Below are 57671 nucleotides of genomic sequence, written 5' to 3'. Positions count from 1 at the left end.
TATAGTCCTTTTTTAGTCACTATATCCTTGTTATTTACTAAACATTAGCCAGTTCGATTTAAGATTCTGCATGATTTGATTCAACAATGATTCAAATTTTAATGCCATCATAAAATATAATTTTATCAATGATATCTATAAGTTACATATAAAAGATATTAATCAGACTTGCCCGAAGAACGCAATTCGTCAGTCAGACCTAAAAAATAAGTGTTATCTTCAATAAATGGGCAAATAAGGATCACTAGTCAGCATGTCAATATCTGTACTCATCTGTGACGATTCCGCCATGGCACGTAAGCAAATGGCCCGCACACTCCCCAAAGAGTGGGATGTGGAAATAACTTATGCGACCAATGGTGCCGAAGGCCTTGATGCCATCCGCGCTGGAAAAGGCGAAGTGGTGTTTCTTGATCTCAACATGCCTGTAATGGACGGTTATGAAGTACTGCAAACCGTCCAGCAACAGGACTTACCCGCGCTGATTATTGTGGTATCCGGCGATATTCAAATCAAAGCTCACGAGCGGGTTAAAGCCTTGGGTGCGTTAGATTTTATTCAAAAACCGGTGAGCGCCGATGCCATCAGCAACATTTTACAAGATTACGGCATCTTAACGCTGACGCAGAAAGATCTCACCGACGAAGTCCCGATGATCAAAGTCGACATGCGCGACGCTTGCCAAGAAATAGCCAACGTTGCCATGGGACGCGCCGCCGATCTGTTAGCTAAGTTACTCGATGTATTCGTGTTACTACCTATCCCTAATGTGAACGTGCTTGAAGTCAGTGAGTTAACCATGGCGCTCAAAGCCACGGAAGAAAGCTCAACGGTATCCGCGCTCTGCCAAGGTTTTATCGGTGCAGGTATTGCGGGAGAGGCCCTACTTTTGTTCCATGATTCCAGCTTTAAGGACATGGCCAAGCTGATGGGATTAGCTAATCCAGAAGACAAAAATACTGAGATAGAAGTCCTAATTGATACTGGAAACGTACTGATAGGCGCCTTCCTTAACGGCATTTCTGAACAGCTCGATATGAAATTTAGTCAGGCTCACCCTGTCGTGCTGGGACGGCACTGCACGGTTAACGATCTGATCCATGATAATTCAGAGAAATGGCACCGAACTTTGGCAATGGAGATCAACTATCGGATTGAAGATCATAATATTCAATGCGATTTGCTACTGCTCTTCACCGAGGATTCTATCCCCACACTTAGCTATAAACTCGGCTATTTACTCGATTAACCAGTTGGATTTTATCCTATGTCAAATGACCAAAGCGCAATGAACGAACTACACTGGCTCATCGATATGGTACAAACCATAGAGGTGGGATTAGTGGTATTAGATCGCCATTACAATATCCAGCTGTGGAACGGTTTTATGGAGAATCACAGCGGTGTTTCCCCTAATTCTATCAAAGGTCAAAACCTGTTTACCCGCTTCCCCGATCTGCCCGCCACTTGGTTAAAGCAGAAAATGGAATCGGTTTTTATGCTTAAAAACCGTGCCTTTATCAGCTGGGAACAACGTCCGTACGTTTTCCAATTTAAAAACTATCGCCCGATTACAGGCCGTGCTGACTACATGTACCAAAACGTGACCTTGTTGCCACTGGCATCGCTCACGGGACAAGTGACCCATATCAGTGTGATTATTTATGACGTGACAGATATCGCCATCAACAAATTGCAACTTAAAGCTGCCAACGAGCAACTCGAACGCCTTAGCCAAACCGATGGTCTAACTCAGTTGCACAACCGTCGTCATTGGCAAGAGTGTTTAGACCACGAGTACGACTTGTATGCCCGCTACTCAGGTATGGCAAGTTTAGTCATGATAGATATCGATAACTTTAAACATATCAACGACAGCTATGGTCATGTGGCGGGTGATAAAGTCATTCAGCATATTGCGCACTTACTCAGCCAATCCTTACGTGATACCGACTGTGCAGGGCGTTATGGCGGCGAAGAATTTGCGGTTGTATTGCCTAAAACCAGCGGCGCAGATGCGATGAACTTTACCGAGCGACTCAGGGAGAAAATTGCTGCATCCGTCATAGTGTATGAAAGCCTTAAGATTACTGTGACGGTAAGTTTAGGCGTATGTGAAATTGGCTCCCATATTACCAGCAGTTCTAGCTGGATCTCCTGCTCCGATAAAGCCCTGTACGAAGCGAAACAAAAAGGCCGTAACTGCAGTGTTTTACATACGAGTAAAACAATTAAATCCTAAGTATACCCAATAAAAATGCCCATCAATGATGGGCATTTTTATTTAAAACGAGTGGAGATTAAACTCGAGATCCACCAACGAATTAATGAGGGAAACCATCATCTTCTTCGTCTTCATCTTCTTCGTCATCCATTTCATCGCCGACGAAATAGGTACCCCAACCGTCATATTCCACTTTCTGCTTTACTGCTAATTGCAGCAATTGCTCGGCCGCTTTGTCCAGTAATTCAACATCCAGTTTGTGGTGTGCGACAGCATCGAAACAGAAGATAATTGAACCATCCTCCAGTTCCATTTCTTCGGCATCATTCACCTCAAAACCTAATTTGAAGGCATCCACAGCCGCTTTTTCAAGACGGTCGAAATTGGTCGATGAAAAGTGATGCTCAATAACATATTCCGCATCAGGCTCTGAGCCATCGTCAAGCAGGGCTTGCACTATGTCACGATTCTCTGCAAGTTGGGCTTTTAACTGACTTTCAATAGACATGGATTTGTCTCCGTTAAGGTAAATCTGGCTCAAATTGGCATTATACCCAAACAACCTGAAGATGCAGGATTCAGCGGGAATTTAACGCACTTTAGGTAAGGCGGTTATTTGCAGACCTAGCGGGCTAAGTTAAAAATAACCAACTCAGCATAAAGTGCTTTAAAACCCGCCGGGACGGAGCGCCTAGGGCACTCCATTTCCGTGTTGCATCAATTCAAAAGGTGACCGACATTCTTTCATTGATGCGCCTTGAATTGAAGCACCCTAGGCGCTCTGAAACTCGTATCTTCAGGTAGCTTGGGTATATTATACGTCATCACTCGCGAGAGTTTTACCCATAAGTGCTGCCGCTTCTTGATTTATCTCAGCAAATCTCGCCGACATGCTGGCATGGATTTGCGCAGAGAAGTTTTTCACATCGGCTTTATCTAAACCTGCGGTCGGCACAGGTGCCATCATATCGATGATGACGACACCGTTATTCCAGCGATTTAACTTAATATGGCTCTGACACGAAGCAACCACTGGCACCACTGGCACTCCCGCCGCGATTGCAGTATGGAAAGCTCCCGCTTTAAAAGGTAACAGACCACGACCACGCGAACGTGTACCTTCAGGAAAAATCCATACGGATAGATTCTTCTGCTTAATTTTTTCAACCGTTTTAGCCATAGTATCAAAGGCACTGTGACGGTTTTTACGGTCGATAAGAATATTACCTGACAACCAATAGATTTGACCGAATAGCGGCATCCACGCCAAACTCTTCTTGCCTAAACTCACTGTACCTTTAGGAACTGCTGTCGTGTGAGTAAAGAGATCAAAGTTATTCTGATGATTTGCTAAGAAAATATACGGGCCATCCTGCACATCTTCGTGCCGGCGAACAATCACTTTAATCCCAAGGATTGGCGCAACCGATGAGAAGATCTTGGCGAACATATGTACATTGTCGCGATGGCGAGGCCTTAATAGACACACTAAGCCACCAAAAATAAAGGCAAGCAACAAAGATACCGCCAACAACATTGATCTGACGATTAAAAGCACGATTTACTCCGACTGTAAAAGTGGCGACAGTATAGCCACCATGGCTTTGGGACTCAATATATTGTTTACATCTGTAAGCTGACTTGCTAACAAGCAAGCAAAAAAAGCCCATCGATATACTGAACCTCCAGTGTATCGATGGGCTTTAAGATTAATATCGAACTAAGCGTGGTGCTTGGGTAAGATTTCAGGCTCAGTTGCCTGAGGTGAGACTTTACTTAACACAAAGCGGATAACTAAGGCACTCACGGCCAAAGTCGCGACAATTGCCGCACCACTAGGGAGATCTAAGGTCGCCGACAGAACTAAGCCCAAAACATAGCCCAGTAAACCGACGAGGTAAGCGTAAAATAGCCGACCTTTACCACGGTACTTGTTCAACGCTAAAGCTGGCAATATCAAGGTACTGAACACCAGATAAACGCCTACTAATTCAACCGATAAGGTAATCACTAGCGCAAATAGCAGATAAAATCCTGCCCCGTCCAACATCTGGGGGCGCAGGAATATCGCTAATAACACCAGTGAATACACTACGGCCGGCAAAATCAGTTGTGACCAACTCACCCACAGGATCTGACCTGACATCAATTGCTTTAACAACTCGGCGCCATGTGGGTCGTTTGCCAGCAACAGCATTGCGGCCACCGCAGACAAGACGTAAAAGCAGCCAATCATAGCCTCCAACTCACCCGCCATACGCTTAGCTAACCAAGCGATAAAACCTGCACCCGCAAGGGCGAATACAGCGGGCATCCACACATTAGCAAACGGCATGTCTTCTAATCTGTGGTCCATGTGAGCGACGATGGCACCTAAGGCGGCAACTTGCGCTATCGCTAAATCGATAAAGATGATGCCACGCTTAAGTACTTGTCTCCCAAGTACAATATGCGTCGACAACACTAAGATCCCCGCAGCCAATGCAGGCAACAGAATCGACATCAGCTCAAGATCAAACATAGGCTTATTTCACTCCATTTAAGAGGGAAATCACGCTGTCATACAGGCTAAATAAATCTTGGCTCTTATCATTCCCCCCCACAGACATCGGCAGCATTACCACGGGCAAGTTCGCTTTTTCACCCAGCCATTTTGCACCGCGCTCATCCTGATAAGATGCTACAACCACGGCCAGAATATCCCCCTGCTCGGCGCGCGTCAGCAGACTCGCTAAGTGGCCGCTAGTGGGAGCTAAACCCGGTTTTGGTTCTAAATCTGCCACTTGCTCGATACCAATCCAGTTGAATAGGTATCTAAAGCTTGAGTGGTAAGCGATCACTTTTTTACCTTGTAATCCCTTAGCTTGCGCTTCCCAACGCGGGACTGCGGCTTGCCAGCGAGTGGTAAAATCTGCCAGTGACTGTTGATAATCTGCCGCACCAGCAGGATCTAACTGAGTCAGCTTAGCACTCAATGCCGTGGCGACTTTTAACAGTCGCGTCGGGTCAAAATGAATATGTGGATTACCTTGAGCATGCACATCCCCCATGCTGCGATCGACACTGGCCAGTTTATCTAAGGTCTCGATTTGATCGGCAGCGAAAAATAAGCCTTGCTCGGTCGAGCGCACTTTTGCGTTTGCCGACTTCATCTGCAGCATAGGCAACCAACCCACTTCAAGATCGGCACCTGCGCACACCACAAGATCCGCCTGACGCATTTTAGCGATCAAACTCGGACGCGCCTGCACTTGGTGAGGGTCTTGTAATGCCGTCGTTGCCGAATAGATGCTAGCCGTTGGAGCAAGCTCCTTGGTCAATGCCGCGTATTCAGGTTCACAGGCAAACACATTCAGCTCGGCATGGGCCAAACCAGTATAAGTGACAGATAAGGCCACAGCGGCCAATTTAGCTAAATTAGAATTGATGCGCACCGTGAGCCCCCAGAGACATAATATATTGAATAGTGAAGATGTTATCGTCTTCTATTCCGTCGAAGTTAGTACCCTTTTGATTGGTATACTGGAAACGAACCGTCGAGAAGTGGCTAGAATGCCAAGCCAAACTCACCTCAGATTCCTTCAACTTTTGCCCATGAAAATGATCGCCATGGAGCTCTTGGGTATCAGCTTCACCATAACGCACCCCCGCTGACCAGCTCGGCGTGAATTGGTACACACTGCTCAGATACCAACCTTGGTGGTAATCTTGGCTCGGTGCATCCTCTGGATGTAAATCGATAGGTGTAAAATCGCTCACGCGATAGTACTCACCGCTCACAGTGAGATTTTGATATTTGTAGTTACCGTTAGGCGCCCACTTATAAACAAAATCAGCACCATAGGTATTTTTACCTGTGTAAGATGCGGCATGGCTATGACCTTCGTGCTCATCACCATGGGCATGCTCATCTTCATGTTCCCCTTCTTCATGGGCAGTCACTTGGCCATTTTCGTTGCGCAAGTAACTCAACCCCGCTTGCCATGAGCTATTATCGCCTATGTCGCCACCTATTTTTGAGTACAAGGTATAAACACCGACCTTCTTAAACTCACGCTCACCATGCTCATCGGCAGCACGTAAACTATCGCCTTTAAAGGCTTCAACGCCCATGGTCCAATACAAGTCCGTCGGCGCTACGTAGTTAAAACGTATACCGTCATCAAAATAATGTCCCCCTAAGAATGCACGGTAAACCACAGGACGGTCGGTGAAGGAATCAGTATGTAAATGTTGGTTATTGAGGTAACCAATGTCCGATAAGAAACGGCCACCACGGATAGAAAACCCCGCTGGCATCGCCATGGTTTGAATAAAGGCTTCTTCCAGATTCAGTTCAGTCTCACCGTCATGCATTTCAACTACTGCGGTGATTTTACCGTAAAACATATCATCGATATTGGCACTCATCGCCAGTTCAGTTTCACCTAAACCAAAGCCATCTGGACTCTCGGCTAATGGGCGCTCTCCCGTCTGATAATATCCATTTAACACACCACTGATATTAGGGTTGGTCAAGCTCGAGTCTTCTGCAAATAAGCTAGGCGAAACGAGCGCACACGCAAAAGCCACCAAAGAAATTCGGGTATTTAAAACAGTCATGATATCTCCAAAATACAACTAGCACTCGACGACTGACATAAAGTCATTAAGAAATACAATAAGTTAAAATTTTAAGTTGATTTAGAGAGCGAAGGGAGGCGCACGACTGCGATAAACACTGACGTGTTCAAAAATAGAGGAAGGTAAAATAAATTCGACCACATCGAAATGCTGTATAGCTAAATTCAGCGTCAGCGGATGGGTCAATAAAATCTTGTTGAGTTGGTGTTGATGGAAGCACAGGGTACAGTGAGTCTTAGCGCCATCATCAAGATGGGTCACACTATGGGCTGAGGCAGCAAGAGACAGCAATATCAGTACGGCAGCAAGCCATATCGAAATTGTGCGTCTAATGTGACTTTTAAGTCTCACTCAGTCGTCCCCATAGTTAAAAAGTTGCATAAGTCTATGTCAGTGCCATAGCAAGTTGCAATAAGGTAATCGCTTTGCAAAAGGTTACAAGATATTTGAGGTACCCAGTCTTACCAATAACTTCTTGTTTCAATAGCGGTAGGATCTTGCCAGGACACAGGTAAAAAAACGCATTTAAGATTAGCTTAAGTGAGTGTAACTATAGTGTATTTAGTTTTTATGTCTGCGAGCACAATGACGAAATCAAGCTCGATATGGCTCCGTTTTATCCACCTAAAGGCAACTATTATGCTAGCATTTTTTCGTGAAAACTTAGGGCTTATCTTAGGGATAGTCATCTTCAGCGCGGTGATATTTGGTGGTATTTATTACGTTGAGCACTCCTTAACGAGCCAAGAACAAGTCGTGCAGTAAACAAAGACTCATTAAGCGCGGCTGCAGTTCCCCCCTTAAACCCTCTTCGTTGCATTTTGAGCGCCTGCTAAAGGCGCTCAAATGATGTTCGTCTCTGGAAAATTGTACCGCTGATTTTCCTATCCATGACGAATCCACTTATTAGCCTAACGATACTTCTGTCTTTGATCGCTATCATCGACTTGCTCGGGCGCTTCAATGGTGATGACTTGATCCATAAAATGGCTCACAAACAACAACATCAACGAAAAAATCATTACAGGGATCGCAAAATACCGCACAGAGGCATCAAAGTAACTGTATCCCGCCGTAAACACACTCAAATAAAATCCTAATAACTTGAGTTTAGCCAATGTTGGACTGCGGCCTAACCAAGCCGAACAATGGGGGCAACGCACTTGAGCGTCGAAACCTTTGCCTCTTTGCTGGCTAATGTCACTGACCTTGATGTATTGATTACAATGGGAACACAACATGAAAACACGATTCCTAAATAACGATGAGCAAGTTTACCAGATACCGACTAGAGTTCGGCCTGTAAATACCCAAAATGTCGGAAAAAGCAGATAAAGCACCACACTCAAGGTTAAGCTCAAATCAACCCCACCCTAAAAAAGTTTAATTCCAAGGGCTATTTCACTCACAGATATTTTACAGTAGATCCGGCAACATCTATCATACTCAGACATATTTCTACTTAAGATCACTCCTATGCACCGCTACCTCGCTTTCGTGTTTGCCCTGCCTAATACCACTACTCAGCCTTTCATCCCAAGCGCAAACTGAACCTGTCGCTGCAACCGAAAGCCCATCAAGCACTCCTGTAACGCTCAAGGCAGAACTGGCAATGCTGCAACAGGCTATCGATACGGATATACGTAAACTAAAAAATGCCAAAGGCGAATTGAAGACAATTGTTGAATATCGAATTCAAAACAAAACCTTACAGTTACGTAATAAGATTAAAGATCTGCTCGAAGCAACGCCAATCGACAAGGCTTTTCTGCAGCCATTAATCCAAGGACAACTTAACTACATCCAACAAATTGATGCTTATATCGATGACAACATTAGTAAATTGGAACAGCAATTAGGTTCAAGCACAGATGATGCGACTCTGCTGGAAATATCAAAGCGCGAATTAGAAAAAGACACCTATTACAAGCAACAACTCGAGACGCTCACTTGGCTCGAACAAGTTGGCCAAGATATTAGCGAAGCACAAAAATCACTGATGCAAATTTTAGTTGCTCGTGCCGATACGCTAGAAAGTTTAGTGACTTATACCCAGCAGCAACTACAAGCAGCGATCGATACCGCAACCAATGCAGGTAAAGATGTCACTTCGGCGCAAACCAGCCACGTAATGATGCTAAAGGAACGCTTAGCACAAAATAGTCAGAGCTTAAATATCGACATCAGCCTACTCGACGCCTTAGGCCATGATACCGCCGCGCTGAAAAAGACACTCTTTAGTGTTTCAGGTGATATCACTCAAGATGTGTTGAACTTTGATGTGGCATCAAGTCTCGTTGAGCAGTGGCTAAATACGGCACAAGAACAAGCGATTAATCACGGCCCAACCGTCGTGTTTAAGTTATTTGTTTTCTGTTTGATCTTGTTTATTGCGGGTCTCGCCGGCAAGTTAGCCAAACAGATAGTGAAAAATACCGTTAGCAATTCTAAGTTGAATTTAAGTAAGTTATTACAAGACTTCTTCACCTCGCTATCAGGTAAAGCCGTCTTTACTATCGGGCTGTTAATTGCCCTTTCACAGCTTGGGATCGAACTTGGTCCCTTGCTCGCAGGCTTTGGTATCGCGGGTGTTATTATTGGTTTTGCCCTGCAAGATACCCTGTCGAATTTCGCCTCAGGCATGATGATCTTAATTTACCGTCCCTATGATGTGGGCGATTTGATCAACGCCGCTGGCGTCACCGGACGCGTCAGTCACATGAGCCTTGTCTCCACCACGATTAAAACCATGGATAACCAACGTCTTATTATTCCTAATAATAAGATTTGGGGTGACACGATTAACAACATCACAGCTGAGCATCAACGTCGAGTCGATATGACCTTTGGGATCAGTTATAGCGACAGCATCGAACAGGCTGAAGCGATTCTCAAGTCCATCGTCGAAGCGCATCCTAAGGTACAACCATTACCAGAACCGACGATTAAACTACATCTATTGAGCGAATCTTCGGTCGACTTTATCGTTCGCCCTTGGGCAAAACCGGAAGATTACTGGGAAGTGTATTGGGACATTACCCGCGAAGTGAAAATGCGCTTTGACGCCGAAGGGATCAGTATTCCCTTCCCACAGCGTGATGTGCATATCTATCAAACTACGAAATCACCGCTTTAAACCAGCGTTAAACGAGAGAAGAAGGGCGTTGCAATGAGCTCGCCCTTATTTTTATCTCTGGCCTATCAATCTCTGTATCAAGTGTTAGCCTAAGCCGACTATCTCACCTTGCACATCAATATCAATTTTTAAGTAACCCGGTTTTAGCCCAAGTCCTGGCATAGTCATCACATTCCCCACCAAGGCGGTGATAAACCCCGCACCAGCATGCAAGACTAAATCCCGCACTGGGATCTCAAAGTCCTGAGGAACGCCCTTTAAGCTAGGATCGTGACTAATAGATAACGGCGTTTTGGCCATACACAGGGGCAAATGTCCATAACCTAATACGGTCAGCTGCTGCGCCTGTTGTTTGGCCTCGATAGAAAGGCTAACGCCCGCTGCGCCATACCCCACCTCGGCTAAGGTGGATAACTTAGCCTCCAATGAAGCTTCATCTGAATATAACAGCTTGAACTGACTCTCGGTTTCAGCGGCGCGAATCACAGTCTGCGCTAAGGCGACAGCGCCCGCCTCCCCTTGGCTAAAAGCATCGCTGATCTCACAGCCAAAGGCGCTGCTCGCGTTGACGGATTCAGTTAGCCATTGCAACTCGGCATCAGTGTCAGTGGCGAAACGGTTAATGGCAACCACCACAGGAATACCATAGCGAGCCACATTGTTGATATGCCAGTTTAAATTTGCAAAGCCTGCTTCGAGTCGAGCATGATCTGGTAGATTGATATCTGACTCAGACACTAAACCACTATTGGCCTTCAGCGCTTTTAAAGTAGTGACCAGCACAGCGGCAGCGGGCACCTGACCCGATTGACGCACTTTGATATTACAGAACTTTTCAAAGCCCATATCTGATCCAAAACCAGCTTCAGTCACCACAAAATCCGCCAGTCTGAGGGCGATATCATCAGCAATAATGGATGAATTACCGTGGGCAATATTGGCAAAGGGTCCCGCATGGATCAGGCAAGGTGAACCATTTAAAGTCTGCATTAACGTCGGCTTTATCGCATCCGCCATGATGGCCGTCATCGCACCAGCGACACCTAAGTCTTCGGCGGTAATCACTTGCCCTTGAGTATTTAATGCCAGCACTAGACGACCTATTCGCGCCCGCATATCCGCCAAATTATGACTTAAGGCTAAAATCGCCATTAACTCAGAGGCGGCGGTGATATCAAAACTGGAGGCGTACTCTGGGCCATTATTATCGCCTAAGCCCACCTGGATTTGCCTAAGACAACGATCGTTGTGATCGACCACTCGGTGCCAACGGATCTCACTGGGATCGATATCCAAAAACGCTTGCCCAGATTGCGCCTCAAATTCCGCCTTACCTAAGCGCGCTTCATGAAATAGCCGCGCCGCAATCGCTGCAGCCCCTAAATTGTGGGCACTGCTCACGGCATGAATATCACCCGTGAGATGCAAATTCATCTCCTGCATGGGTACCACTTGCGCATAACCGCCACCCGCAGCACCACCTTTCACCCCAAATACAGGCCCCATGCTGGGCTGGCGAATACAGGCACAGGCCTTTTTACCTATGGCATTTAACGCTTGCGTTAAGCCAATGCTCGTCACTGTTTTACCTTCACCGTGAGGCGTAGGCGTGACTGCGGTGACGATAATCAATTTTCCTTTGCGTTGCCCAGCTAAACGCTGCAACACACTGAGCTCGACCTTGGCTTTAGTGTGACCAAATTGCATCATCTCTTCGGGTAATAGACCTAAGTCGGCGCCCAGTTCATTAATGTCTTTTAGGCTAGCGCGATTCGAAATATCCATATCTGTCAGCATGCGTCGATTTCTCCCTTTCAAATACGCTTTGGTTTAGTATGAGGGGTTGCTAAGCACAACACTCATTGAATAGGGCGGATATTAGGTGATTGGCTTTAAGATATATAGCCATCGAAAGGGTTAATGAGCGATTCCTTAATCTGCATCAAATAATCTGTCCTGCGTTCGAGCGGCTCAAGAGCGCCGTCGCCGCCAATGAGATCGAGCTCAGTCATTAGCAATGGTTCAGTATCTGGTAGGCATCTATGGGTCACAGCGTACCTTGATTTTTGTTTCTCAAAAGCAACAACCATAAACAACAACGGCGCCAGAAGGCGCCGTGGTTGTATGTATTATTGAGTGCGGCTTAAAACTGCACATCGCCACTTAAATGAGGTCGACGGCCTTTGCTGTCACGTAATTCAAATACCATATTATTAGCATTCTGCTCATAGCCAAATCCAACATCGGCAGGCATCAACAGTGGCAGTTTAAAGGTCACATCCACAGTAAATGGACGATCGCCAATACTTGGCATCAACTCCGCCAAACAACGGGCCTTAGACCACATACCATGGGCGAGCACGCGATCAAAACCAAAACGCTTTGAGAGCACAGGATGCAAGTGGATCAAGTTATAGTCACCAGATGCCTTAGCATAACGACGACCTAAATCTTCACTCAAACTCCAGCTTTGTGGCGTTTCCCACGCCATATCAATGGCTTTAGGTGGACGAACCCGACGTCCAGCAACATCGATACGATATAAATAGGTGGAAAGCGATTCCCAAACGAGTTCTTCACCCACAAACGCCTTAGACACAAATTCAAACTCTAAGCCAGAATCCGTCTCACGGCTTGTGGTCAAGGCACACTCGAGGGAGAAAGTCTCGTCAACCGTTACAGGGCGATACACTTGAATGCGGTTCTTTAGGTGGATCATCCCAAGCAGTGGGAAAGTGATGCCATCGTGGGTAAAAATCACCGCATGCAGGCGAAATGCCATCACGTACAAATAGGTTGGCGGCAGCACTTTACCGTCAAATTGAAAACCACACACCTGCGCATATTGGCTTACTTTAGTTTCAGACACAGTCACATGCGGCGCAGTCACCTTTATATAGGGCAGCGGTTGCTGATCCCAACCCGGCTTACGGCCAAAGAAGATCTTGCGATAAAGAGAAAACAGCGACGGCATCGCGTTCAATTCAACACAATATGCATTATTCAAGTCTGAGTACCTTTTAATTAACTATCCCTTGGCACATAAATGCATTGCCATAAATTACCCCGCACAGACGAGTAACGTCTGCTCAATCAAGTTGATAACGAGTGTAAAACAGGCAGTGCTGCGTCTTAATAAGGGCTGATGCTGACTCTCCGAATGGACAACTATACCCAAACAACCTGAAAATGCAGGATTCAGCGGGAATTTAACGCACTTTAGGCAAGGCCCTTTATTGCTCCTGCATAAATGGCATTCACGCCATCCATGGCGATTGCGGTTATTTGCGGACCTAGCGGGCTAAGTTCAAAATAACCAACACAGCATAAAGTGCGTTAAAACCCGCCGGGACGGAGCGCCTAGGGCACTTCACTTCCGTGTTGCATCAATTCAAAAGGTGGCCGACATTCTGTCATTGATGCGCCTTGAATTGAAGCATCCTAGGCGCTCTGAAACTCGTATCTTCAGGTCGCTTGGGTATATAGAGTCAGGTTTGGCGAAAACGGCGTGATTATAACCCAGAGCACAGAGTTCTGTGTATCCCTAAGTTTAGTAGGAATAATTACTACTAATAAAATCAATAGATTAAAAATTAACGATGCAAATTTATCCATCTCAACTCGGCAATAACATCTCCAGAGTGCGAAAAATTTACGACTGTGCCACACTATCGTTCCACTCTCTTTAACCTAGTTATCACGTGCAAGATAAGAATTTTGACAAGCTCGCGCAAAAATTTGCGAAAAACATCTATGGTACGCCCAAGGGCGAAATACGTGCTGCAGTGCTATGGCGCGACCTCGTCCCCGCGCTGGCAAAACTGGGGGATAAAAAACTCAGAGTATTAGATGCGGGCGGTGGTTTTGGTTATTTTAGCCAAAGATTAGCGCGCCTCGGCCACGAAGTTGTACTCTGCGATATCTCTGCTGAGATGCTGGCTCAAGCCAAAGAACAAATTGATGCCTCACCAGAACCATTAGCTATCCAGCTTATCCATGCGCCTATCCAAGCATTATCGGTCAATAACCATGGCTATTTCGATATCATACTGTGTCATGCGGTCGTTGAATGGTTAACGGATGCTAAGCCCACTGTAGCGGGTTTACTTACTATGCTAAAACCCGGCGGATTATTCTCTTTGATGTTTTACAACAAAGAAGCCATGCGCTTTCATGCTTTAGTGTCGGGCAATTTCGATTACGTCGCCGCTGATTTAAAAGTGAAGAAGAAAGTGCGACTAACTCCCACTCATCCGCTTTATATTCAAGAAGTTAAAGATTGGTTTAGCGAGTGGCGAATGTCGCTCATCAGCCAGTCTGGCGTGCGTGTAATCCACGACTATTTGAAAAAGAGTCAGCCCGCGGATTTCGACTATCACAAGCTGCTACAAATGGAGCTGGAGTACTCGCAACGCGAACCCTATATTTCCCTCGGCCGATATGTGCACTTTTTAGGGCAAAGCTCTGCAGTGTGAGCGCGCGTCGTTACAAACGCGCTGCCTAAACGATTACTGACAAGTCTGTTTCCAGCAGGCGCTAACTTTGGCGCCTGCTTGTTCTAGCAATTGCACCACGCTTTTATCCCCCACCACATGGCCAGCGCCAACCACCACAAACAAAGGTCAAGTCACGTCAGTCGAGCCCATTAATTTTATAATGCCATCGGCCATCACATGGTTTCGCTGCCAGAGGATTTTCTCTAGCATTTTAGTGTCGCCCTCGCCGCCCATTTGCTCCTGCATTATGGAATCAAGCTCAGTTTCATTACCTGAACGCCAAGCCGTTATTAACGATAAAAGCTCCGCATCCGATGCGCTAATCGCCTCACGCACCATAGACCACTGCTCTTGACTATTAAAAGACGCTAACAATTGAAATTGTGACTCGGCGGTTTCCAACGGATACACAGGCAAAGTCGCATATCGAGCCATCAACTGCATATCAACGCCATAATCCGTGCTGTAACCTAAGTCGTTATAACGCAATAAGTTAACTTGAGTAGCCTGCAGCCAAGGTGCGAAAGATTGAATCGACTGGCAAACATTTGCCGTGGCCGCGCAATAGGGCGTCATGCTCTCGACCGTTTGCTTATCTCGGCTCTGCCAATCTAAACCCTTAGTTTTATCGGCGCGGCTGTATTGTTGCAGTAAAGCGGTGCTATCGACTTTATTGATATCGACTTCTACGACTAAGCCCTTAGCTTTACCCAACGCGGTTTCAATTTGGGTGGGTAAAGGATAAAAGTCGGCACGTCCAATATGAATCGAACCCAGCAAATACGCGCTCTTGCCTTGCCATTGCACTTGATAAAATGGTGGTTTATCGGTTTCTGCACCCACCACTTTTGCGCTCAAACCCGCTAACGCCATAAAACAGATTGATGCAATTAGTCGCCATTGGCTTGTTGCCATATCCTTTGCCCCTTATAATTCCTGCAAATTTTGCAATGAGACGCTGTTATGCCACATACCAAGGTTATAGAGCAACTGAAAGAAAATCTTCAAATCGCCTATCGCCAAGCCATAGACGCCGACGCTAAGTTAGATGAGCTAAAGAAAGCTGGCCATGGAAACTTCACCAGCATATTCACGGCAGAACAAGGTTTTATCGCTTCGAGTAATCGCTTTCTGCCCTATGTGCAAGAGTTGGTCGATGACTTAACTCGCATGGAAGAACATCAAACGCTCGATCCTAAAGAACTCGAAACCTATGTGCGTCAGTTAGGCGCATTACTGCAAACGTTGCAGGCCTTTAAGAAGCAAAGCTAAACCGAGATTAGGAGCTGGAACTCACCTTAGATTTCAGCTCTTTCCATGGCATATCCAATCAAGCCCACCAACACAGATAGATAGCACTAAGCTTCCCCAAAACTGTCATCATTTTGTCATTTCTAAGTCATAGACTCCGCTCACATAGACGAAGGGGCTGACGTAATGACAAGTTTAGATCTGGCTAAAGAGCTCGATAAAATAATCTCTAAAGCTGCAATCAGTCCCTTATTTCAGCCAATTTTCAATATATTAGAACATAAAATTCATGGTTTTGAGGCGTTAAGCCGTGGCCCTGAACACAGCCCGTTATACTCCCCAGTCCCGCTATTTCAGACCGCCGAACATCAAGGTAAATTAAGCGAGCTAGAAACCCTTTGTCGCCGTATTTCACTCGAGCAATTTAAGTTGCGTCAGTTTCAAGGCAAGCTGTTTATCAATATCTCGCCCAAGGCATTGTTAGATCCCGCCCACCCCAAGGGCATGACCTTACAACTGCTGCAACAACTTGGCATAGCGCCATCACAGGTTGTGATTGAACTGTCAGAGCAATATCCCGCCGATGATATCGATTTACTCAAATCCTGCTTAAATCACTATCGTAGCCAAGGTTTTTTAACGGCGATCGATGACTTAGGTGCAGGTTATTCGGGTCTGAGACTCTGGTCAGAATTGTCACCTGACTATGTCAAAATCGACCGTCACTTTATCCATCAGATTGATTCGACTCCCGTCAAACAGGAATTTGTCCGCTCGATTGTGGAGTTATGCCAAAGTTTAACCTGCAAAGTGATAGCCGAAGGAATTGAAACGCAAGAGGAATTAGCCGTACTCAAACAACTGGGTATCGTCTATTGCCAAGGCTACTTACTCGGTCGTCCAGAAGTGCTCCCCTGCCGCGCGATGAAAGCGACCTTAGTGCCAAGCAATACTCAAATTCAACCTAGATACAGCGAATCGGCCGAGAGCCTGTGCACGAGCGCCATAACCGTAGTGCCTACACTTAAACTCAAATTTTTAAGTGACACCTTTATCTCGCAACCTGCATTACAGGCGGTTGTAGTGGTCGATAACCAGTTGCCACTCGGTATTATCAGCCGCGCGACCTTACTTGAACTCTTCAGCACACCCTATGGTCGCGCCTTACATGAAAATCATGCTGTGAGTGAAGTGATGGACCCGCAAGTCATCCAGATTGAGGCCAACGAACCATTATCCATCGTAAGTCAATTACTGACCTCAGAGAGTGCTAATACGGTAGCGCAACAGTTCATTATCCTTCGCCGTGGTAAACTACTCGGCATAGGCCATACCAAGGATCTGCTACAAAGGATCACAGAGCACAGAATTAAGATGGCGCGCCATGCAAATCCTCTTACAGACTTGCCGGGTAATGTGCCCATTCAAGAGGAATTAAAACGCCTTAAGATCCAAAAGAAACATTTTTATCTAGCCTATTTTGATCTGTGTAACTTTAAGCCCTATAACGATATTTATGGATTTTGCCGTGGCGATGAAGTGATTTGTGAAGTGGCGAATCTGTTACTGAAGTATAAAAGCGACAATTGCTTTGTTGGCCATGTCGGCGGCGATGACTTTGTCATTATCAGCACCTGTGAGCATATGATCAGCCGTTGCCAGCGAATTCTAGCGGATTTTGAAACCCATAAGCATTTATTTTATAGCGCAGATCACTGGCTGGCCCAGGAAATGCTCGCCGACGATAGAAAAGGTGAAGCCTGTTACCATCAATTGATCAGTCTATGTGTAGGCATTTTACCACCCGCACTCACCTTTAACGCCCATGAACACAGTCTATCGACCTTAAGCGCTAGGGCAAAAAAACAGGCAAAATCCGCAAATAACGGATTTTACCTGTTAGAAAATCATCTGATTATCGACACTCAGGCACTAACGGCATAGCTAAACAGCTTAAATCCTCAGCATTACCGCCCGATATGAGTCATTAAAGTTGTGGTGCAATCGTCTTCTTTAACCACTCGGTTAACATTTTGGTTTCATACATAAAAGGTTTATCATTTAAAGATTGGATCCCACCCATAAACCCCATATCCGACAGTTTTTCATCGCCCGCGATAATCACTTTATCGTTTTCCATGACTTGATAAGAAAAAGTCATACGTGGCGGATAAATGTCTTTGATAATGCGTAAATCATTGGCGGTCGCACCAAATGTTGGACGCATATCACCCGCAAGATCAACATCGGTAATGGTCATTTCAAGCTTTTGATTTGGTTTTAAAATCTTCGCGGCTTCTTTATTGATGTTTTCAGTTAAGGTCTCAAATAAGCGCTTCTCATAACGGGATTGGAGCTCCCCTGATGATTTTATATCGCGATAATCTTTAGGACTTTGCCAAACAATTTTAACCACACCATCTTCGGTGACGGGATCCACAGGCGCTTCATCGGCCGCCCAAGCCGCACTGCAACTTAATACACCTGCGAGTAAAAGGGACTGAATTTTCATGTTTGCCTCCAAGGCCTAGATAACTTTCTGAGAACCACAGTACAAAATCTAACCTGAACTAGAGCTTAACGCAAAACGGATATAAGTACAGCAAATGTTCCGTAAGCTTTTGTATAATTAAGTAAATATTATTTAACCACCACAACCAATACGTATCTTTTTGTATCGGAATTGCACCAAGTAAGTGCATAGTTATCAATTTGTGAACATTTCACGCGCATAACGACAAAAAAAGCGTTATCCTTCCGCTATTGTTTACATTGCCCACTTAATAAAAAATGAAATTCCCTGTTGTACCTGTGTTCATTCTTATCCTGTTTACCTGCGTCGTAAGTGCGATTTGGTTTATCTCCCCGAGTGACAAAAATACTGGCCCTAAAACTTGGTCAGCCTTTATCTACAACCATGGCTATGATTCAGGAAAGTATAAAAAAACTGATAACTTTGACAGCTATAATACTTGCCGCGATTTTGCACGCGAACAATCTGCCTTCTACGACAATGTGCCTTGGGAATGTGGATCTATGTGCCAGTTCGATACTCGTAAGCAAGGATTTCAATGCGAAGAAATGAAGAATGAGCACTAACTAACCATTCAGTATAGGTTCAATATTTATACAATAAACTCAGCTCCTCACAGTAAAACTCGTTTTCTTTACCGTCTAAGGATGCACGATTTAGAACTAACGTGTTAAACGTAATTTTTAACTTGGAGCTTACCTATGAACCTAAAAACGGCTTATCTATTCAACCCATATTCACGAAAACTCGCTTTATTGGCACTGCTGACAATCGGAACGAGTATCAGCCTTCCAAGCCATGCTGCACCATTGACCATCAGCCAGCAACAAGCTGTTACTGTTCATTTGAGTAAATTGGCTCAGGCGCAAAATGCGGCTGAACATCAAATGACAGAGCAGCTTAAGCAAGATTTTAGTCAACAATTAACCGCGCAAGAACATGAGTTTATGAGCGACATCTGCCCTAAATACGGCATGACCTTCGATGTCACTACCAACGCTTGCTTACGCTCGTAAGGTATTGCCAAGATTAAAATGGAAAACGGGCACTCAGTTCAGGGTATTGCAGCTTTAAATCCTTGGGCTTAGTGCTAAATTTTTTACCCACGGGCGTCGCCTTGCCCGATGGCATAAAGGGCAGTTCCTCACCGGTTCTATCTTCGTATAATTGCCCTGCGATAAGGTCGTATTCATCTACAAAAGGGTAAGCATAGGCATCTCGCTCTGGCCAAGCGACTAAACGTGCTAGGGTGTCAGGCTGATTAACCACACCTTCGAAAATTTCTTTACCAAGTGAAATCAAAAAACACCTAAACTCGGCAAAAGCATATTCAGAATCACAACCCGTAATAATGTAAGCCGCCCCCCAAACAGACCACAGATAACTACGGCGCATCTGCTGACCAAACATTTTATCGAAAGCTTTTAACTCTTCATTACTCAATTCGGCAAGTTTCTGCTTCAGTGCTTGAGTCAAAGACTCCTGTGATTGCGCCGCTTCTGTTCGCGTGACTAAACCCCAAAACTCAACTTCTGTCATAAACGTCACCTATTAGAGCCTCTAGCAAAAAGGCATATTCTACACGATATTACGGTTATACTGGACTCGGATTAGGGCATTTCCTACACTTGCTCATCTTCTTTGCTACTGGTGTGCACTTCAATCTATGCCTAAACGTCTTATACTACTGATCACGTTATATTGCCTCTTCAGCATTGCTGCACTTTGGCGTACTGTGATGACTCAATCCCTTGATGTATTCACCCTAGGTGTCCTCCCCGTGCTCGTTGGCATACTCATACGCGCGCCGTGGTCTAGCTTAGTGTTGAAAATTTATATTGGCATGCAAACCTTAGGATTCTCGGCACTGGGGATTACAGCAATTATTGCCTATCGCATTACCCCTGAGGATGTAAAAGTGGTTGTTTCTGGCCACAACATTCCTATGTTGCCACTCACAGTGAGCATTATTGTTATTTTACTCGTGCAGTATTGGATCGCATTTTCTAAGGTCACGAGACACTATTTGACCCGCCAAACTCAGTAATGGACTTTGTTGCTAAGCTGTTATCAATAGCGTAGCTTAGCGACCCAGTAAAATACTTACGACTCTTAACTTGAAGTAGACTATGAGCCATTTATCGCCCAGCGAACTTTCCATTCTTTTAGTAGAACCTTCAGAGACACAGCGTCGAATTATTATTCAGCGCTTACAACAAGAAGGCATTCTCAGCATTCAAACCGCAGAAAACATAGAAGCGGCTAAAGATATTATTGCTCGCCATAAACCTGACCTTATTGCGAGCGCCATGCATTTCGATGATGGCACTGCCATCGATCTCTTGGGCTACTTAAGGGCCAACGCTGACTGCAAAGATATCCAATTTATGCTGGTCTCGAGTGAGTGCCGCCGTGAGCAACTTGAAATATTCCGCCAATCGGGTGTAGTAGCGATTCTACCTAAACCCTTCAGTGCCGACCATTTAGGTACAGCATTGAATGCCACGATTGATTTACTCAGCCACGATGAACTCGACCTGAGTAATTTCGATGTACAAGATGTACGTGTATTAGTGGTCGATGATAGCCGTATGGCAAGAAACGTCATTAAACGTACGATTGGTAACTTAGGGATGAAGCTGATTACCGAGGCCGAGGATGGTGCGCAAGCCATAGCGTTAATGAAACACAATATGTTCGACTTAGTGATCACTGATTACAATATGCCGAGTGTAGATGGGCTAGCTTTGACACAATTTATCCGCAATGAAAGCCAACAATCACACATTCCCATCTTGATGGTGTCTTCCGAAGCCAACGATACCCACCTCAGCAATGTGTCCCAAGCGGGTGTAAATGCCTTATGTGACAAACCCTTTGAACCCAAACTTGTTAAAAAATTACTCTATCAACTGTTAGAAGAATAAAACCAGAATAAAACTTAAATCACGAACTGAGTAAATATTCTGCGCTTTACTGAACATCCTGTTGCACGCTAGACGCAAAAGGCTTTCCAAGTGCTAAACCTTATGGCATGTTAGGCACGCTTATTTCAAATAAATCTACGGAAAGAAGAGACAATAAAAATGAACAAAACTGAACTAATCGCCAAAATTGCAGAAAATGCCGATCTAACGAAAGTAGAAGCAGCACGCGCATTGAAGTCTTTTGAAGCAGCTATTACCGAATCAATGAAAAATGGTGACAAAATCTCCATCGTAGGTTTCGGTTCTTTTGAAACAGCGACTCGTGCCGCTCGCACTGGCCGTAATCCACAAACGGGTAAAGAAATTCAAATTGCTGAAGCGACAGTGCCGAAGTTTAAAGCGGGTAAAACCCTACGTGACAGCGTAAACTAAGTTATAAAATTCAATACAACGCCTCCATTGTGAGGCGTTTTTTTTGCCCAATCCCAGTGAAGCACTGAATGTTTTTTGCACAACAAAAGTGCGCCTCTGCCCCACAAACTGGCAAATAAAAACATTTCATTAACATTTAGAGTTCTAATACCTTGTTTTACATGGCATTGTAATAGTGGCATGTGATTAGCAAATCCTTCCTTAGAAAAAAACCAAGATGCACTAATGACCACAGCTGACTTTGAGTGTGCCAATGGTGAATCGATAAATAAGTCAATCGAGGGGATGAGCATGAAGAAATCACTGTACAGCGTTTTGGCCTTATCGACGGGAATGTTACTGGCAGGCAACGCCTTTGCAGCCGTATCAGGCAACATTGGCGGTACCTCTAATTATCTATGGCGCGGTGCGACCCAAACTAAAGATGCGGTCGCAATCCAAGGTGGCCTTGACTACAGCCACGATTCTGGATTTTATGCGGGAACTTGGGCATCGAATGTGGATTTTGGTGATGATACTAGCTACGAGCTTGATCTATATGCAGGTTATGGCGGCAGTATTACCGAAGACATCAGCTACGACTTTGGCTATCTCTACTACGCCTATCCAGACGCGCCGGGCAGTATTGATTTTGGTGAGCTCCATGCTGCTGTCACGTGGAAATGGCTCGAACTAGCTTACTCCCAAGTCATCAATGCCGGTGACGATCTGGCCGCCGATCCTTTAGATAATAAAGATCTCAGTTATCTTGCCGCGACGGTATCCGTTCCTCTCACTGAAAAGCTGAGTTTATCAGTGCACTATGGTTACTCAAACGGTGATGTCGTCCAATCTTGGTTTGGCGAAGATAATTATGCCGACTATAACGTGACTCTCAGCGCAGATACCAGTATAGGCACAGTGTCATTTATGGTCTCTGATACCGATCTCACCGATGATGCCAAACTAGTACTCGGATATTCCTACAGTTTTGATCTATAGGCTCTAAGCATAACAAAACGCCACCTTAAAAAGTGGCGTCGTTTTATCACCATCACCTACTAGGCAATAATTGACCGGTTTGTTTTACGGGCCGCAACCATTTTCTCAATATATTCAACAATGGGCTCAGTCACTGAAATCCCTGTTGTTTGCTCAATCCCTTCAATGCCTGGCGCCGAATTAACCTCAAGGATCAGTGGGCCACGGTTAGAACGTAAAATATCTACTCCCGCGACAACCAATCCCATCGCCTTCACAGCGGCAATAGCCATTTTACGCTCAACAGAGGTGATTTTTACCACCTCACCACAACCACCTAAATGCAGATTTGAGCGGAAATCACCCTCGGGACCTTGACGCTTCATCGAAGCAACAACCTTGTCACCGACAACAAAACAACGAATATCACTACCATTGGATTCTTTAATGTATTCCTGTACTAAGATATTCGCTTTGAGCCCCAAGAATGCTTCAATCACGCTCTCAGCAGCCGTTTTAGTTTCAGCGAGTACGACACCAATCCCTTGAGTGCCTTCGAGTAATTTAATGACTAACGGAGCGCCGCCCACCATATTGATGAGATCTGGGATATCATTTGGCTTATTGGCAAAACCCGTCACTGGCATGCCAATCCCTTTGCGGGAAAGTAGTTGCAGTGCCCGCAATTTGTCCCGCGAACGCGCAATGGAGATTGAATCATTCGCGGCATATACGCCCATCATTTCAAACTGACGAACAACGGCACAACCATAAAAAGTCACGCTAGCATGAATACGCGGAATGATGGCATCAAACCCAACTAATTCAGTACCTTCATAATGAATGCTAGGTTTAATAGAATTAATATTCATGTAGCAATTCAGCGTATTGATCACGACTGCTTCATGTCCACGACTTTGGCAAGCCGCGACTAAGCGTTGTGTTGAATACAACTGGGGGAATTGGGATAAAATACCTATTTTCATTGCTGAGTGACCAACTTAAGCATGAGTGAATAAACCGTTCTGCGGCACCAAAAGCACAGCGACAGAAAAAGGGGCTGATATTTGTCTATTGCTCAGTGTAAAGCAAGAAAATATTCCTCACCAGACGAAATCATTATGCTAATGAAATACTTCAAGACCTATCACACTCGAAACTCGGTTTAAGTTAACAGCGGCAAAATATACTTAGCCTCAAACTCCGTTGCATCTAAGGGACGAGAAAATAAATAACCTTGTAATACAGTACAATGGCGAGAAGTACAAAACTCAGCCTGCTCAATTGTTTCAACGCCCTCAGCTACTGATATGACATTAAACCCATGGGCGAAGTTAAGTAATGCAGCGAGCAAACGAGTGTCTTTATCATCCTTATCATAGGAAGCGACAAAGCTTTTATCGATTTTCAGCACGCTAATGGGAAACAATTTGATATGTTCTAAGGACGAAAAACCCGTCCCAAAATCATCAAGGGCAAAACGCACCCCTAACTCGGCGATTCTATCGAGCATTTTGGCATGTTCATGGGGATCTTCAATAAGGCAATTCTCAGTAATTTCAAGCTCTAATGCTACAGCAGGAAGTCCTGTCTTAGTCAGCGTATTCGCTATTTTATCAAACAGGTTCTCATTTCCAATTTGCGATGCTGACAGGTTAACGGCAATGGTAAATTCTCTCCCTGTTGGCTGTAATTGGGTTAACCAAACCTGTGCCTGAATACAGGCTTGTTCAAGCACCCAATCATCAATGTCCTCCATTAATCCAATTTCTTCGGCTATGGGTAAAAATTGATCTGGGGTGATAATGCCGTCTACAGGATGCTGCCATCGGATAAGGGCTTCCATCCCCACCAGCTGATGGGTTTTCGCATTCACTTGCGCTTGATAATGAACCTTAAATTCATTTCTTTTTAAGGCAGTACGCAAACTCGACTCGATATGATTACGGTAACGCACCTCTTTATCTAAAGCTTCTGAGTAAAACTGAATCTGGTTTCGGCCCATTTTTTTAGCGCGATACATAGCGATATCGGCACATTTCATCAGCTCAGAACTGTTCGAAGCCGCTTCATTATAAAAAGCCACGCCGATACTGGCACCAATAAGCACATCGTTATCACCGAGACAAAACACGTCCTCAAACACTTTTAACAATCGATTAGCCACAATCATAGGGAAATATTTATAATCATTATCAGTGACTAGCACGACAAATTCGTCCCCACCTAAACGGGCAATAATGTCGCCATCTCTTAGTACTTCACTTAATCGAGCGGCTACTTTAACTAAAAGAATATCCCCCGTCTGATGGCCTAGAGTGTCATTGATCGCTTTAAAATCATCTAAATCGAGTAAGATAACGGCTAAATAGTCGTGACAACGTTTGGCCCTTGCTATCGCTCGATTAAGACAAAGTTCAAAACCATAGCGATTAACCAGCTTAGTCAACGAATCGTGTTCAGCTAGCTCTTTTAGTTTTTGGTGACTATTACGTAACGCCAACGCCATTGAAGATCTTTGTTTCGCATAACGAATTGCACGAGTTAGTATCCGCGAGTTGACCTCATCTTTAAGCAAGAAGTCCTGTGCACCTAGTTCAATACAGCGCTGAGCCAGTTTCTCATCTTCATAGCGACTCAGCATAACGACTACGGTCTGGTCTTGCGTCATGGCATTAAGCTTGATCAACACTTCTAAGCCATTAGCATCGGGTAATAAATAATCCAATAGAATACCGTCAAAATGACGTTCTAATGCGAGATTTAAACCATCAAATGCACAATTTGCTTCGACCACATTAAAAGTCAACTTTGACTGTCTGAGTGCTCGGATGATCGCAGTTCTATCAACTTCATCATCATCGATCAGTAGTAAATCCATATACTCACCTTATGCGGATGGGAGCTCCACTATTCGCCAATAACCTTCAAGCATATTAAAAATATTGTTAAAACCGTCATTCATATCAGTTTTAACCATGTAACCAGCCACATGATGGCTATAGGCTTTCATCCTATCTTCATCGGTACTCGACGTGGTGAGCATAAAAACGACAGACGAAGAAAGAGAAGGATCTGAACGTATTCGCTCAAGGAACTCAAATCCATTCATTCTTGGCATATTAAGATCGAGCAAAATAAGATACGGACCTTTGATCGTGTCTAAACTCGTTAGAATAGTTAATGCTTCGATCCCATCTCGAGCACGCACTAAGGGATTGAGTAACCTCAATTGTCTCATCGCCCGCTGCACGGCCATGTAATCCACGTCATCGTCATCAACCAATAAAATGGTGACCTGTTGATAGTGATTTGCTGCGCTCATAGAAGCTCCTTTTTCACTATTTTCTTAGGCCAACTAAAGCAAAAACAACAACCTCGGCCCTGCGATTTGAGCTGAATCTCTCCACCTAAACTTTCAACTGTTTTCCTCACAAGTGATAAGCCTAAACCACTGCCTTCAACTTCATCCCTTGGTTTAAGTGTTTGAAACATCTCGAAGACTTTTTCATGATATGAGCTTGATATCCCCGGACCATCATCTATCACACTGAATCGATACTGCTGATCAACCGCATCACATGAAACCGTAATCACACCTGTACCTAAGTCATGGTGTTTTATGGCGTTACTGATTAAATTTCGTATAACTAATTCCAACAATGGTCTTACGGTATAAAAATTCGGAAATTCACCTTTTAGGACTAATTCAAATCCCTGTGGCGGCGCGACGAGCGCAAACATGTCTTCAACCAGTTGCCGACTTTTCACTTCAGTAGTTTCGGTATCGACACGACCAATCCGAGAAAACATCAATAGTCCATCGAGTAATAACACCATTCGATGAATACGACTTTGGATAAGCCCTAGGTATTTCTGTACATTTTCATTGGTGCTATCGACTAAATCCTCTGATAACCAAGAGGTTAGCTGCTCGATACCACGTAAGGGGGATTTCAAATCATGGGAAGCAATATAGGCGAACCTGTCTAATTCTTGATTGATACGCTCAAGCTCAAGCATATGTTCTGCACGCTGAACTTCAATGCGTTTACGTTCAGAGACATTGTTAATTGTCGCGAGAATAGAAATGCCATTACTAAAATGAATAGGCGTCAACCCCACTTCAATTGCGAGTCGACTGCCATCTTTGCAACAGCCAAACAGGTCATCCCGCATCGACATATTTTTCGCAATAGGCTGCACTAAATAGTTACTCATGTGCTGCTGATGAGCATCCCTTAGGGTTTCGGGCAATAACATATTGATGGAACGACCGAGTAACTCGTCTCTGGTATAGCCGAACAAACGTTCAGCATGGGTATTCACTAAAGTAATAAATCCAGATTTATCCACCATAAATAGCGCACTTGGAGAGGCTTCAATTACTAATCTAAAGCGTTTTTCGTTAGCAATTAACTCTGAAGTCAGTAAAGACTCCTTATATCGATTACGCGCCATAATTAACACTGAGTAAAACAATGCCAAAATAAAACCACAACCGATAAATTGGAGCCACATACCTTGGGTCTGTTCCGCTCTCGAGATAAAACGCGATTGTGATGAAATGTCTAAACGCCACAACTGCCCTCCAACTAAGTCAGTCTGCGAGTGATAAAACACATCCTGCTCATTCGGGGCCACTTTGCTGCTGGTAAACATTAAACTGTCAGCGCTTGCCTGCGGACTTTCATAAATGGCAAGTTTCAAGCCTGAGAATCGCTCCCCCATAATCCCTTGCATGAGGTCATCCATCCTAAACGCTGCATACACAAGTCCAAACACGTGCTGTTTACGCTCAGCCTCTGTTGTTGTGGTGCCTTGATAAAGCGGTAAATACATTAAAAAGCCCGCTTTAGCATCATCAGAAGTATCTTGAACTAATACGACTTTGCCAGAAACTGTCGGCAGTCCAGTGATAATAGCGCGAGTTATGGCTTTATATCGATTAGACTCGGAGCACATGTCATAACCCAAGGCCCTTTGATTACGCCAATCAAAGGGTTCTAAGTACACAATCACGCAATACTGATCACGCGTTCCTTCTGGGTAAACTTTATAGTCTTTAAAACCTTCAGCTTGAACTTGTTGGATGTGTGCACTTAATGCTTCAGGTTGAAGTAACTGAGCATAGCCAAAACCTTGAAAACCTGGGTAATACTCAGATAAATGAGCATTGATGACATAAGTTTGCCATTCCTGACGTGTCACATTACTCGACGATAATAATAAGCCAACGCCACCACGTAAGACTTGCTCATAAGCAAGCATTCTGCGATTCACGGCTTCTGTTAATTCTTGAACGCTATTTTCGAAACGCTCTTCACCTCTATCCCTAAGATATTGCTCAAGCACATACCAAGAGATCCCCATGAAAAGCAAGGCAGCCACTATCATCAGCCAGCTAGAGCTCAGCACGCTAAAGTAGATATTATTAGATGGGGGGAGTGATTTAGAAAACTGATCCTTGTCCATGTAAGCCAATTCCCTAGCAAACGATTAACAACAAACACTGGTACAAGTGTTGTTGTAATTATGACTAAATTCAAGTTTATCCTACTATTTAACTCGGAATTAACCCGAATATATCTATGACTATACCGTGCTCTTAATCACAAAATAAGCAAAAACTAAATTAATCAAATATTCAATTGCTGTCTCGGGCCGACGCCAAACAGCAGTAAGCTGAATCATCCGACTCACGGGAAGAATTTTTCACCCTAACTCACAAAATTATTTGCTTTTCTACCATACTCTTTTTAGTTAGAAAGTCGTTAGGAACAACAAGAGGAATTCGTTATGGCTCATATTACTGAAGTCGTGCCCAACGATACTGAACTTGAGGCAATGACCACACCAAGAAACAGCAAAGCCGCCGAGGCAATGCAGCATAGACGCGAAGTCAAAAAGCGTTTAGAAGACTACCTCGAGCGGGCGGAGTTAAAACGTGCATTAGGAGATGACGATTTTTTCTAGCCAATTCTATCTCGCTATCTAGTGGTCAAAATGATGGGATGATGATCTCAGTCGGTGATCATTTGTTTCGAACTCACTGAGTTTTGGCCCACTAAAATCGAATATCTCACCCAGCCAATAATGCTGGGTGTGACTCTGCTCTAGCTCACTAACCTCCAGATTTAATATCGCGTCATCACAGTCATTTTTACCACTCTTGTCGGCTTGAGTTTTGATTAACAAGCATTCAGCCTGAACACACTCAAATAACTCATCGCTGTCATGCTTTGCTCCAATCAATCTATTTTTATATCAAGAACAAAGCAGCTTTAATGTCATATCAATAAAATATTATTAAACAGATGTTTACTTATTTATGTCCCATAGACATAGCGCTATAATTGTAACAAGTGCACCAAAATGATTCACAAAATCGATAACAGCTAATTTATTTAATCGGTATATTTTCTCAGCTAGCCTGCGAATCAATATGAATAAATGAGGTTTAAGGCTATGATTAGCCACATCTCTCTCGCTGAAATTACCTGCAGGATATACGGGAATGTCTGAGTCGTTAGCCCAATATCAACAAGATCTACGCCGTTTTTCCGATGAATTAATTCGCATTCAAACGCCAATAAAAATCTTAGATGCCATTAAATGGCCGCGGGAAATGGAGGAACGTTTTCTCTCCAATAAGGGCACGGTACTTCCAGCTATCAAGCAAGAGTTCTATCAAAACATTGCTTTACCTTTTGATCCTGTTAAAACCCAAGCTGAGCTAGCCTCCCTAAAGCAGGACATCCATAGACGTTTGGGTAAACGAGACAAACTCGGCAAAATATTAGTGGCAAACGTCGATCAGTATCGCCTTGTCATCGATATGTTGGGGAACAGAGGCACGCCAACCTTTGGTAAGCTCAGCCAAGAATTGTACGGCAGTGCTAGCCATAAACTGCATGGCGATCGCCATACCTTGCGCCAGTTAGGCGATAAACTCAGCTACATTTTCTCGCTGCCCGCGGCGAGGCACATGAATAAACACCACCCTAAAATTATTAGCGCGCCAGAAGCGGTTAACGTGCTCAGCCAACGTTTAGAAAAGTACTTCCATAGCGATGATATGCGTGTACGCCTTAGTGACGGTATCGTCTCTGACGCTGCAGTCGGTGGCGACACTGTTAAGCTCAATAGCAAAGCAATGTTCAGTGAATCGGATCTTAATGTATATGAAGTTCATGAAGGTTGGGTGCATGTCGGCACGACGCTAAACGGCCGAGCTCAACCCCACGCCACTTGGCTCAGTGTCGGTTCTCCGCGCGTAGCAGCAACCCAAGAAGGTCTAGCCGTTTTACTGGAAATGCTGACGCTAAGCTCAAATCCAGGACGGGCTCGGCGAATTAGTGACCGTGTTGCCGCGGTCGATATGGCTGAAAATGGTGCTGACTTTATAGAGGTATTCAATTATTTCAGAGGATTGAATCTAAGTGCGACAGACAGTTACCGTGTCACCCAAAGGGTTTTCCGTGGGGGTATGGTGGAAGGCGGCAGTTTCTTCACTAAGGATATTTCCTATGTGCGTGGCTATGTGGAAAACATTAACTTTATCCGCAGCGCCATCACCTCAGGCCTTCCTGAACTCATTCCTATGCTATTCCTCGGTAAATTGGCGATCGAAGATATCCCCGTGTTATACCAAGCTTGCCAAGAGGGCATTCTAACTACGCCTAAATATCTACCGCCCATGTTTGATAACTTTAGTGGCCTTTATGCTTGGTTTGGTTTTGCATCAGGTTTAGCAGGAATCGATTTGAAAGGTGTACAGCGCCATTTCACTCGCTTATTTAAAGACGTACCAAATGTCGTCCCCGCCTTTGAGTTACTCGATGATACTGAATTTGACAACAACTCGGACTAATACAGTAACTAGATTGATTTAAAATAAAAAAAGCTCACAACTATGTGAGCTTTTTTATAAAACTAAACGCTAATCTTCGATAGAAAAACCTTCACCATTACATTCAAAATACAACTCACAGGCAGGATAACTCACTTTGCCACACGTGTAGAAGATAATGGCATTTCCACCCAACTTTTGAACTTGTACTTTCAAATCTTTTAAGGCTTCCACACTAACTGCGGCAGTGCATTTAAATCCAATCGATCACCCTGGGTCGCAATTGCTATAGCCTTTGGTTTAGTCTGAGGATCTTGGTTAATCACATCGACTAATCCATGCTGCGCCTCGGGTTCTCCATGGACTAAAATTAACGGCGGCTGGCCTTCAAAATGGTGATACCAACGTAATAACTCTGCTTGATCCGCATGGGCTGAAAGTCCACCCACTGTGTGTAACTTAGCCGCGACTTTAATGCTGTTACCATGAATAGACAGTTCCTCAGCGCCATCGACGAGGGCACGCCCTGGTGTTCCAAGCGCTTGATAACCACAAATAATCACATCACATTCTGGGCGCCATAAATTATGCTCTAAGTGGCTACGAATACGTCCACCGTTACACATGCCGCTCCCTGCGATAATGATCAATCCCTTATGCACGTCGTTCAGCGCTATCGACTCTTCGGTCGTTTGGATAAATTCGACATTCGACAACAGCGGATGCTGCCCAGGATGTTGGCGGGTAAAGCGTTTAAAGTCCTCATCCATCAGCGGATAATTATTAACGTAGACGCGGGTCGCCTCAATTGCCATCGGGCTGTCTAGGCAGATTTTCCAACGGCCGAGATCCCATTCTTTAGCATATAAATGAAATAGATATAATAACTCCTGTGCTCGTCCAACCGAAAAAGCGGGGAGCAATATATTGCCTTGGCTCTCGTTGACTGTCTTAGCAAAAATGGCTTTCAATTCGGCTAAGGTATCCGTCCAACTGCGGTGAAAACGATTGCCATAGGTGCTTTCCATTAAGACTAAATCTGCCGTATCCACTAAGGTAGGATTACGTAAAATCGGCATACCTGCACGGCCAAGATCGCCACTGAAGACGATTTTCTTCTGTGATTTGCCCTCACCTAACCACAACTCGACTAAGGCGGAACCTAAAATATGCCCTGCATCTGAGAGGCAAATATCCACATGGGGAATAACCCGAATCACTTGACCGTATTCCAATGGTACAAATTGGGTTATCGCAAGTTCAGCATCTTCAACGGTGAATAGCGGTTCTAGGGGGTCAAGATCATGTTTAGCACGCTTTTTATTGACTCTTTCGGTATCGCGGGTCTGCAGCATAGCCGCATCTTTGAGCATGATGGCGCACAGCTCTGCCGTGGCTTTATGGGTGTAAATAGGCCCATCAAAACCCGCTTTGACTAAGAGTGGTAAACGCCCAGAATGATCGATATGGGCATGGCTAAGCACGACAGCAGAAATAGACTCAGGATCAAATGCGAAGGGATCATGATTACGCAACTCATCAGATTTACCGCCTTGGATCAAACCACAGTCGAGCAATAAGTGTTCATGATCAACCGAGAGTAAATGACACGAACCTGTCACTTCCTCTGTCGCCCCTAAAAACTGCAATGTCATTCGCATGGTGTCCCTCCAAGGTGTTTATCTCATATAAAGATAGACTATGCCCTTATTCCTAAAACAAAAAGGATTAATTAGTCACGTGCGAGCAATGTCAACTTTAGCTGTAATGCTTAGTCATCAATAACCTAACAATGGGTACAACTGACCTTGACGTACCGTTTTGCCAGCGTTAGCAATAGTGCCATCGCGCAGCCATTGTTCGAGCAAAATCTGCAAAGGCTGTTTGACCTCTGCGGCCGTCATTCCAGCGCTAATACTTGGGCTATAGAGTAATTTAAGCAAAATGAAATCGAGCCCAGTGAGTAAGTCCTGCGGGGTTTTGTCGTTAAAGATGGAGGGAAATACTTTCTCTGAATCATTGGGTAAACCAAGCACTTGGGTTATCTCTTCCACTACGCAAGCCACTAACTTACCGTGCATTTTGGCTTGATCTACAGGAATAATAATCCAAGCACGTTCAATCTCTTGCCGTGAATTGAGAGCAAATTTTGCCATACACACAGAGCCATGGACATTTTTCGCCGAGCTCGGTCCCATTAAGCGCATCACCTCACTTGCCCATAGGGATTGACGGGTAAAAACTAAGTGCAGATTCGCCTCAGAGAGCGTATCTACCCGTTGAATATCGAGGCCAGTGATCTGGCCTAAGTGTGTTAAGTGCATCAACACTAATTGAGTGTGCAGCGCCTTATCACCCACTTGATGCTCAATAAACACTCGTACCGGTATGCGCCACTTACGCACGCTATGTTTAGCAAGGTCATACTCATTTTGTAGGGCGACTTCACTAAATGCTTGGGTGATATAAGCGGAGTTTTTCCAATCCGTAGCGGGCGTTAATACTTGGGTTAATCCGGGAGATATTTGAGCAGCAAATAAAGGTAAAACGAATAAACTTAGCGTTAGAAAAAGCCCTAAACGAAACAGACGTGCAGTAAAAAATAACCAACTGTAGAAACGTGTTAATACCCTAAGCCACTTTTGCATTGGCACTCATCCCGCAACTTGACGAGGTTACTGAATCAAAATCATAGCAGTGATACTGATAAAAGAAGTCGAAATCTGCAAACAATCTCCTACGACATAGACTTAATAAACTCGCCCAGAGAATGCAATGCCGACTAAACCGTTGCCAATAAAACCCCATAATAAAATTACTACACAAAGCATCAATGCATTGTTTTTAAACACATTATATTTAATATCATTAATCGTATACTGATGATATTACACCACCATTGCCAAGGATTCAGGATGACAATGGTGTGCATTTTTAGCTTAAGCGCTTTCTAACGAGCATACTCCGTGCAACTATTCAGCGAGTCAGCGAGCTCTAGTCCCTTAACCACCCCTCAACTTCATCGCGCGTCGGTACTGAGCCGCTATGTATGAGCTCACCATCGATCACTACCGCAGGGGTTTTCATCACTTTAAATTTCAATAGGCTTTGAGGATCTGTGTCCTTTTTTACAATAACATCTACACCCATTTCTTCTGATATGTCCGCAATCATCTCAGCGGTTTTGCTACATTTAGCGCAACCACTGCCTAATACTTTGACTTGTTTCATGTTACTTCCTTAACGAACTGTGCTGCAAAATTAAAAATTTCAACCTACTGTCATACTCGCAGCCACATATAGCAAGGTAAATTTCCAGCCAAGCAAACTCATAGACAAGAGTATGGCAACATCTATAGCTCAATTCAGGCCACAATAAGATAACTGCATTATTAGTTGCATTGCATTGATTGCTATTAATTTCTATATATAAATATAAACAAATATTTATATACCATCTGTTATAAACACTACCAAAAAACTAAAAAAGTACAGCCTAGTTTTTCATAAAATCACAATACTCTAGTTAATTTCACGACTCAAAAAAATAATCTTGATAACACAACAAATATTAATACAACCTAAATTAGATGTTTGGTGGATATAGCTAAAACAATCAATATTTTACTTGATTATTATTTAGGTATTTCCCCGTCATCATTTATCCACACATCTCGTGACCCATATCACTTATTACAACATTTAAGATTGATCCTACATCACTAAACACTAGTATCTGCTATGTTGCGGCTGCGACACGATTTATCAACATATTATAACAATACGGAAACCTCCCTATGACCTGGACTCAAACATACACACCACTCGGTAGCTTGTGGCTAACCGCAATGGTTGCTTTACTGCCTATTGTGTTTTTCTTCCTAGCCTTAACTGTGTTAAAACTTAAAGGCTATATCGCTGGGGCATTAACCTTATTAATTGCCTTAGCAGTCGCGATACTCGCCTACAAAATGCCTATTAGTATCGCGCTTGCTTCTGCTATATATGGTTTTAGTTATGGGCTATGGCCAATTGCTTGGATTATTATTACCGCAGTATTTTTATATAAAATCACCGTTAAAACAGGTCAATTTGAGGTTATTCGCTCGTCAGTCATCTCAGTCACGGAAGATCAACGATTACAAATGCTATTGGTTGGCTTTTCATTTGGAGCCTTCCTCGAAGGTGCTGCTGGTTTTGGTGCACCTGTTGCTATTACAGCTGCGTTACTTGTCGGGCTTGGATTCAATCCATTGTATGCAGCAGGACTTTGTTTAATCGCAAACACGGCACCCGTCGCCTTTGGAGCTATGGGTATCCCAATTATCGTAGCAGGTCAGGTTTCATCACTAGACCCATTCCATATTGGACAACTCGCTGGCCGTCAGTTGCCAATTTTATCGATTATTGTCCCCTTCTGGCTCATCGCAATGATGGATGGCATCAGGGGAATACGTCAAACTTGGCCCGCAACATTAGTAGCAGGCGTTTCATTTGCGATTACCCAATTTTTAACCTCAAACTTTATCGGCCCCGAATTACCCGATATTACTTCAGCGTTAGTCAGTCTAATTTGTTTAACGTTATTTTTAAAAGTCTGGCAACCAAAAGAAATATTCACTTTCTCAGGAATGAAACAAAGAGTTACTACCCCTAAATCTACTTTTTCTAATAGCCAGATATTTAAAGCATGGTCTCCCTTTATTATTCTCACAGCGATTGTAACCCTGTGGAGTCTTAAAGATGTACAACTGGCATTAAGTTTTGCCACTATCAGTATTGAAGTACCTTACTTACATAATCTCGTTATCAAAAGTGCACCTATTGTCGCTAAGGAAACCCCTTATGCAGCAATATATAAACTTAATTTATTAGGCGCTGTTGGAACAGCCATTTTAATCGCAGCAATGATCTCAATTGTGGTCCTTAAAATGTCAGTAAGTAATGCACTGACATCCTTTAAAGACACTTTAATTGAATTAAAATTCCCGATATTGTCGATTGGATTAGTATTAGCATTTGCCTTTGTCGCAAACTATTCAGGTCTATCTTCAACCTTAGCACTCGTGCTCGCTGGCACTGGCGTAGCATTCCCCTTCTTCTCACCATTCTTAGGTTGGTTAGGTGTGTTTTTAACAGGTTCAGACACCTCATCAAATGCCCTATTTGGCGCGCTGCAAGCCAATACAGCAAACCAAATAGGTGTAACACCTGAGTTATTAGTCGCCGCAAACACTACGGGAGGAGTAACGGGCAAAATGATTTCGCCACAATCTATTGCCGTTGCTTGCGCTGCAACGGGATTGGCGGGTAAAGAATCAGATCTTTTCCGCTTTACGCTAAAGCACAGTCTATTTTTCTGTACTTTCATTGGCGTGATCACAGTACTCCAAGCATACGTAGTCCCTTGGACATTAGTGTTTTTCACTAAATAAAGCGATATCTAAGATATATTAAAAGCCGAGTGATAAACCACTCGGCTTTTTAGATTGGAATGGATATAAAACTCACTCTGCGATGAAATTCGAATGGGTTCAATTAAGCAAAGTAGCAAGGCAGCTTTATTAATCCCAGTGAAGTCATACAATCAAAGTCTAGGTTGTCATTCTTGTCGTAGATAAATACTCGGTACATTGATGGCAAATGCAACTTAAGCCAGCAACTTCACCTTGTCCTTACTAATACACCCTTTAACACTAAAGAGTTAAAGTGCAATAGTTCCAGCTGCGGCCATTAGTCACTTGCAGTATCAATGAGCTCCATTCGGATAGAGATCTAAATACTGGCTCGATAGCGTTAATCAACACTGCAAGCTCCTAATCGTTTATCTCATGGTTAAACAATCACTTGATGATAGGTTTCCACATGGTATGACTCGACTAATTCGGGCATAACTTGGTGGAAATAGTGTTGAATCGCATCTTTAGCGCAGTGCTCATCAAAGGCGGCAATATCGACAAACTTCTCTACAAACGTCACGCGGCGTGGTTCATCACGGCTCACATTGAGTTCGTAACGAATACAACCCGCTTCGCGGCGCGTATCAGGAATAAGGCTCGCGAGCGCAGCTATTAGTGCTTCGGTTTTGCCCTCTTTAGCCAGAAAACTCGCCACGCAGGCAATTTGCTGTTGATTGATTCTATAGTCCGTTGAAGTCGACATCTCGGTTCCTTATTGGCTTAATGATGAATACTTATGTGCCTAGCTTTTGTTGATCGCTTATGTTGATAATTGATGTAGATAACTCATATTGATAGCCGCTTATGCTGATTAGTAGCGCATATCTAAATGGGGAATACCATCTTCTAAGTACATCTCAGAGCAGGCGACAAAGCCGAGTTTTTGATAGAAAGCTTTGAGGTAATCTTGGGCGCCAATTTGGATCCCAGCATCGGGCCAAGTCGTCAGTGCCGATTCAATGGCTTGCTGCATTAAAGGCATGGCTAGCCCTTTGCCTCGACCCGCTGGCGATACCACCACACGGCCGATACTCGCCTCTGGATAACTCAATCCCGGCGGCAAAATACGCGCGTAGGCAAGCAGCTCCCCGTCTGACGATAAGCCGAATAAATGCTGGGTTTCTGGATGCCTATCTTTATCGTCAAGCTCTGGATACGCACAGGCCTGCTCTACCACAAACACATCGACTCTTAACTTCAATATGTCGTATAGGGTATTGGCATTTAATTGATTAAATGTAAGATTTTGCCACTGCAAACGATATCCCTCTGCAAATCATCGAAAAAGAGCTTTGAGTCTACCACAGCATAAAGACCATAAAAAAGCGCCTTAATCCGTAAGGACTAAGGCGCAAAGCTATTGCGCAAACCAATAGATCTGGGGAAATCTATGGCGACAACAGGATAACGAAAAACGTTATTACTCGACCATGGCATCGTGGGCCACAGGCCCTGTCGGTTTACGGATCAGCAACACAGCGAATACGGCGATAAGTAGCAGAGCGCCCATGATGTAAAACACATCGTTATAGGCCTGAATATAGGCTTGCTGACTCATGGTTTTGCCCAGCAAAGCTTTCGCCTGCGCGGCGGCGGTATAGGGATCTGAACTTCCCGCCTGCAACATACTTGCGCTTTGGGCTAAATAGTCCTGCGCCTGCGTGCTCACTGCGGGTAAAGATTCATTAATATGAGCCAAATGCCCGCGCGACAAAGTGTCAGTCAGAGTCGCCACCAGCGCGATACCAAAAGCACCACCTAAGTTACGCATCACGTTTAATACCGTCGATGCCGAGGCATTTTCATGGGGTTTTAAATGCATAGTCGCAAGCATACCAATAGGCACCAGAATAAAAGGCTGACCTAAGGCCCGCACGACTTGCGAAGCGATCATCTGCGGTCCGGCATAATCTGCGGTCATCTGGCTATTCATGTAATAGCTAATGGCGAACATTAAAAAGCCAAAAGCAGCGAGATAACGACTATCGAAGCGCTCCATCAATTTCGGCACTAAGGGTAAGACCAATAGCTGCGGAAATCCCATCCACATAATCACACCACCAATTTCTAACGGTGTGTAATCATGGACTTGTGATAGATAAAGCGGGATCAAATAAATAGCACCGAATAATGCCATGCCCAGTAAAAAGTACGCCACGGTGGAGAGCACAAAATCACGCTTACCGAGCAGGCGCAAATTTACTAACGGTTCTTTGCGCCTTAGCTGGATCCAAACAAACAACACCAGATTCACGACGGCAATAATGGCCAGATTACGAATGAGTTCTGAACCAAACCAGTCCTTGCGGTTACCTTCTTCGAGCACCACTTCAAGGCAACCCATACCCAGCGCCATAGTGACTATGCCCGCCAGATCGACATTCTTCAGCTTATCCCAAACGACCGACTGCTTCTCTAAACCGTAGGCCAACATGGCCATCACCAACAAACCCGGTGGCACATTGATATAAAACAGATAATGCCAGCTAAATTGCTCGGTCAGCCAACCGCCTAAGGTCGGGCCGATTGAAGGCGCAAATGTGGCAGTCACGCCAAATAATGCCATGCCGACAGCACGTTTGTTATCGGGTAAAAACTCAAGAATAAGCCTAAAGGCTAACGGAATCAGTGCACCACCAAAGAAGCCCTGTAGCGCCCGAAAGGCGATCATGGCCTCTAAGTTCCACGCGATTGAGCAAAGCACAGAAGCAAAGATAAAAGCAGCCGTGGTCCATAACAGATAACGCCTGACCGACAATCCCGTACTGAGCCAGCCAGAGAGCGGGATCGCGATCATTTCAGCCACCAGATACGCGGTTGAAATCCAGCTGCCTTCTTCGAGCGTTGCCCCAAGGCTGCCTTGAATCTCCTTCATCGATGCATTGGTGATTTGAATATCGAGGATCGCCATAAAGGCGCCGATCAAACCACCAAATACCGCAATCCATGAACGGCGACTGCCACGTTCATAATCGCTAGGCTTTCTAGGTACACTGATGCCCTGCGCCTCAATATCGGCAGACGCAGTGATAGAGCCAGTTGCGCTCATACTAACGACCTGTATTTGCAGCGATTGCCGATATTGCAGTACCCGACGCCGTATCCACTTTCACGACCGCACTTAAGCCCGGTAGCATGTGTGCTTCTTCCTCAGATAAATCTAAGCGAATACGCACGGGAATTCGTTGGACGATTTTAGTGAAATTACCTGTAGCGTTTTCCGCTGGCAATAGACTAAATTTGGCTCCGGACGCCGGTGACAGACTATCGATAACACCTATAAAGGTTTTGTCGGGAAACGCATCGAGACTGACCTGCACCGACTGTCCTGGTTGCATATGTTGGATCTGGGTCTCTTTAAAGTTCGCCGTGATCCACACTGCCCCATCCGGAACCAAACTGTAGAGTGCTTGGCCGGGTTGCACGTACTGCCCCACCATAGCGCCACGTTTACCAATCACCCCAGAAAAAGGTGCGGTCACACGGGTATCATTTAATTGAATTTTCGCCAGTTCTAAAGTCGCATCGGCCTGCTCTACTACTGAGCCCGCCTGATCTAATTGGGCATTAAAAACCGCTAACTCCCGTTGCTTTGCCACTAACACGGCTTGAGCTTCATCGAGACGGGCGGCGGCAGAATCAAATCCGGCCTGTAGTTGATCGACATCATCTTGGGAGCTGTAATTACTGACTTTAAGCTTTTTTGAACGGCTCAATTGTTGTTGTGCCCGTATTTTATCGGCCTTTGCCGCTACCACGCCTGCGCTGGCTTGAGTGATTAACGCCCGTTGCAACTCCACCTTTGCGGCTAAGGTTTGCAAGTCCGCCTTCGCACTCGCCTGTGAGGCTTCGGCTTGACTCACTTTGGCACTAAACTGGTTATCTTCTAGCTGAGCTAATAACTCACCCTTTTGCACATGCTGGTTATCAGTTACATCGCTTAACACAACGTAGCCAGGCACTTTCACGCTGATATGGGAAATATCGGCCTCAACATAAGCGTTATCCGTGGTTTCGATAAAACGTACCTGTGTCCACCAGTAATAACCGCCTCCCGCAACTGCAGCGAGTAACAGTGGAACGGCGATAATGAGTTTACTTTTGGACATGAATGACTCCTTGATTAGTGATATCTAGTGTACTACTGTCTCACTAAGTTTATTAGTCAGTAAAAAATCAACCCACTGTTTCACAGGTGTAACAATGATGGATCTCAATCGCGTGCAAATTTTCGCTCAAGTGGTCGAGCAAGGTAGCTTTACTGGCGCAGCTAAAGCCCTTGGGCTCACTAAGGCAACCGTCAGTCGCAAGATAGCCGAGCTCGAAGCCGATACCGGCACACAACTGCTTTTTCGCACCACCAGAGCCCTAAAACTCACCGAAGCAGGATCGAGTTATTACAACAGGATCAATAAGATCCTCAGCGATCTGCAGAGCGCCGAAAATCAGCTCAGCGCCCAACAGCAATTGATTAAAGGCAATCTAAAAATTGTCTGCCCAATTGAATTAGGCCAATTGTTTTTAGGGCCGATTTTCGCGCAGTTTTTAACGCTTTATCCCGAAATCACCATAGAGGCTGAACTCACCAACCGTAAGGTCGATGTCATAGAAGAAGGTATCGATCTGTTATTTCAAATTGCCGATTCGGGTGACACTCGCTTGCAAAGCTATGCCTTAGTCAACGCCCATAAATCGCTTATGGCAAGCCCAGCTTATTTAGCTGTCCATGGAACGCCCAAGGTGCCACAGGACTTAGCCAAACATAAAGCGATTCGCTTGCAGTCGGCGCATATCGAAGGTGCGTGGAAATTATTCGATGGCAAAACTTGGATTGTCGCCGAGCCCAAGACTCAACTGACGGTAAACAATGTCACCCTCTCTCGCGAGGCCGCCATTGCGGGGCTTGGGATCACAGCGGTGCCATCCATCATAGCCCAAGTCGCATTAGAAAAAGGCGATTTAATCCCGCTACTAGATGACTATCCAATGGTGCAAACTAAGGTAGTGCTTAGCTATCCACAGCGGGCGTATCTACCGCGAAAATACCGCGTCTTTATCGAATTCATCTATAGCTCCCTATTTAAACGTTGGGGATCGCAAGTCTTAGAAGTCCCTGATTTTATCGGCCATGCCGATCTAGATGAATAAATCGAACACCCAAAACAGTAACAATTGTTACTTTGTAAAGTGAAAATCATTGCCTTGAGGATAAATCCTCTATGTCAGAATTGCCTTAATCCATAAGCCCCTATAAGCTTGGCAAGGTAACAGGCTGCAAAAGACCTTAGGTTTTCCTGATACAGTTTGCACAATAAAATTTAACATTTAATCTCAATTTTGGAGGAAACCTAATGAGCTTAATTAAAGAGTTCAAGGCTTTTGCGTCCCGTGGCAATGTGATCGACATGGCCGTTGGTATCATCATAGGTGCCGCATTCGGCAAAATAGTCTCGTCCTTCGTGGCCGATGTCATCATGCCACCGATTGGTATCATCCTAGGTGGTGTGAATTTTAGTGATTTGAGCATAGTGCTACAGGCAGCTCAAGGTGATGCGCCTTCTGTGGTCATTGCCTATGGCAAATTCATTCAGACTATTATCGACTTTACGATTATCGCCTTCGCCATTTTTATGGGTTTAAAAGCCATTAACACCCTAAAACGCAAGGAAGAAGATGCGCCTAAAGCGCCACCAGCACCGACCAAAGAAGAAGAGTTGCTGTCTGAAATCCGCGATCTATTGAAAGCTCAACAAGAAAAATAATCTCAAACTTAAGTGTCACGCATAAAAAACCCATCTCTAGAGATGGGTTTTGTTTTTACATCAGCGAGATAAGTGATTACTCAACTTCAACATGCACAGTTTCACTGTAATCTTGCACTACTTCTGCCACCCGAATGCGATAAGAGTTAAACAAACAAGGCACTATACCCGTTTGCTCGGCAATACTGTGGGCCATCTGATTGCGCCATTGGGTAATAGAGGCTTGGTCCTCCCAGAACGACAGGCTCAGTACTTTGCCATCGTCGGTTAAGCTCTGAAAACGTTCGATCGAGATCAGCCCCGTACGACCTTCTAAATATTGGCGCATTTCAGCCGCCACGTGCAGATACTCTTCCTTTCCTTCCTTTGTCGGGATGACTTCAAAAATTACCGCGATCATAATGTTCTCCAGAAATGAATGTCCTTAATGTCGACTCTAAGACTAGCCCATCTATCACTCTTTAGCTCACTGATTTTTAGAGTTTTAGTCAATGTGATAACCCTGTCTACAACGAAGGCAATAACCCGAAACATAACAAGTTATTGCTCACGATGACGGCTTACTTGTGATTAATCTGTAGCGAATCAAGCTCATCAATGCACTTATCGCCGCGATATAGCCAGCGATACAAGGTCGGCAAGACGAGTAAGGTCAGCGCCGTCGAGCTAAACAAGCCACCGATAATCACCACTGCCAAGGGCTTTTGGATCTCACTGCCGACACCCGATGACAATAAAATCGGGATCAAACCTAAGGCCGAGGTCAGTGCCGTCATCAATACGGGTCGCAAACGCCCAACCGTGCCCTCATAAACACAATCATAGAGTGCTTCGCCGCTTTGCCTGCGCTGATTAATCGAATCCACCAGCACCACACCGTTGAGCACCGCAACCCCAAATAGAGTGATAAAGCCAATAGAGCTAGGCACAGATAAATAAGTGCCACTGACATACAAGGCCACTATGCCGCCAATCAAAGCTAAGGGCACGTTCGCCATGATGAGCAACACTTGCTTGAATGAACCAAAGGAGAAGTACAACAACAAGGCAATCAAGGCGATAGAAATCGGCACCACTAGCATTAACTTTTGCTGCGCTCGCTGCTGATTCTCATATTGGCCGCCAATGATCACTGTATATCCCGCTGGCAAATCCGCCTTTGGCACTAGGGCATAAATATCTTTTACAACCGAGCCCATATCGCGCCCCGCCACGTTGGCCTGCACCACAACACGGCGCTGCACATCGTCACGGCGAATATTCGGCGGCGCCATTTCCACTTCGACGCTGGCGACTTCCCCTAAGCGCACTGTGGCGCCATTTGTACCACTGAGTAATAAGTCTTTAATCGCATCAGGGCTTTGGCGAAACTCGGCCGCGAGTCGCACATTGATGTCGTATCTGGCATTGCCATCGATCACTTGCCCTGCACTCGCGCCACCAATACCTTGGCTGACGAGGCTCATCACTTGATCAACACTGATGCCGTAGCGTGCCAATAGCTCGCGTTTGGGGCGCACGACCAATTGCGCCTCGCCGCTCACTTGCTCAAGCGACACATCCACGGCACCGGGGATTTTCGCGACGAGATCGGTAAGCGCTTGGCCTTTCTGTGACAATACTGCTAAATCAGGGCCGAAGATTTTAATCGCTAGCTGGGCTTTTACCCCCGAAAGTAATTCATCTACCCGAGTCGCAATCGGCTGCGAAAAGGTCAACAAGAGTCCGGGGAACACGCTGAGCTTTTCCTCCATCAAGCGTTGCAGTTCCAAGCGCGAGCTTGCCGACTGCCACTCTGCTATCGGTTTCAAGCCAATATAGACTTCAATATTACTCACAGGCTCAGGATCGCCGCCCAGTTCAGGCGCACCAATGCGGCTCAAGGCATATTCCACCTCGGGAAATGCTAGCAAAATAGCCTCAAGCTTAGGTGCGACTTGGAGCGAAGTACCTAAACTCGCCGTCGGTGCCAGCGTCACCCTCAAGTTAATCGTGCCTTCCTCCAGTTCAGGCACAAATTCGGTACCCAGCCTTGGTAGCAATAATAGACTCAAGCCGAACATCACCAAGGCGCTGAGCATCACCACCTTTGGCCTAGCAAGCGTTGCCGTGAGTAGCTTGCGATAAGCGGCATCCAGCGGTGCTAAAACCACACTTTGTTTGAGCACCACACCGCGCTTAAACAGATACACAGCAAGGGCTGGCACGGCAATCAGCGCCACCAGCAAGGCCGACATCATTGCCAAAATAATACTGACCGCCATCGGCTGAAACAGTTTGCCTTCAACGCCTTCGAGGGCAAACAGCGGCGCAAATACGACGATAATAATGGCAGTGGCGAAGAAGATTGGACTACATACCTCTTCCGCCGCGAGCATTATCCGAATAACCATATTCGATTCGCTGACATCACCACAGGCTTTAGCACCATCCTCCTCACTGTGATAGGGATCATCCTCACCATCGGCACGCGCCCTCGCCTCGGGTAAATGGCGGCGATCCGGTTGGGTTAAGTGTTTGAAAATATTCTCTACCATCACCACAGAGCCATCGACTAACATACCAATCGCCACAGCTAAACCGCCGAGCGACATCAGGTTTGCCGACAAACCATAATAGGACATCACCATAAGTGCGAGTCCGATAGACACTGGAATCGACAGCAGCACCAGCAAGGTCGCGCGGATATTGACGAGGAACAACGCCAAGATCACCACGATAAACACAAAGGCCATTAGCAGCGCATCGCGCACTGTGGTCACAGCCTTATCGACCAGATCCGCTTGGTCGTAAAACACCTCAAAGGACACGCCATCGGGCAAGGCCTGCTCAATAAGGCTCACCCGCGCACCAATATCGTCAATCGTCGCCTTAGTGTTTGCCCCCATGCGTTTGAGCACGACACCAGCCACCACTTCACCGAGATTTTGCACTTGGCCAGATTCATCGCGGCGCGTCATAGTCACTGCCCCGACACGGATCTCGCTGCCGAAATCCACCTGAGCGATATCGCCAATACGCACTGGCGTACCGCTGGCTTCGGTCAGAGGGATCTGCGCGATCGCCGCCAATCCCGCGTCTCCTGCGGGCAACATGCCATAGCCGCGCACCACAAGTTGCTCTTGGCCTTGGTCCATAAACCAACCGCCAGCGTTGCGGTTATTGCTCTCTAGCGCTTCGGTCACCTGCGCCATAGACAAGCCATAGGCACGCAGTTTATTCGGCTCGACCTGCACTTGGTATTGGCGCACATCGCCACCAAAAGACAAGACTTCAGTCACGCCGCCCACGGGCATCAATATCAACTTCACCAGATAATCATTTAAGCTACGCAGCTCGGCGGCATTAATGCCAGAGTTAGGTTCTGCGCGCAGAATATACTGATAAATCTGCCCTAATCCCGAGGTATTGGGGCCGATTTCCGGCACTCCGACGCCGCTTGGGATCATCTCCCGCGCCGCCTGCAACTGTTCAAACACTTGCTGACGAGCGAAGTAAATATCCGTCCCCTCGGCAAATACCACAGTCACAATCGACAAGCCGGTACGCGATAACGAGCGCACCTCAGTCACAGCTGGCAAGGCGTACATGGCCGATTCCACCGGATAACTGATAAGTTTTTCCACCTCTTCTGCAGCTAAGCCTTCGGCCGCTGTATTGATGGTCACTTGCACGTTAGTCACATCAGGAAAGGCATCGAGATTCAACTTAGGTAACATGGCCACACAGCCCACAATCACGGCGAGCAGAGCCAATACCACTAACAGCCGATTTTTAATCGCGGCTTCGATTAACTTTTGCAACATAGAAAATCTCCAAAATAAGGGCGCTCATATTAGTGGGCGTGAATATCAAAGCCCGCTTTCGCCTGCTCGGATGCCAAGAAGAACGCGCCAGCCACCACGACCTTGAGCTGTGCCTGTTGGGCTTTTTCAAGCTCAGGTCCACGCACTAGACTCAGACCACGTTGACGCTGCACCACTTCTACCTCAATGGACTCGAAGCCATCCTCATCTTGAATAAAAATCTGCCAATCGCCATCGCCGCCACGGGTCAACGCCGTATCGGGCAGCACTATGCCACTGCCGTTTGGATCGGTAGTAGAGCCAGCAAAGTAGAGTTCAGCAAATTGCCCCGCATGCAACACATGATCAGGATTGGGCATACTCACCAGCACTTGCTCGGTGCGCGTTACGCTGTCGAGTTCATGGGAGCGACCGATTATCTTACCTGCCAACGTCTTATCCCCTACTTGCACTAAGGCTGAACTGCCAACCTGGATATGCGTAGTTTGAGTTGGGGTTAACTGCGCCTCCACCCATAAATAGGATTCATCGGTCAGTTGCATTAAGGGCGTGCCCGCGCTAAACACTTGACCTAGCATGGCGATATCCTGCTGCACTCGGCCGTCAATTGGCGCTAAGAGTTGATAACTGCCTATGGCTTCTGGCGTCGATTCCAGTGCACGAATTTGCGCGGGCGTCATCTTAATTGCCTCTAAAATCGCCCGTTTAAGTTCGGCATCCACCTGCGCCTGCATCCGCCGACTGACGCTAACCGCACCTTCACTCATGCGTTTGACTCGACTCCATTCGGCAGCGGCATTAATGTAGTCCGCCTGTGCCTGCGCAACGGCTGCGCCACCCAAGGTAAGTAAAGGCTCACCTTTTTTCACTTCTTGTCCCGGCACCACATGGCGCGCCAACACACGCACATCGAGCTGCGGCGCAAGGGTCGCGGTTCGATCGCGATCCACCACTAAGGTCGCCGTCGCCCTAATATCGAGATTCAAATTGGCGAGGTTCAAGCTATCGCTCGACAAAGGTAACAAGCTAATCCCCGCCAAGGCTTGCTGCGCTTCGGTCAATTTCAACGCCTGTTCGCCGTGTGCATCCGTCGGCGCCGTTTGCGTTACCGAATCCCCGCTTTCCTTAACGACAGGAGCGTGATCACCGCCAGCCAATACGGGCTGAGCGAGAAATGCCAGCGTGCTCAGCACGAATAATGCGAGCGCAATTTTTGATAGGTTAAACCGACGCTTTTCAGACGTCGTTACAGCATCCAGTTGAAGGACATTTTCGTGGTGAGTATTTGAATTCATTATTGTGACCTCATGGGTTTACTGTGCGTGCGGTGGTATTAGATGTTATCGAAGGGACTGAGTTGAGCTTTTCGATAAAAGGCATAAGCTGGCCGCTTTCGCCCATCCAAGTTAACCAACTTTGATAGATAGCCGTTTCTAGGTTTAAGCCCACCAAATAACTGGCGGCTAACTGACGACGGCTCTGTAAGTACTCGCTAGTACTCACATCCCCCGCCTGCCATTGTTGGCTTAAGGATTTAGCGGCTTTAGCACCTGACACTTGCACTAACTCACGCCAGTCTTGGTAACGTTCAAGTAAACGCGGTAACGCATAGAGGAATTGTTTCTGCTTAGCGGTAAGCACTCGCTCACGGGCAAGATAGCCTTGCTCCGCGATAGCGATGCCCTTATCGGCCACTGCCTGTAACTCACTGTAGTTATTGCGAACTTGTAGAGGAATCGACACGCCGACACCGAGCTTATTGTCCGTGCCTTCCTTTTCAGCGCCTAGGCTAATAGTCGGGTCAGCCGAAGCTTCCGCTTTGACTTGCATGACATTAACTCTGGCGAGCAGCACTTGCTGATAAGCACTCGCCAGTGCTGGCAAGGCTGATGTAGAGGTGCCCAACTCGGCCGCTGGCGCTTGCTTAGCCTGAGTCACAAAGAAATGGATCTCTTTGATAAACTCACTAAAAGCGAAATTATTATCCCCAAGTAATTCAATTACTTTGCCATCGGCCACTAAGGCCACCTGCTCGGCTAAGGCGTAGTCGGCAGTATTAGAGGCGACTTCGAGTTGTATCAATTGCAGCTCGACGTTAGACAAATCCCCCGCCGCCAATCGCTGCTCAGCAATATTGAGCTGCGCCTTGGTAAACCTTAATTGCTGCTCGGCAAAGGTCAGCGCCTTACGGCTTTGCGCCTGTTCTGCCAAGGCCAGTAAGCGTTCGGCCAACATTTGGCTACGCTCTAACCCTATGTCTGCTAAAAGGATTTGCGCTTCAAGCTCGGCACGCTGTGTCGCCACGCCGCGCTTGTCACCCCAATCGAGGGTTTGACTCAGCCCTAAGCTATAAGCATCTGTATCAGCATTTTGATAATTAAGCCCAAGTTCTGGGTTATACACAGCGCGATCTGCCGCCTGAATGGCCAGTTTGGCTTGTTGCTGCCTTACTAGTTGCACCTGAACTTCAGGTAACTGATTGAACTGTGTAAGTAACTCAGGCAACCATTGGCCAAAGTTGACATGTGCCGTGTCGGTTTCTTTGGCGGGTAAACCCAGTGATTGCGCCTTAAATGCCTCAACTTCAGAGGCATTGATTTCAGGGGCATTAGCCTCAGAGGCTTTGGTTTCAAGGACCTTGACTTCAAGGACGTTGACTTCAAGAGAATCATTTTCTGCCGCGAGGGCAAAGGCTACCAATCCGGCGGCCAATACTAATCCGCAGCTAAACAAGCCCGATCTAAACAGACAAACTAAAGTACGGGCGAGAATCGTTTTTTTCATCGCAAATCCTAACAATATCGAATGTGGATCGGCTGACTTTTGCGCCCAAAGCGAAACGGCTAGATGTGAGCTTCATTTACATAGCTCAATGCAAAGCAATCATATCGTTCTGGGCATGGCAAATAAGCGCCGATCGAATCATCCCGCCAAGCAATACAGTAACGGCTAAAAAGCCAATGACGGCTCCAACAGTTAACGCTGCGAGCATCAGTTCAAGCGTATCTTTTGGGGGATGAACATAACGGACTTATCACGCGGCAAAATAGAATGAGATCCAATCAGATGAATCAATCGTCCTAGGCCGAGAAATAAGCCGAATATTGGAGAATTAAGCGATAGGAGGGCGGTATTTAGGTAAATTTTCAGGCGGGAAATAGGATACATCGGTAGGCAGATAGACGCTTTCTAACGCCTGTACAGGCTGACTCACTGCCTGAGATAACAACGCCACATGACCGCCATGGCATTGGCAGTCGAGGCATAGGTCAAAATCTTGTATTTCAGTGGTTTTCACTAAGTGGGAATGCAATCCGCTGCTTTGGTTTTCACCCGCGTGATGACTGGTGACACCCGTGGAGTCCGCAAAGCCTAAGGCTTGCTCGCTTGGACAAACGCAATCGACACATTGGGCCAAAGTGGTCACTTGAGCGCTAAATTGCAGATGGGGATGATTCTCAGCTTCTTCCGCACCATTGCCCGCATGTAACTGATGCGCACCCATATTCGCGCCAGCAAATTGCAGCACGATAATGGCTATCAGTAGGGTCACCATTCGAGTAAAAAATGGCTTAGCGGTAGAATTCAAATATCACCTATAGCAAATAACGGATAACGGATAACGGAACATCTGACCCGTATGATAAACATAAGTTCACAGCTCGCAAGCAAAGTCTTTCAAGCTGTGATCTCTAAAGGCTAACGCTGACTTAAACACTCAGTGCTTATTTAAATGCACAGCACTTATTTAAATACACAGTGCTTAGCATAATCAGCGGCTTCGTTAGCAGTCCAATCGCCAGACGGCTTATTTTTCATCTGTTTACACCAAGCATCACTGCCCACTTCTGGCGCGCAGGCACTCAGTCCAGCGGTAAATGCCAACACTAACGCAATCGCACTGACCTTAGAAACTGTCAGCGAAGAAACAGAGCCCGATTTCAATAATGACATACTTAATTCCTTGTAAATATGGCCTAAATTAGACCATTAAATATTCGAACGCTTAGTGATCCAAGCAATCGCTTTGGCTTTCTGTTCGAGTGGAAACCAAGCCACTTCGCCCTGCATAAAAGGCCCGAGTAAGCGCACCGCATTTCCTACCCAATCAGGGCCGCCCACAAACACTAAGGCTTCAAAATTCGGTAACTGGACTTCACCACTACCGGTCAGCGACTCAAATTCCCAGCCTTCGAGTAACACATCTGCCTCAATATACAGGCAAACTTGGCCCCAATCCTTACGATAACTTTTAATCGCAGGCTGTAAACGGGTCCGATAATCGGTGGAGGATAGTCGGCCACTGGCAAAAAGACTGATAACACCCTTAGCAATATCGGGGATTTGGCATAACATAGAGGCACTCCGAATCGAGAACACTTTTGCAGGCAATGGCTTTAGCCAATGCAGCGGCAAAGAATGCGCCCGATGATAACAAATCTATTGGAAAGCCATAAGTCATTATTGATGGCTTCTCAATCCATGCTGAAAAATGCCTAAGTTTGCCATGATAAAAATCTCAAACAGTGTGGAACTTCAGGAAAATGAAATCGAGTGGCAATTTATCCGTTCGAGTGGTGCAGGCGGCCAGCACTTAAATAAAGTGTCCACCGCTGCGCAGCTGATTTTCGATATTAAAAGCTCATCATTACCCGAGTTTTACCAAGAACGCCTGCTCAACAAGGCGGATCACCGCATCACTAAAAGCGGCAAAATCATCATCAAATGCCAAGCGAGCCGCAGCCAAGATGCCAACCGCCAAACCGCCTTGGAGCAATTTATCGCCTTAGTTGCCAGTGTCGGTGAAGTGCAGAAAAAACGCATCCCCACCCGCGCCACTAAAGGCAGCCAAACGCGGCGATTAGAGACCAAGAAACAAAAAGGTGCCACTAAGGCCATGCGCCAACAGAAGAGTGACTATTAACTTAGGTGATAGTTAACTTAGGTGACAATTAACTCAACTGACAGCCAACAATGGCACAGGATTTCAAAGGTATAAACGGCTCGCACATGATCAGCTCACACACAATTGACTAACGAATAATGCAAAATCGATTTGAACAGGTTAAGTTAATGGCCTATGTAGAAAACTGAAATAAATTTATTCCAACTTTAATCCCAGCATTAATCCCAAGGCATGTCGTAAAGGAAAGCGCAATGAGTCACAAAATTTTGCTCGTCAATGGCCCCAATCTCAACCTCTTAGGCCGCCGCGAGCCCAGCGTTTACGGTCATCAAACCTTAGCCGACATAGTGGCGGAGTTAAACCTGCAAGCACAACAGGCGGGAGTTGAGCTCGAACATATTCAGTCCAACGCCGAATTTGAGCTAATCAATGCGATTCATGCAACTGATGCCAAGATGATTATTATCAATCCCGCCGCCTTTACCCATACTAGCGTCGCCCTGCGTGATGCCCTGCTTGGGGTGGCAATTCCGTTCTTTGAAGTGCATTTATCCAATGTACACGCCCGTGAAGCCTTTCGCCACCATTCCTATTTTTCCGATAAGGCGATAGGCGTGATTTGCGGTTTTGGTTCACAGGGTTATGAGTTTGCACTGGCGGCGGCCATTAAGCGGCTCAACCAGCCACAGTAAATTCTATTCAATAGCGTGCTTTGCAAGGGCAGATAAATGGCAATGGATCTTCGTAAAATTAAAAAACTCATTGAGTTAGTACAAGAATCTGACATAGCAGAACTGGCGATCACCGAAGGTGAAGAATCAATTCGCATCACCCGCTACAGCCCTATGCCAGCCAATGTGCAATCACAGCAAGCGATCCCCAGAGCACCTGTGGCGCCTTTGAATGAACAGGCAAAGCAAACAGGCATTTCGCCAAGTACAGAAGGTTTTGTGCAAGTCTCACCTATGGTCGGCACTTTTTACGCGGCGGCAGAACTCGATGATTTGCCGCTGGTTAAAGTCGGTCAACGAGTGAGCCAAGGTGAAGTGATCTGCATTATCGAAGCGATGAGAATGATGAATCCCATCCAAGCCGAGCGCGATGGCGTGGTCAGCGCTATTTGGGCCAAAGACGGCGATGAAGTGGCATTCGATCAGCCACTATTTACCTTAATCTAACCGCTCGCCTTCCCATGAATTGAAGCGCACTTGAGTTTAAGATGCGGTTTTCAAGCCAAGACAGCATTAACCGAGGTCACTATGATATTAATTACCGGCGCCAGCAGTGGTTTAGGCGCGGCGCTCGCATCGCTCTACGCCAAAGAGAATGAAGCACTGACACTCACAGGTCGCCATGCCGAGCGTCTGCAAACCGTCGCCAATGCATTAACGCCCTTCTCCAACAAAACGATCGCCGCGATCACCGCCGATCTCGCCAGTGAATCGAGTCTCGAAGCCCTGTTCGATGGCCTAACGCAAGCCCCTAAAACCGTGATCCACTGCGCGGGCAGCGGCTACTTTGGAGCGATTGAAACCCAAGGGGCGAGCGATATCCAAAGCCTGCTCAATAACAATGTCACCTCGACGATTTTGTTAGTGCGGGAATTAGTGAAACGCTATAAGGATCAAGCAGTCACTGTGGTTGTGGTCATGTCCACCGCAGCACTGGCCGCCAAGGCGGGAGAATCCACTTACTGCGCGGCAAAATGGGCGGTGCGGGGATTTATCGAGTCGGTGCGATTAGAGCTTAAACAAAGCCCAATGAAGTTGATTGCCGTGTATCCCGGCGGCATGGACACAGGCTTTTGGCCCAGTAGCGGTAAGGCTTTAGATACCTCAAGCTTTATGTCCGCCAATGAAGCGGCTAGCATGCTCAAACAAGCCTTAGTTGCCACAGAGCATGGTTATATCGCCGATATCACCATACAAAGGGGCTAAATGTGCGGATTCGAGACGCAGAATATGACCACTGCGTCTCTTCCTTAGCACTCGCTAGTCGGCGCAGTTCGCTGTGTTTAGGGTAACGACGCGACGGCTTTCTCTGTGGGTCAACCACCACATCAGCAGTCCCCCCAATGACAACAAAGACGCCGCATAACCTGTCGCGGCAATGCCTTGTCCAGACAGTATAACTAAACTGCCCACCCAAGGGCCAATTGCATTGGCAAGATTAAAGGCGCATTGCACTAAAGCGCCTGTCATGGCTTGCCCATCGGGTGCCACATCCATCAATCTGGCTTGCACAATAGTGGCGAGCCCTAACCCACAACCGACAAAAAATACCACGGGCATCAACGCCCAGTAATGTCCGGTCAAACTCGGGTAAATCGCTAATACCACAGTGCTTAACACTAACGACCAAAACGCCGCCGCTAAGGCCGACTTATCCGCCGCCCAGCCACACACTAGCGTGCCCAATGTTGCGCCAATACCAAATACCGCCATCATGATCGGGATCTTAAACGGCTCGACTTGTGTCACTTGGATTAAGGTTTCTGCCAGATAGGTATACACGCAGAAGATACCGCCAAAGCCAATGGCCGCGATGCCTAGCGTCAGCCAGACTTCACGATTTTTAAGGGTTTGTAGCTCTTTTTTGGGACTCGCATCAGCGGGCACGGCTTGATTAGGTGCTAAAAAATACACCATTATCGCGGTAATGGTCGCTAAAATCGCCACTATACCAATGCCCGAGCGCCAGCCCACGGTTTGCCCCATCCAAGTCGCAAACGGCACACCGATAATCGTCGCCAGCGTAAGACCAATAATCACCCGCGATACGGCGCGGGCCTTCATTTCTGGTGGCACTAAAGAGGCGGCGAGCAACATAGCCACGCCGAAATAAGCGCCGTGGGGCAAGCCGCTGAGAAAACGAAAAAAGATTAACCAATTCAATGATGGCGCTAACGCACTTAAGCCATTGGCCACCGCCATTAACCCGGCTAAGGCAATCAAGAGTGTTCGCCGTCTGACCCTAACGGCTAGCACCATGATAATCGGCGAACCGACCACAACCCCCAGCGCATAGGCACTAATGGCATAACTCACATGGGCAACCTCTACCCCTAAATCGCTCGCGATATAAGGCACTAAGGTCATGGAAGCAAATTCTGTGGTGCCTAAAGCGAATGTTCCGAGTGCTAAGGCAAGTAACACCCATAATGTACTGGCACCCTTATGCTGGTTTTGGGCAGCCTGATTTCTAACAGTATTCAAACCTCTTCTCCGCTATGCTATAAAACGACAACTAGCTGATAAATAACTAATAAAAGATAATAAAAGATGATAAATAAATTGGAGCCCACTAAGGGGCTCCAATTTCTCAGTCATTTACGTAATGTAAATCTATCTGACTAACTGTTCTTGATAGGTTTGACTGTTCCAGTCGTAGGCGTAAAGCGTGCCTTGCCACTCGTAAAGTGTACGACCATCCTGCTGCACAACCCTAGCATTGCTCGGCAAGCTAGACACACTGTGCGGTGCGCGTGGGCGCAGAGTCGCAACTGTTTTGCCTGTGCCGTTACTAGTTTGCGACACCAGTTGCCCAGTCGATTGTCCGGCCATATTTACAGGCATACTCGACACCATACGGCCTTCACTCGCAGAATACTGCATACTGGTTGTTACCCGTACAGGTGCAGAAATGGCCACAGGTTCATCGTCGTAGGCCATAGGAATCGACAAACCTATGCCCGAATAGGGCGAGTTCCAGTAATTTAGAGCGTAGGCGTCACGCGATGTATTCCAACCCCAATCATTGTTCCAATGGGTGTTCACACCATAACCGACATTCCAACCCGATCCCCACCCCGTAGCGAGCCCTAAACCCAGTCCTAAACCCCAAGGGTAATAAGGTCGATAATAGGGACGATAATGGCGATTATCTTTACGCACATGGCGGTTGTCGTAATAATTGTCATGACGATTGTTGTAATGACTATCGCCACGACTGTGGCTATCACGATGACCGTGACGTTCGTCTTGATCCGAATAGCCTCTATTTCCGGCCACCGCCACAGTCGGCACACTGAGCGCCCCCAAAAGTGAGATCCCCACGGCAAGCGATAAAACCAAGCACTTTAGCGACCGCTTATGCGCGCCATGTGATTGAGTTTGAACACACTTTTCTTGAGCAAACCATACAGGAATATTCATATAAACCTCGAAATAAAGGGCGTAAGCGAGATCTATCGCGACTTACTGGTAACCATTTTACGCTTCCTAAGCTTGAAGATCACTGAATTGGTTAACCCTAAAACAGAAAAATGCTATAGTGCGCGCCACACGGATTTTCACCGCAGAGGCTATTTCCACATGAGTTTTAAGGATTTACGCAGCTTTATTGATCACTTAGAAGCCAATGGCGAACTCAAACGCATTAGCTACCCAGTTGATCCTCATTTAGAAATGACAGAGATCGCCGATCGCGTATTACGCGCTCAAGGCCCTGCGTTATTATTTGAAAATCCCAAAAATCATCACATGCCCGTGTTGGTAAACCTGTTCGGTACGCCAAAACGTGTGGCCATGGCACTCGGCAAAGACGACCCATTAGCCCTGCGCGAAGTAGGCGAACTGTTAGCCTTTTTAAAAGAACCCGAGCCGCCACGCGGTTTTAAAGACGCGATCGCTAAGATCCCTATGTTCAAGCAAGCCTTGAATATGCCGCCAAAGACAGTGCGTAATCCGCCTTGCCAACAAATCATCAAAACCGGCGATGAGGTCGACTTAACCCAATTGCCTATTCAGCATTGCTGGCCGGGCGATGTCGCACCACTAGTGACCTGGGGCTTAACCATCACCAAAGGCCCGCGTAAGAGTCGTCAGAATTTAGGCATTTATCGCCAACAATTACTGGGTAAAAACAAGCTGATTATGCGCTGGTTATCCCACCGTGGCGGCGCGTTAGATTTTGCTGATTTTAAACAACAATTCCCCGGTGAGCGTTATCCGGTTGTGGTCGCACTCGGCGCCGATCCTGTGACCATTTTAGGTGCCGTCACCCCAGTCCCCGATTCCATGAGCGAATACGCTTTTGCCGGTTTACTGCGCGGTGAACGTACCGAAGTCTGTAAGGCATTAAGCTGTGACTTAGAAGTGCCCGCCACCAGTGAAATCATCCTCGAAGGCTATATCGATCCTGAGGAACTGGCGGAAGAAGGCCCCTACGGCGATCACACGGGTTACTACAACGAAACCGATAAGTTTCCAGTATTTACCGTTACTCACATCACTCAGCGTAAAGATGCCATCTACCACAGCACTTACACTGGCCGTCCACCGGATGAGCCTGCCATGCTGGGGGTCGCATTAAACGAAGTGTTTGTGCCGATTTTGCGTAAGCAATATCCTGAGATCGTTGATTTTTATCTGCCACCTGAGGGCTGTTCGTACCGCATGGCAGTGATCTCCATTCGCAAACAATATCCGGGACATGCCAAACGAGTGATGATGGGCGCTTGGTCTTTCCTGCGCCAATTTATGTACACTAAGTTTATTGTCATAGTGGATGAAGATGTGAACTGCCGTGACTGGCAGGATGTGATCTGGGCGATCACCACCCGTATGGACCCTAAACGCGATACCGTGATGATCGAAAACACCCCGATCGACTACCTCGATTTTGCTTCACCCGTTGCGGGCTTAGGCTCAAAAATGGGACTCGATGCCACCAATAAGTGGGAAGGTGAAACCAACCGCGAATGGGGCACGCCAATCGTGATGGATCCAAAAGTAAAACAAAAGATCGACTCAATCTGGGATGAGTTAGGCATAGACGACAGCCCAACCCTATAATTCAGCTTAAGCCATTACTCAAGTATCGGCTTTAGCCAAGAGAATAGGCCAATAACAGGCCTCTAAAGCGACACCTAGACACATACTGTTGAAGAAAGGTGCAAAGGAAGTTTGATGAAAACCATACGTTGTAAGATAGAGAAAGTTAACCCATTTAACGATGCCGTATATCAAGTATTGTTAAGGCCTGAAACCGCCTTCGATTTCCAAGCGGGGCAATACTTATGTGTTGTCATGGGTGAAAAAGATAAACGCCCCTTCTCTATCGCATCAGCGCCAAACGCCGAGCTGATCGAATTACACATTGGCGCCGCTGTAAGTGAAAGCTACCCAATGCAAGTGGTCGAGCGCCTGAAAGCCTGCGCTATTGACGGCAGCACTATCGACATCGAAGCCCCAGGCGGCGAAGCCCACCTGCGTCACGAAAGCATTCGTCCTCGCCTGTTAATCGCCGGCGGCACAGGTTTCTCTTACATTAAAAGTATCATTGAGCACCAAATCGCCCTCGGCCAACAAGTTGAAACTATGCTGTATTGGGGTTGTCGCACCCAAGATGCCATGTATTTTGAAACCATCGCCCGCGAGTGGCACGACGCTCACCCTTGGTTACACTTCGTGCCAGTTATCGAAGAAGCTCCCGCTAATTGGCAAGGCAAAACCGCTAATCTGTTAGCGCAAATCAAACAAGATTTTGTCAGCTTAAATGGCTACGACATCTATATCGCTGGCCGTTTCGACATGGTGGGTGCAGCACGGGAAATCTTCCGCGAGATTGGTGTAGAAGAAGCACATCTCTACGGTGATGCGTTCGCGTTTATCAAATAACGCGATAATTTGTATGCTTGGCTGGCTAACCTTTGCCAGTTGAGCTGCAAATAATAAACCCCAGTTTTTACTGAGGTTTTGTTTTTACATTACGCCGTATTTCACTTATTGGTGTGTTCTAAAGATCTAGAAATTTTCAAGTCAGCGAATAATGTAGTTATTAAGCACTGTCATTCCAGTGACTCGCCGTAAATATATCCCTATAGGCTCGACGGCGGCATCCATGCCGCCAACGGTCACTTACATGCCAATGCTTAATCCAGCCAACTATCCAGTAATCTGTATGCCTTTTTACAAGCACACACTCTGCAAATTTAACAATGGATGGCTCGTTAAATTATCCATGACTGAACTCATGCAATTTGCCTACTCGCCCAGCGGCAACTCCGAGGGGAGGTGTATTCTGTCACTTCGGCTTTAGCTGTTAATACCAATTGTAGTGGCACACTAATTTTGGCCACCTAAATAGAGGTGATATTATTACCTCGTAGATGACTTTAGGTGAACACATGAGATCGACAACCAGAAAAACATTTAGTGCTGAATTCAAACTTGAAGCAGCCCAATTAGTCCTCGATAAAAACCATAGCATCATCGAAGCTGCAAAGGCGATGAACGTAGGTAAGTCCACTATGGATAAGTGGGTGAGACAGTTAAAACTAGAACGCCAGGGTGGCACACCAA

Annotated in this window: 55 protein-coding genes and 3 pseudogenes; 25 read left to right on the top strand and 33 right to left on the bottom strand. The window is 46.0% G+C overall.

The features are described 5' to 3' along the window. Window positions 1-253: 253 nt before the first annotated feature. Window positions 254-1249, top strand: a complete 996-nt coding sequence (locus L5L91_RS05655; protein ID WP_028759518.1) for a response regulator — start codon at window positions 254-256, stop codon at window positions 1247-1249. 18 nt (window positions 1250-1267) lie between these two features. Continuing rightward, complete coding sequence (locus tag L5L91_RS05650) at window positions 1268-2242, top strand: sensor domain-containing diguanylate cyclase (protein ID WP_263235859.1); 975 nt, start codon at window positions 1268-1270, stop codon at window positions 2240-2242. 82 nt (window positions 2243-2324) lie between these two features. Here the strand turns inward: L5L91_RS05650 and rraB are convergent, their stop codons facing one another. The 6 genes from rraB to L5L91_RS05620 form a co-directional block, all read right to left on the bottom strand. Then, complete coding sequence (rraB, locus tag L5L91_RS05645) at window positions 2325-2732, bottom strand: ribonuclease E inhibitor RraB (protein ID WP_113939164.1); 408 nt, start codon at window positions 2730-2732, stop codon at window positions 2325-2327. Window positions 2733-3038: 306 nt separating this feature from the next. After that, window positions 3039-3782, bottom strand: coding sequence for a 1-acylglycerol-3-phosphate O-acyltransferase (locus L5L91_RS05640; protein ID WP_105250295.1), 744 nt, complete (start codon window positions 3780-3782; stop codon window positions 3039-3041). A gap of 162 nt (window positions 3783-3944) precedes the next feature. Then, window positions 3945-4745: a metal ABC transporter permease gene (locus tag L5L91_RS05635; protein WP_219253202.1), complete on the bottom strand. Its 801-nt coding sequence runs from the start codon at window positions 4743-4745 to the stop codon at window positions 3945-3947. Between the two features lie 4 nt (window positions 4746-4749). Beyond that, a complete protein-coding gene (locus L5L91_RS05630) occupies window positions 4750-5658 on the bottom strand; it encodes a metal ABC transporter solute-binding protein, Zn/Mn family (protein ID WP_173913152.1) in 909 nt (302 codons plus the stop codon). After that, window positions 5642-6826, bottom strand: coding sequence for a hypothetical protein (locus L5L91_RS05625; protein ID WP_263235858.1), 1185 nt, complete (start codon window positions 6824-6826; stop codon window positions 5642-5644). Before L5L91_RS05625 ends, L5L91_RS05630 begins: the two co-directional genes overlap by 17 nt. 81 nt (window positions 6827-6907) lie before the next feature. Next, the gene (locus L5L91_RS05620) at window positions 6908-7198 is read right to left on the bottom strand and encodes an ABC-type zinc uptake system zinc chaperone (RefSeq protein ID WP_168827349.1); all 291 of its coding nucleotides are present in this window, start codon (window positions 7196-7198) and stop codon (window positions 6908-6910) included. 288 nt (window positions 7199-7486) lie between these two features. Between L5L91_RS05620 and L5L91_RS05615 the strand changes: the two genes are divergently transcribed. Then, window positions 7487-7612, top strand: a complete 126-nt coding sequence (locus L5L91_RS05615) for a hypothetical protein (RefSeq protein WP_105250299.1) — start codon at window positions 7487-7489, stop codon at window positions 7610-7612. Window positions 7613-7758: 146 nt separating this feature from the next. Here the strand turns inward: L5L91_RS05615 and L5L91_RS05610 are convergent, their stop codons facing one another. Continuing rightward, on the bottom strand, window positions 7759-8088 hold the full coding sequence (locus tag L5L91_RS05610; RefSeq protein WP_105250300.1) for a hypothetical protein: 330 nt from the start codon (window positions 8086-8088) through the stop codon (window positions 7759-7761). A gap of 235 nt (window positions 8089-8323) precedes the next feature. Here L5L91_RS05610 and L5L91_RS05605 point away from each other — a divergent pair. Next, window positions 8324-9983 (top strand): annotated as a pseudogene (locus tag L5L91_RS05605) (mechanosensitive ion channel domain-containing protein). 84 nt (window positions 9984-10067) lie between these two features. Here the strand turns inward: L5L91_RS05605 and L5L91_RS05600 are convergent. Further along, the gene (locus L5L91_RS05600; protein WP_263235854.1) at window positions 10068-11780 is read right to left on the bottom strand and encodes a formate--tetrahydrofolate ligase; all 1713 of its coding nucleotides are present in this window, start codon (window positions 11778-11780) and stop codon (window positions 10068-10070) included. Between the two features lie 346 nt (window positions 11781-12126). Continuing rightward, window positions 12127-12957, bottom strand: coding sequence for a MaoC/PaaZ C-terminal domain-containing protein (locus L5L91_RS05595; RefSeq protein ID WP_106651707.1), 831 nt, complete (start codon window positions 12955-12957; stop codon window positions 12127-12129). Between the two features lie 727 nt (window positions 12958-13684). Between L5L91_RS05595 and L5L91_RS05590 the strand changes: the two genes are divergently transcribed. After that, complete coding sequence (locus L5L91_RS05590) at window positions 13685-14458, top strand: methyltransferase domain-containing protein (protein WP_263206470.1); 774 nt, start codon at window positions 13685-13687, stop codon at window positions 14456-14458. A gap of 33 nt (window positions 14459-14491) precedes the next feature. On the opposite strand, the pseudogene L5L91_RS05585 reads toward L5L91_RS05590, so the two are convergent. Next, a pseudogene (locus L5L91_RS05585) lies at window positions 14492-15394 on the bottom strand (TraB/GumN family protein). Window positions 15395-15442: 48 nt separating this feature from the next. Between L5L91_RS05585 and L5L91_RS05580 the strand changes: the two are divergent. Both L5L91_RS05580 and L5L91_RS05575 read left to right on the top strand, forming a co-directional pair. Continuing rightward, entirely contained in the window at window positions 15443-15751 is a 309-nt protein-coding gene (locus tag L5L91_RS05580) for a prephenate dehydrogenase (RefSeq protein ID WP_105250305.1), read from the top strand. A 165-nt stretch (window positions 15752-15916) separates the two neighbouring features. After that, window positions 15917-17674: a GGDEF domain-containing protein gene (locus tag L5L91_RS05575; RefSeq protein ID WP_263182568.1), complete on the top strand. Its 1758-nt coding sequence runs from the start codon at window positions 15917-15919 to the stop codon at window positions 17672-17674. Window positions 17675-17717: 43 nt separating this feature from the next. Here the strand turns inward: L5L91_RS05575 and L5L91_RS05570 are convergent, their stop codons facing one another. Further along, window positions 17718-18242, bottom strand: a complete 525-nt coding sequence (locus tag L5L91_RS05570) for a DUF3016 domain-containing protein (RefSeq protein WP_113939176.1) — start codon at window positions 18240-18242, stop codon at window positions 17718-17720. A 278-nt stretch (window positions 18243-18520) separates the two neighbouring features. Here L5L91_RS05570 and L5L91_RS05565 point away from each other — a divergent pair, with 278 nt between their 5' ends. Beyond that, window positions 18521-18829, top strand: a complete 309-nt coding sequence (locus L5L91_RS05565) for a hypothetical protein (RefSeq protein WP_105250308.1) — start codon at window positions 18521-18523, stop codon at window positions 18827-18829. A 135-nt stretch (window positions 18830-18964) separates the two neighbouring features. Further along, complete coding sequence (locus tag L5L91_RS05560) at window positions 18965-19279, top strand: hypothetical protein (protein ID WP_263163666.1); 315 nt, start codon at window positions 18965-18967, stop codon at window positions 19277-19279. Between the two features lie 13 nt (window positions 19280-19292). On the opposite strand, the gene L5L91_RS05555 is transcribed toward L5L91_RS05560, so the two are convergent. Further along, complete coding sequence (locus tag L5L91_RS05555; RefSeq protein ID WP_263163668.1) at window positions 19293-19802, bottom strand: DUF4240 domain-containing protein; 510 nt, start codon at window positions 19800-19802, stop codon at window positions 19293-19295. A 127-nt stretch (window positions 19803-19929) separates the two neighbouring features. On the opposite strand from L5L91_RS05555, the gene L5L91_RS05550 reads away from it, so the two are divergent. From L5L91_RS05550 to L5L91_RS05535, 4 genes are all read left to right on the top strand, one after another. Next, window positions 19930-20310, top strand: coding sequence for a hypothetical protein (locus L5L91_RS05550; protein WP_105250311.1), 381 nt, complete (start codon window positions 19930-19932; stop codon window positions 20308-20310). Between the two features lie 82 nt (window positions 20311-20392). Then, window positions 20393-21190, top strand: a complete 798-nt coding sequence (locus L5L91_RS05545) for a response regulator (protein WP_105250312.1) — start codon at window positions 20393-20395, stop codon at window positions 21188-21190. A gap of 159 nt (window positions 21191-21349) precedes the next feature. Beyond that, entirely contained in the window at window positions 21350-21622 is a 273-nt protein-coding gene (locus L5L91_RS05540; protein WP_006079990.1) for an HU family DNA-binding protein, read from the top strand. Between the two features lie 291 nt (window positions 21623-21913). Continuing rightward, on the top strand, window positions 21914-22603 hold the full coding sequence (locus tag L5L91_RS05535; RefSeq protein ID WP_263235852.1) for a TorF family putative porin: 690 nt from the start codon (window positions 21914-21916) through the stop codon (window positions 22601-22603). A 59-nt stretch (window positions 22604-22662) separates the two neighbouring features. On the opposite strand, the gene rimK is transcribed toward L5L91_RS05535, so the two are convergent. The 4 genes from rimK to L5L91_RS05515 all read right to left on the bottom strand — a co-directional run bounded on the left by rimK (window position 22663) and on the right by L5L91_RS05515 (window position 28057). After that, window positions 22663-23568 (bottom strand): 30S ribosomal protein S6--L-glutamate ligase, encoded by a 906-nt coding sequence (gene rimK, locus L5L91_RS05530; RefSeq protein ID WP_113939182.1) that lies wholly within the window; start codon window positions 23566-23568, stop codon window positions 22663-22665. Between the two features lie 179 nt (window positions 23569-23747). Continuing rightward, window positions 23748-25463, bottom strand: coding sequence for a putative bifunctional diguanylate cyclase/phosphodiesterase (locus L5L91_RS05525; protein ID WP_131523939.1), 1716 nt, complete (start codon window positions 25461-25463; stop codon window positions 23748-23750). Between the two features lie 9 nt (window positions 25464-25472). Continuing rightward, on the bottom strand, window positions 25473-25907 hold the full coding sequence (locus L5L91_RS05520) for a response regulator (RefSeq protein ID WP_263235851.1): 435 nt from the start codon (window positions 25905-25907) through the stop codon (window positions 25473-25475). Beyond that, a complete protein-coding gene (locus L5L91_RS05515) occupies window positions 25904-28057 on the bottom strand; it encodes a CHASE domain-containing protein (protein WP_263235849.1) in 2154 nt (717 codons plus the stop codon). Before L5L91_RS05515 ends, L5L91_RS05520 begins: the two co-directional genes overlap by 4 nt. Before the next feature lie 324 nt (window positions 28058-28381). On the opposite strand from L5L91_RS05515, the gene L5L91_RS05510 reads away from it, so the two are divergent. Both L5L91_RS05510 and L5L91_RS05505 read left to right on the top strand, forming a co-directional pair. After that, the gene (locus L5L91_RS05510) at window positions 28382-28558 is read left to right on the top strand and encodes a PA3496 family putative envelope integrity protein (protein WP_006079984.1); all 177 of its coding nucleotides are present in this window, start codon (window positions 28382-28384) and stop codon (window positions 28556-28558) included. Window positions 28559-29099: 541 nt separating this feature from the next. Then, entirely contained in the window at window positions 29100-30455 is a 1356-nt protein-coding gene (locus tag L5L91_RS05505) for a flavohemoglobin expression-modulating QEGLA motif protein (RefSeq protein WP_131523937.1), read from the top strand. 200 nt (window positions 30456-30655) lie between these two features. On the opposite strand, the gene L5L91_RS05500 is transcribed toward L5L91_RS05505, so the two are convergent. From L5L91_RS05500 to L5L91_RS05490, 3 genes are all read right to left on the bottom strand, one after another. Next, entirely contained in the window at window positions 30656-32095 is a 1440-nt protein-coding gene (locus L5L91_RS05500; protein ID WP_263235848.1) for an MBL fold metallo-hydrolase RNA specificity domain-containing protein, read from the bottom strand. A 117-nt stretch (window positions 32096-32212) separates the two neighbouring features. Then, the gene (locus L5L91_RS05495) at window positions 32213-33082 is read right to left on the bottom strand and encodes a DUF2927 domain-containing protein (RefSeq protein WP_263235847.1); all 870 of its coding nucleotides are present in this window, start codon (window positions 33080-33082) and stop codon (window positions 32213-32215) included. Window positions 33083-33428: 346 nt separating this feature from the next. Further along, a complete protein-coding gene (locus L5L91_RS05490; protein ID WP_028761824.1) occupies window positions 33429-33665 on the bottom strand; it encodes a thioredoxin family protein in 237 nt (78 codons plus the stop codon). Window positions 33666-34231: 566 nt separating this feature from the next. On the opposite strand from L5L91_RS05490, the gene L5L91_RS05485 reads away from it, so the two are divergent. Beyond that, on the top strand, window positions 34232-35869 hold the full coding sequence (locus L5L91_RS05485) for a lactate permease LctP family transporter (RefSeq protein WP_113939189.1): 1638 nt from the start codon (window positions 34232-34234) through the stop codon (window positions 35867-35869). 273 nt (window positions 35870-36142) lie between these two features. Here the strand turns inward: L5L91_RS05485 and L5L91_RS05480 are convergent. The 5 genes and pseudogenes from L5L91_RS05480 to L5L91_RS05460 form a co-directional block, all read right to left on the bottom strand. After that, window positions 36143-36241: pseudogene (locus L5L91_RS05480) on the bottom strand (radical SAM protein); the annotation flags it as partial. A gap of 28 nt (window positions 36242-36269) precedes the next feature. Further along, entirely contained in the window at window positions 36270-36596 is a 327-nt protein-coding gene (locus L5L91_RS05475; RefSeq protein ID WP_113939190.1) for a putative quinol monooxygenase, read from the bottom strand. Window positions 36597-36704: 108 nt separating this feature from the next. Continuing rightward, the gene (locus tag L5L91_RS05470; protein ID WP_263235846.1) at window positions 36705-37151 is read right to left on the bottom strand and encodes a GNAT family N-acetyltransferase; all 447 of its coding nucleotides are present in this window, start codon (window positions 37149-37151) and stop codon (window positions 36705-36707) included. A gap of 162 nt (window positions 37152-37313) precedes the next feature. Further along, window positions 37314-38942, bottom strand: a complete 1629-nt coding sequence (locus L5L91_RS05465; protein WP_263235845.1) for a DHA2 family efflux MFS transporter permease subunit — start codon at window positions 38940-38942, stop codon at window positions 37314-37316. Between the two features lies 1 nt (window position 38943). After that, a complete protein-coding gene (locus tag L5L91_RS05460) occupies window positions 38944-40002 on the bottom strand; it encodes an HlyD family secretion protein (RefSeq protein ID WP_173247738.1) in 1059 nt (352 codons plus the stop codon). Window positions 40003-40096: 94 nt separating this feature from the next. On the opposite strand from L5L91_RS05460, the gene L5L91_RS05455 reads away from it, so the two are divergent. Together L5L91_RS05455 and mscL are read left to right on the top strand one after the other, a co-directional pair. Beyond that, complete coding sequence (locus L5L91_RS05455; protein WP_263183323.1) at window positions 40097-41041, top strand: LysR family transcriptional regulator; 945 nt, start codon at window positions 40097-40099, stop codon at window positions 41039-41041. Between the two features lie 203 nt (window positions 41042-41244). Beyond that, window positions 41245-41655, top strand: a complete 411-nt coding sequence (gene mscL / locus L5L91_RS05450) for a large-conductance mechanosensitive channel protein MscL (RefSeq protein ID WP_105250328.1) — start codon at window positions 41245-41247, stop codon at window positions 41653-41655. A 76-nt stretch (window positions 41656-41731) separates the two neighbouring features. On the opposite strand, the gene L5L91_RS05445 is transcribed toward mscL, so the two are convergent. From L5L91_RS05445 to L5L91_RS05415, 7 genes are all read right to left on the bottom strand, one after another. Then, window positions 41732-42055: an antibiotic biosynthesis monooxygenase family protein gene (locus tag L5L91_RS05445; RefSeq protein WP_263183324.1), complete on the bottom strand. Its 324-nt coding sequence runs from the start codon at window positions 42053-42055 to the stop codon at window positions 41732-41734. A gap of 160 nt (window positions 42056-42215) precedes the next feature. Then, on the bottom strand, window positions 42216-45461 hold the full coding sequence (locus tag L5L91_RS05440; protein WP_263211736.1) for an efflux RND transporter permease subunit: 3246 nt from the start codon (window positions 45459-45461) through the stop codon (window positions 42216-42218). Window positions 45462-45490: 29 nt separating this feature from the next. After that, window positions 45491-46756, bottom strand: coding sequence for an efflux RND transporter periplasmic adaptor subunit (locus tag L5L91_RS05435; RefSeq protein WP_263211738.1), 1266 nt, complete (start codon window positions 46754-46756; stop codon window positions 45491-45493). A gap of 10 nt (window positions 46757-46766) precedes the next feature. Further along, entirely contained in the window at window positions 46767-48245 is a 1479-nt protein-coding gene (locus L5L91_RS05430; RefSeq protein ID WP_076498646.1) for a TolC family protein, read from the bottom strand. Window positions 48246-48573: 328 nt separating this feature from the next. Next, a complete protein-coding gene (locus tag L5L91_RS05425) occupies window positions 48574-49017 on the bottom strand; it encodes a hypothetical protein (protein WP_076499051.1) in 444 nt (147 codons plus the stop codon). Between the two features lie 188 nt (window positions 49018-49205). Continuing rightward, window positions 49206-49415 (bottom strand): DUF3012 domain-containing protein, encoded by a 210-nt coding sequence (locus L5L91_RS05420; RefSeq protein WP_076498649.1) that lies wholly within the window; start codon window positions 49413-49415, stop codon window positions 49206-49208. Window positions 49416-49451: 36 nt separating this feature from the next. Further along, window positions 49452-49817 carry an STAS/SEC14 domain-containing protein gene (locus L5L91_RS05415; protein WP_105250333.1) on the bottom strand — a complete coding sequence of 122 codons (366 nt, stop codon included), beginning with the start codon at window positions 49815-49817 and terminating at the stop codon, window positions 49452-49454. A gap of 136 nt (window positions 49818-49953) precedes the next feature. Between L5L91_RS05415 and arfB the strand changes: the two genes are divergently transcribed. The 4 genes from arfB to L5L91_RS05395 all read left to right on the top strand — a co-directional run bounded on the left by arfB (window position 49954) and on the right by L5L91_RS05395 (window position 52304). Next, the gene (gene arfB / locus L5L91_RS05410; protein ID WP_263235844.1) at window positions 49954-50385 is read left to right on the top strand and encodes an alternative ribosome rescue aminoacyl-tRNA hydrolase ArfB; all 432 of its coding nucleotides are present in this window, start codon (window positions 49954-49956) and stop codon (window positions 50383-50385) included. Between the two features lie 233 nt (window positions 50386-50618). Beyond that, on the top strand, window positions 50619-51059 hold the full coding sequence (gene aroQ / locus L5L91_RS05405) for a type II 3-dehydroquinate dehydratase (RefSeq protein WP_263235842.1): 441 nt from the start codon (window positions 50619-50621) through the stop codon (window positions 51057-51059). A gap of 36 nt (window positions 51060-51095) precedes the next feature. Continuing rightward, complete coding sequence (gene accB, locus L5L91_RS05400; protein WP_263235840.1) at window positions 51096-51545, top strand: acetyl-CoA carboxylase biotin carboxyl carrier protein; 450 nt, start codon at window positions 51096-51098, stop codon at window positions 51543-51545. Window positions 51546-51626: 81 nt separating this feature from the next. Beyond that, window positions 51627-52304, top strand: a complete 678-nt coding sequence (locus tag L5L91_RS05395) for an SDR family NAD(P)-dependent oxidoreductase (RefSeq protein ID WP_263235838.1) — start codon at window positions 51627-51629, stop codon at window positions 52302-52304. 54 nt (window positions 52305-52358) lie between these two features. Here L5L91_RS05395 and L5L91_RS05390 read toward each other — a convergent pair whose 3' ends face one another. Beyond that, window positions 52359-53582, bottom strand: a complete 1224-nt coding sequence (locus tag L5L91_RS05390) for an MFS transporter (protein WP_105250336.1) — start codon at window positions 53580-53582, stop codon at window positions 52359-52361. Between the two features lie 129 nt (window positions 53583-53711). Further along, window positions 53712-54521, bottom strand: a complete 810-nt coding sequence (locus tag L5L91_RS05385; protein ID WP_263235837.1) for a hypothetical protein — start codon at window positions 54519-54521, stop codon at window positions 53712-53714. Window positions 54522-54680: 159 nt separating this feature from the next. On the opposite strand from L5L91_RS05385, the gene ubiD reads away from it, so the two are divergent. The 3 genes from ubiD to L5L91_RS05370 form a co-directional block, all read left to right on the top strand. After that, complete coding sequence (ubiD, locus tag L5L91_RS05380) at window positions 54681-56162, top strand: 4-hydroxy-3-polyprenylbenzoate decarboxylase (protein WP_173247757.1); 1482 nt, start codon at window positions 54681-54683, stop codon at window positions 56160-56162. Between the two features lie 114 nt (window positions 56163-56276). Further along, complete coding sequence (gene fre / locus L5L91_RS05375) at window positions 56277-56987, top strand: NAD(P)H-flavin reductase (RefSeq protein WP_063883664.1); 711 nt, start codon at window positions 56277-56279, stop codon at window positions 56985-56987. A 509-nt stretch (window positions 56988-57496) separates the two neighbouring features. Beyond that, on the top strand, window positions 57497-57671 hold a 175-nt coding region (locus L5L91_RS05370), incomplete at its 3' end, for a transposase (RefSeq protein WP_263148818.1).

The sequence above is a fragment of the Shewanella sp. SM55 genome, from assembly GCF_025654025.1.
In the GTDB taxonomy this organism is placed as follows: domain Bacteria; phylum Pseudomonadota; class Gammaproteobacteria; order Enterobacterales; family Shewanellaceae; genus Shewanella; species Shewanella oncorhynchi.
This window is presented reverse-complemented; position numbering and strand designations above follow the sequence as displayed.

Bases quoted from the DNA above. Each gene is read 5' to 3' on its own strand.
- L5L91_RS05655 (WP_028759518.1), top strand. From the start codon at position 254: ATGTCAATATCTGTACTCATCTGTGACGATTCCGCCATGGCACGTAAG.
- L5L91_RS05650 (WP_263235859.1), top strand. From the start codon at position 1,268: ATGTCAAATGACCAAAGCGCAATGAACGAACTACACTGGCTCATCGAT.
- rraB (WP_113939164.1), bottom strand. From the start codon at position 2,732: ATGTCTATTGAAAGTCAGTTAAAAGCCCAACTTGCAGAGAATCGTGAC.
- L5L91_RS05635 (WP_219253202.1), bottom strand. From the start codon at position 4,745: ATGTTTGATCTTGAGCTGATGTCGATTCTGTTGCCTGCATTGGCTGCG.
- L5L91_RS05625 (WP_263235858.1), bottom strand. From the start codon at position 6,826: ATGACTGTTTTAAATACCCGAATTTCTTTGGTGGCTTTTGCGTGTGCG.
- L5L91_RS05615 (WP_105250299.1), top strand. From the start codon at position 7,487: ATGCTAGCATTTTTTCGTGAAAACTTAGGGCTTATCTTAGGGATAGTC.
- L5L91_RS05610 (WP_105250300.1), bottom strand. From the start codon at position 8,088: ATGTTGTGTTCCCATTGTAATCAATACATCAAGGTCAGTGACATTAGC.
- L5L91_RS05600 (WP_263235854.1), bottom strand. From the start codon at position 11,780: ATGCTGACAGATATGGATATTTCGAATCGCGCTAGCCTAAAAGACATT.
- L5L91_RS05595 (WP_106651707.1), bottom strand. From the start codon at position 12,957: ATGCCGTCGCTGTTTTCTCTTTATCGCAAGATCTTCTTTGGCCGTAAG.
- L5L91_RS05580 (WP_105250305.1), top strand. From the start codon at position 15,443: ATGCCACATACCAAGGTTATAGAGCAACTGAAAGAAAATCTTCAAATC.
- L5L91_RS05575 (WP_263182568.1), top strand. From the start codon at position 15,917: ATGACAAGTTTAGATCTGGCTAAAGAGCTCGATAAAATAATCTCTAAA.
- L5L91_RS05570 (WP_113939176.1), bottom strand. From the start codon at position 18,242: ATGAAAATTCAGTCCCTTTTACTCGCAGGTGTATTAAGTTGCAGTGCG.
- L5L91_RS05565 (WP_105250308.1), top strand. From the start codon at position 18,521: ATGAAATTCCCTGTTGTACCTGTGTTCATTCTTATCCTGTTTACCTGC.
- L5L91_RS05560 (WP_263163666.1), top strand. From the start codon at position 18,965: ATGAACCTAAAAACGGCTTATCTATTCAACCCATATTCACGAAAACTC.
- L5L91_RS05555 (WP_263163668.1), bottom strand. From the start codon at position 19,802: ATGACAGAAGTTGAGTTTTGGGGTTTAGTCACGCGAACAGAAGCGGCG.
- L5L91_RS05550 (WP_105250311.1), top strand. From the start codon at position 19,930: ATGCCTAAACGTCTTATACTACTGATCACGTTATATTGCCTCTTCAGC.
- L5L91_RS05545 (WP_105250312.1), top strand. From the start codon at position 20,393: ATGAGCCATTTATCGCCCAGCGAACTTTCCATTCTTTTAGTAGAACCT.
- L5L91_RS05540 (WP_006079990.1), top strand. From the start codon at position 21,350: ATGAACAAAACTGAACTAATCGCCAAAATTGCAGAAAATGCCGATCTA.
- L5L91_RS05535 (WP_263235852.1), top strand. From the start codon at position 21,914: ATGAAGAAATCACTGTACAGCGTTTTGGCCTTATCGACGGGAATGTTA.
- rimK (WP_113939182.1), bottom strand. From the start codon at position 23,568: ATGAAAATAGGTATTTTATCCCAATTCCCCCAGTTGTATTCAACACAA.
- L5L91_RS05525 (WP_131523939.1), bottom strand. From the start codon at position 25,463: ATGGATTTACTACTGATCGATGATGATGAAGTTGATAGAACTGCGATC.
- L5L91_RS05520 (WP_263235851.1), bottom strand. From the start codon at position 25,907: ATGAGCGCAGCAAATCACTATCAACAGGTCACCATTTTATTGGTTGAT.
- L5L91_RS05515 (WP_263235849.1), bottom strand. From the start codon at position 28,057: ATGGACAAGGATCAGTTTTCTAAATCACTCCCCCCATCTAATAATATC.
- L5L91_RS05510 (WP_006079984.1), top strand. From the start codon at position 28,382: ATGGCTCATATTACTGAAGTCGTGCCCAACGATACTGAACTTGAGGCA.
- L5L91_RS05505 (WP_131523937.1), top strand. From the start codon at position 29,100: ATGTCTGAGTCGTTAGCCCAATATCAACAAGATCTACGCCGTTTTTCC.
- L5L91_RS05500 (WP_263235848.1), bottom strand. From the start codon at position 32,095: ATGCGAATGACATTGCAGTTTTTAGGGGCGACAGAGGAAGTGACAGGT.
- L5L91_RS05495 (WP_263235847.1), bottom strand. From the start codon at position 33,082: ATGCAAAAGTGGCTTAGGGTATTAACACGTTTCTACAGTTGGTTATTT.
- L5L91_RS05490 (WP_028761824.1), bottom strand. From the start codon at position 33,665: ATGAAACAAGTCAAAGTATTAGGCAGTGGTTGCGCTAAATGTAGCAAA.
- L5L91_RS05485 (WP_113939189.1), top strand. From the start codon at position 34,232: ATGACCTGGACTCAAACATACACACCACTCGGTAGCTTGTGGCTAACC.
- L5L91_RS05475 (WP_113939190.1), bottom strand. From the start codon at position 36,596: ATGTCGACTTCAACGGACTATAGAATCAATCAACAGCAAATTGCCTGC.
- L5L91_RS05465 (WP_263235845.1), bottom strand. From the start codon at position 38,942: ATGAGCGCAACTGGCTCTATCACTGCGTCTGCCGATATTGAGGCGCAG.
- L5L91_RS05460 (WP_173247738.1), bottom strand. From the start codon at position 40,002: ATGTCCAAAAGTAAACTCATTATCGCCGTTCCACTGTTACTCGCTGCA.
- L5L91_RS05455 (WP_263183323.1), top strand. From the start codon at position 40,097: ATGATGGATCTCAATCGCGTGCAAATTTTCGCTCAAGTGGTCGAGCAA.
- mscL (WP_105250328.1), top strand. From the start codon at position 41,245: ATGAGCTTAATTAAAGAGTTCAAGGCTTTTGCGTCCCGTGGCAATGTG.
- L5L91_RS05445 (WP_263183324.1), bottom strand. From the start codon at position 42,055: ATGATCGCGGTAATTTTTGAAGTCATCCCGACAAAGGAAGGAAAGGAA.
- L5L91_RS05440 (WP_263211736.1), bottom strand. From the start codon at position 45,461: ATGTTGCAAAAGTTAATCGAAGCCGCGATTAAAAATCGGCTGTTAGTG.
- L5L91_RS05435 (WP_263211738.1), bottom strand. From the start codon at position 46,756: ATGAATTCAAATACTCACCACGAAAATGTCCTTCAACTGGATGCTGTA.
- L5L91_RS05430 (WP_076498646.1), bottom strand. From the start codon at position 48,245: ATGAAAAAAACGATTCTCGCCCGTACTTTAGTTTGTCTGTTTAGATCG.
- L5L91_RS05425 (WP_076499051.1), bottom strand. From the start codon at position 49,017: ATGGTGACCCTACTGATAGCCATTATCGTGCTGCAATTTGCTGGCGCG.
- L5L91_RS05420 (WP_076498649.1), bottom strand. From the start codon at position 49,415: ATGTCATTATTGAAATCGGGCTCTGTTTCTTCGCTGACAGTTTCTAAG.
- L5L91_RS05415 (WP_105250333.1), bottom strand. From the start codon at position 49,817: ATGTTATGCCAAATCCCCGATATTGCTAAGGGTGTTATCAGTCTTTTT.
- arfB (WP_263235844.1), top strand. From the start codon at position 49,954: ATGCCTAAGTTTGCCATGATAAAAATCTCAAACAGTGTGGAACTTCAG.
- aroQ (WP_263235842.1), top strand. From the start codon at position 50,619: ATGAGTCACAAAATTTTGCTCGTCAATGGCCCCAATCTCAACCTCTTA.
- accB (WP_263235840.1), top strand. From the start codon at position 51,096: ATGGCAATGGATCTTCGTAAAATTAAAAAACTCATTGAGTTAGTACAA.
- L5L91_RS05395 (WP_263235838.1), top strand. From the start codon at position 51,627: ATGATATTAATTACCGGCGCCAGCAGTGGTTTAGGCGCGGCGCTCGCA.
- L5L91_RS05385 (WP_263235837.1), bottom strand. From the start codon at position 54,521: ATGAATATTCCTGTATGGTTTGCTCAAGAAAAGTGTGTTCAAACTCAA.
- ubiD (WP_173247757.1), top strand. From the start codon at position 54,681: ATGAGTTTTAAGGATTTACGCAGCTTTATTGATCACTTAGAAGCCAAT.
- fre (WP_063883664.1), top strand. From the start codon at position 56,277: ATGAAAACCATACGTTGTAAGATAGAGAAAGTTAACCCATTTAACGAT.